Source organism: Niveibacterium sp. COAC-50 (genome assembly GCF_013184235.1).
Classification (GTDB): domain Bacteria; phylum Pseudomonadota; class Gammaproteobacteria; order Burkholderiales; family Rhodocyclaceae; genus Niveibacterium; species Niveibacterium microcysteis.
In genome coordinates this window covers 171,775-229,287 of record NZ_JABCJM010000005.1, presented here as the reverse complement: position 1 = coordinate 229,287, position 57,513 = coordinate 171,775, and the positions used below count along the sequence as shown (strand labels likewise).

The 57,513-nt window shown below is 65.8% G+C and carries 51 protein-coding genes (2 of these 51 cut by a window edge); 29 read left to right on the top strand and 22 right to left on the bottom strand.

Annotated features, from left to right (window positions below; translation table 11 throughout):
* The 7 genes from HH302_RS18230 to HH302_RS18200 all read right to left on the bottom strand — a co-directional run.
* On the bottom strand, positions 1-183 hold the start of the coding sequence (locus HH302_RS18230) for an HlyD family secretion protein (protein WP_172203687.1). It extends 954 nt beyond the left edge of the window; only the first 183 of its 1,137 coding nucleotides appear in the window; its start codon is at positions 181-183; its stop codon lies off the left edge, out of view.
* Positions 183-719 carry a DUF3302 domain-containing protein gene (locus HH302_RS18225; RefSeq protein WP_216661975.1) on the bottom strand — a complete coding sequence of 179 codons (537 nt, stop codon included), beginning with the start codon at positions 717-719 and terminating at the stop codon, positions 183-185. The genes HH302_RS18230 and HH302_RS18225 overlap by 1 nt, the downstream gene beginning before the upstream one ends.
* Before the next feature lie 219 nt (positions 720-938).
* Positions 939-1,916: a CapA family protein gene (locus HH302_RS18220; protein WP_253946204.1), complete on the bottom strand. Its 978-nt coding sequence runs from the start codon at positions 1,914-1,916 to the stop codon at positions 939-941.
* Positions 1,913-2,329 carry a hypothetical protein gene (locus HH302_RS18215; protein ID WP_172203685.1) on the bottom strand — a complete coding sequence of 139 codons (417 nt, stop codon included), beginning with the start codon at positions 2,327-2,329 and terminating at the stop codon, positions 1,913-1,915. The genes HH302_RS18220 and HH302_RS18215 overlap by 4 nt, the downstream gene beginning before the upstream one ends.
* Entirely contained in the window at positions 2,326-3,192 is an 867-nt protein-coding gene (locus HH302_RS18210) for an SPFH domain-containing protein (protein ID WP_172203683.1), read from the bottom strand. The genes HH302_RS18215 and HH302_RS18210 overlap by 4 nt, the downstream gene beginning before the upstream one ends.
* Before the next feature lie 101 nt (positions 3,193-3,293).
* Positions 3,294-3,797: a DUF4442 domain-containing protein gene (locus HH302_RS18205; protein WP_172203681.1), complete on the bottom strand. Its 504-nt coding sequence runs from the start codon at positions 3,795-3,797 to the stop codon at positions 3,294-3,296.
* A gap of 11 nt (positions 3,798-3,808) precedes the next feature.
* Positions 3,809-5,839 (bottom strand): NADPH-dependent 2,4-dienoyl-CoA reductase, encoded by a 2,031-nt coding sequence (locus tag HH302_RS18200; protein ID WP_172203679.1) that lies wholly within the window; start codon positions 5,837-5,839, stop codon positions 3,809-3,811.
* A 452-nt stretch (positions 5,840-6,291) separates the two neighbouring features.
* On the opposite strand from HH302_RS18200, the gene glgC reads away from it, so the two are divergent.
* From glgC to HH302_RS18185, 3 genes are read left to right on the top strand one after another with little or no spacing between them, the layout of a single operon-like run.
* On the top strand, positions 6,292-7,602 hold the full coding sequence (gene glgC / locus HH302_RS18195) for a glucose-1-phosphate adenylyltransferase (RefSeq protein ID WP_172203678.1): 1,311 nt from the start codon (positions 6,292-6,294) through the stop codon (positions 7,600-7,602).
* On the top strand, positions 7,599-9,074 hold the full coding sequence (gene glgA / locus HH302_RS18190; RefSeq protein WP_172203677.1) for a glycogen synthase GlgA: 1,476 nt from the start codon (positions 7,599-7,601) through the stop codon (positions 9,072-9,074). The genes glgC and glgA overlap by 4 nt, the downstream gene beginning before the upstream one ends.
* A 43-nt stretch (positions 9,075-9,117) precedes the next feature.
* Positions 9,118-9,612, top strand: a complete 495-nt coding sequence (locus tag HH302_RS18185; protein ID WP_172203676.1) for a DUF4124 domain-containing protein — start codon at positions 9,118-9,120, stop codon at positions 9,610-9,612.
* Between the two features lie 28 nt (positions 9,613-9,640).
* Here HH302_RS18185 and HH302_RS18180 read toward each other — a convergent pair whose 3' ends face one another.
* Positions 9,641-10,597: an NAD-dependent epimerase/dehydratase family protein gene (locus HH302_RS18180; RefSeq protein WP_216661974.1), complete on the bottom strand. Its 957-nt coding sequence runs from the start codon at positions 10,595-10,597 to the stop codon at positions 9,641-9,643.
* Between the two features lie 104 nt (positions 10,598-10,701).
* On the opposite strand from HH302_RS18180, the gene HH302_RS18175 reads away from it, so the two are divergent.
* The 3 genes from HH302_RS18175 to HH302_RS18165 are packed head-to-tail and all read left to right on the top strand — an operon-like array spanning position 10,702 to position 12,612.
* Positions 10,702-11,586 (top strand): LysR family transcriptional regulator, encoded by an 885-nt coding sequence (locus tag HH302_RS18175; protein ID WP_216661973.1) that lies wholly within the window; start codon positions 10,702-10,704, stop codon positions 11,584-11,586.
* Positions 11,587-11,595: 9 nt separating this feature from the next.
* Entirely contained in the window at positions 11,596-12,279 is a 684-nt protein-coding gene (locus tag HH302_RS18170) for a glycosyltransferase family A protein (protein WP_172203674.1), read from the top strand.
* Positions 12,280-12,318: 39 nt separating this feature from the next.
* Positions 12,319-12,612, top strand: coding sequence for a Nif11 family protein (locus HH302_RS18165; RefSeq protein WP_172203673.1), 294 nt, complete (start codon positions 12,319-12,321; stop codon positions 12,610-12,612).
* A gap of 33 nt (positions 12,613-12,645) precedes the next feature.
* On the opposite strand, the gene HH302_RS18160 is transcribed toward HH302_RS18165, so the two are convergent.
* On the bottom strand, positions 12,646-13,041 hold the full coding sequence (locus HH302_RS18160) for a VOC family protein (RefSeq protein ID WP_172203672.1): 396 nt from the start codon (positions 13,039-13,041) through the stop codon (positions 12,646-12,648).
* Between the two features lie 102 nt (positions 13,042-13,143).
* The gene (gene hrpA, locus HH302_RS18155; protein WP_172203671.1) at positions 13,144-17,250 is read right to left on the bottom strand and encodes an ATP-dependent RNA helicase HrpA; all 4,107 of its coding nucleotides are present in this window, start codon (positions 17,248-17,250) and stop codon (positions 13,144-13,146) included.
* A gap of 303 nt (positions 17,251-17,553) precedes the next feature.
* Here hrpA and HH302_RS18150 point away from each other — a divergent pair, with 303 nt between their 5' ends.
* Positions 17,554-18,486 carry an SDR family NAD(P)-dependent oxidoreductase gene (locus HH302_RS18150; protein WP_246479800.1) on the top strand — a complete coding sequence of 311 codons (933 nt, stop codon included), beginning with the start codon at positions 17,554-17,556 and terminating at the stop codon, positions 18,484-18,486.
* A 58-nt stretch (positions 18,487-18,544) separates the two neighbouring features.
* On the opposite strand, the gene HH302_RS18145 is transcribed toward HH302_RS18150, so the two are convergent.
* Positions 18,545-20,485 carry a glycoside hydrolase family 3 protein gene (locus HH302_RS18145; protein WP_216661972.1) on the bottom strand — a complete coding sequence of 647 codons (1,941 nt, stop codon included), beginning with the start codon at positions 20,483-20,485 and terminating at the stop codon, positions 18,545-18,547.
* A gap of 225 nt (positions 20,486-20,710) precedes the next feature.
* On the opposite strand from HH302_RS18145, the gene HH302_RS18140 reads away from it, so the two are divergent.
* On the top strand, positions 20,711-22,915 hold the full coding sequence (locus HH302_RS18140; protein WP_172203670.1) for an SLC26A/SulP transporter family protein: 2,205 nt from the start codon (positions 20,711-20,713) through the stop codon (positions 22,913-22,915).
* Positions 22,916-23,040: 125 nt separating this feature from the next.
* A complete protein-coding gene (locus HH302_RS18135) occupies positions 23,041-23,244 on the top strand; it encodes a hypothetical protein (protein WP_172203669.1) in 204 nt (67 codons plus the stop codon).
* A gap of 45 nt (positions 23,245-23,289) precedes the next feature.
* Here HH302_RS18135 and xpt read toward each other — a convergent pair whose 3' ends face one another.
* Positions 23,290-23,895: a xanthine phosphoribosyltransferase gene (xpt, locus tag HH302_RS18130; protein ID WP_172203668.1), complete on the bottom strand. Its 606-nt coding sequence runs from the start codon at positions 23,893-23,895 to the stop codon at positions 23,290-23,292.
* Between the two features lie 143 nt (positions 23,896-24,038).
* Positions 24,039-24,320 carry a high-potential iron-sulfur protein gene (locus HH302_RS18125; RefSeq protein ID WP_172203667.1) on the bottom strand — a complete coding sequence of 94 codons (282 nt, stop codon included), beginning with the start codon at positions 24,318-24,320 and terminating at the stop codon, positions 24,039-24,041.
* A gap of 96 nt (positions 24,321-24,416) precedes the next feature.
* On the opposite strand from HH302_RS18125, the gene HH302_RS18120 reads away from it, so the two are divergent.
* Positions 24,417-25,202, top strand: coding sequence for a phytochelatin synthase family protein (locus HH302_RS18120; RefSeq protein ID WP_172203666.1), 786 nt, complete (start codon positions 24,417-24,419; stop codon positions 25,200-25,202).
* 89 nt (positions 25,203-25,291) lie between these two features.
* Here HH302_RS18120 and HH302_RS18115 read toward each other — a convergent pair whose 3' ends face one another.
* Both HH302_RS18115 and HH302_RS18110 read right to left on the bottom strand, forming a co-directional pair.
* Complete coding sequence (locus tag HH302_RS18115) at positions 25,292-26,161, bottom strand: OmpA family protein (RefSeq protein WP_172203665.1); 870 nt, start codon at positions 26,159-26,161, stop codon at positions 25,292-25,294.
* A gap of 2 nt (positions 26,162-26,163) precedes the next feature.
* Positions 26,164-26,583 (bottom strand): DUF4398 domain-containing protein, encoded by a 420-nt coding sequence (locus HH302_RS18110; RefSeq protein WP_253946203.1) that lies wholly within the window; start codon positions 26,581-26,583, stop codon positions 26,164-26,166.
* Positions 26,584-26,974: 391 nt separating this feature from the next.
* On the opposite strand from HH302_RS18110, the gene HH302_RS18105 reads away from it, so the two are divergent.
* The 7 genes from HH302_RS18105 (at position 26,975) to HH302_RS18075 (ending at position 36,784) form a co-directional block, all read left to right on the top strand.
* On the top strand, positions 26,975-28,168 hold the full coding sequence (locus HH302_RS18105; RefSeq protein ID WP_172203664.1) for an extracellular solute-binding protein: 1,194 nt from the start codon (positions 26,975-26,977) through the stop codon (positions 28,166-28,168).
* 70 nt (positions 28,169-28,238) lie between these two features.
* Entirely contained in the window at positions 28,239-31,547 is a 3,309-nt protein-coding gene (locus tag HH302_RS18100; RefSeq protein WP_172203663.1) for a diguanylate cyclase, read from the top strand.
* 116 nt (positions 31,548-31,663) lie between these two features.
* Positions 31,664-32,089 (top strand): hypothetical protein, encoded by a 426-nt coding sequence (locus tag HH302_RS18095; RefSeq protein ID WP_172203662.1) that lies wholly within the window; start codon positions 31,664-31,666, stop codon positions 32,087-32,089.
* A gap of 85 nt (positions 32,090-32,174) precedes the next feature.
* Positions 32,175-33,314 carry a hypothetical protein gene (locus HH302_RS18090; protein WP_216661971.1) on the top strand — a complete coding sequence of 380 codons (1,140 nt, stop codon included), beginning with the start codon at positions 32,175-32,177 and terminating at the stop codon, positions 33,312-33,314.
* Positions 33,315-33,355: 41 nt separating this feature from the next.
* Entirely contained in the window at positions 33,356-34,261 is a 906-nt protein-coding gene (locus HH302_RS18085) for a tetratricopeptide repeat protein (RefSeq protein ID WP_172203661.1), read from the top strand.
* 69 nt (positions 34,262-34,330) lie between these two features.
* Positions 34,331-35,974 carry an NAD(P)/FAD-dependent oxidoreductase gene (locus HH302_RS18080; protein WP_172203660.1) on the top strand — a complete coding sequence of 548 codons (1,644 nt, stop codon included), beginning with the start codon at positions 34,331-34,333 and terminating at the stop codon, positions 35,972-35,974.
* 30 nt (positions 35,975-36,004) lie between these two features.
* Positions 36,005-36,784, top strand: coding sequence for a hypothetical protein (locus HH302_RS18075; protein ID WP_172203659.1), 780 nt, complete (start codon positions 36,005-36,007; stop codon positions 36,782-36,784).
* A gap of 19 nt (positions 36,785-36,803) precedes the next feature.
* On the opposite strand, the gene HH302_RS18070 is transcribed toward HH302_RS18075, so the two are convergent.
* Entirely contained in the window at positions 36,804-38,423 is a 1,620-nt protein-coding gene (locus HH302_RS18070) for a methyl-accepting chemotaxis protein (RefSeq protein WP_172203658.1), read from the bottom strand.
* 353 nt (positions 38,424-38,776) lie between these two features.
* On the opposite strand from HH302_RS18070, the gene HH302_RS18065 reads away from it, so the two are divergent.
* Positions 38,777-39,586 (top strand): hypothetical protein, encoded by an 810-nt coding sequence (locus HH302_RS18065; protein ID WP_172203657.1) that lies wholly within the window; start codon positions 38,777-38,779, stop codon positions 39,584-39,586.
* A 12-nt stretch (positions 39,587-39,598) separates the two neighbouring features.
* On the opposite strand, the gene HH302_RS18060 is transcribed toward HH302_RS18065, so the two are convergent.
* Both HH302_RS18060 and HH302_RS18055 read right to left on the bottom strand, forming a co-directional pair.
* On the bottom strand, positions 39,599-41,314 hold the full coding sequence (locus HH302_RS18060; RefSeq protein ID WP_172203656.1) for a SulP family inorganic anion transporter: 1,716 nt from the start codon (positions 41,312-41,314) through the stop codon (positions 39,599-39,601).
* 112 nt (positions 41,315-41,426) lie between these two features.
* Positions 41,427-41,768: a zinc ribbon domain-containing protein YjdM gene (locus HH302_RS18055; RefSeq protein ID WP_172203655.1), complete on the bottom strand. Its 342-nt coding sequence runs from the start codon at positions 41,766-41,768 to the stop codon at positions 41,427-41,429.
* 218 nt (positions 41,769-41,986) lie between these two features.
* Here HH302_RS18055 and HH302_RS18050 point away from each other — a divergent pair, with 218 nt between their 5' ends.
* Together HH302_RS18050 and HH302_RS18045 are read left to right on the top strand one after the other, a co-directional pair.
* Positions 41,987-42,427, top strand: coding sequence for a VOC family protein (locus tag HH302_RS18050; protein WP_172203654.1), 441 nt, complete (start codon positions 41,987-41,989; stop codon positions 42,425-42,427).
* Between the two features lie 126 nt (positions 42,428-42,553).
* Positions 42,554-43,684, top strand: coding sequence for a class I SAM-dependent methyltransferase (locus HH302_RS18045; RefSeq protein ID WP_172203653.1), 1,131 nt, complete (start codon positions 42,554-42,556; stop codon positions 43,682-43,684).
* Positions 43,685-43,723: 39 nt separating this feature from the next.
* Here HH302_RS18045 and HH302_RS18040 read toward each other — a convergent pair whose 3' ends face one another.
* Positions 43,724-44,371, bottom strand: coding sequence for a hypothetical protein (locus tag HH302_RS18040; protein ID WP_172203652.1), 648 nt, complete (start codon positions 44,369-44,371; stop codon positions 43,724-43,726).
* Between the two features lie 169 nt (positions 44,372-44,540).
* On the opposite strand from HH302_RS18040, the gene HH302_RS18035 reads away from it, so the two are divergent.
* The 6 genes from HH302_RS18035 to HH302_RS22665 all read left to right on the top strand — a co-directional run bounded on the left by HH302_RS18035 (position 44,541) and on the right by HH302_RS22665 (position 51,240).
* The gene (locus HH302_RS18035) at positions 44,541-46,592 is read left to right on the top strand and encodes a bifunctional 2',3'-cyclic-nucleotide 2'-phosphodiesterase/3'-nucleotidase (protein WP_172203651.1); all 2,052 of its coding nucleotides are present in this window, start codon (positions 44,541-44,543) and stop codon (positions 46,590-46,592) included.
* Entirely contained in the window at positions 46,589-47,386 is a 798-nt protein-coding gene (locus HH302_RS18030) for a tetratricopeptide repeat protein (protein WP_172203650.1), read from the top strand. The genes HH302_RS18035 and HH302_RS18030 overlap by 4 nt, the downstream gene beginning before the upstream one ends.
* Before the next feature lie 225 nt (positions 47,387-47,611).
* Positions 47,612-48,550, top strand: coding sequence for an AHH domain-containing protein (locus HH302_RS18025; RefSeq protein WP_253946218.1), 939 nt, complete (start codon positions 47,612-47,614; stop codon positions 48,548-48,550).
* 14 nt (positions 48,551-48,564) lie between these two features.
* Positions 48,565-49,119 carry an imm11 family protein gene (locus HH302_RS18020; protein ID WP_172203648.1) on the top strand — a complete coding sequence of 185 codons (555 nt, stop codon included), beginning with the start codon at positions 48,565-48,567 and terminating at the stop codon, positions 49,117-49,119.
* A 167-nt stretch (positions 49,120-49,286) separates the two neighbouring features.
* Positions 49,287-49,805, top strand: coding sequence for a PAS domain-containing protein (locus HH302_RS18015; protein WP_172203647.1), 519 nt, complete (start codon positions 49,287-49,289; stop codon positions 49,803-49,805).
* A complete protein-coding gene (locus HH302_RS22665) occupies positions 49,780-51,240 on the top strand; it encodes a methyl-accepting chemotaxis protein (RefSeq protein ID WP_172203646.1) in 1,461 nt (486 codons plus the stop codon). Before HH302_RS18015 ends, HH302_RS22665 begins: the two co-directional genes overlap by 26 nt.
* A 17-nt stretch (positions 51,241-51,257) precedes the next feature.
* On the opposite strand, the gene HH302_RS18005 is transcribed toward HH302_RS22665, so the two are convergent.
* From HH302_RS18005 to HH302_RS17995, 3 genes are all read right to left on the bottom strand, one after another.
* Positions 51,258-52,550 carry a hypothetical protein gene (locus HH302_RS18005; RefSeq protein ID WP_172203645.1) on the bottom strand — a complete coding sequence of 431 codons (1,293 nt, stop codon included), beginning with the start codon at positions 52,548-52,550 and terminating at the stop codon, positions 51,258-51,260.
* Positions 52,551-52,791: 241 nt separating this feature from the next.
* A complete protein-coding gene (locus HH302_RS22345) occupies positions 52,792-53,340 on the bottom strand; it encodes a PEP-CTERM sorting domain-containing protein (protein ID WP_216661969.1) in 549 nt (182 codons plus the stop codon).
* Between the two features lie 223 nt (positions 53,341-53,563).
* Positions 53,564-54,451 (bottom strand): LysR family transcriptional regulator, encoded by an 888-nt coding sequence (locus HH302_RS17995; RefSeq protein ID WP_172203644.1) that lies wholly within the window; start codon positions 54,449-54,451, stop codon positions 53,564-53,566.
* Positions 54,452-54,669: 218 nt separating this feature from the next.
* Between HH302_RS17995 and HH302_RS17990 the strand changes: the two genes are divergently transcribed.
* The 3 genes from HH302_RS17990 to HH302_RS17980 all read left to right on the top strand — a co-directional run.
* Complete coding sequence (locus tag HH302_RS17990) at positions 54,670-55,851, top strand: acyl-CoA dehydrogenase (RefSeq protein WP_172203643.1); 1,182 nt, start codon at positions 54,670-54,672, stop codon at positions 55,849-55,851.
* 10 nt (positions 55,852-55,861) lie between these two features.
* Positions 55,862-57,073: a CaiB/BaiF CoA-transferase family protein gene (locus tag HH302_RS17985; protein ID WP_172203642.1), complete on the top strand. Its 1,212-nt coding sequence runs from the start codon at positions 55,862-55,864 to the stop codon at positions 57,071-57,073.
* A gap of 142 nt (positions 57,074-57,215) precedes the next feature.
* On the top strand, positions 57,216-57,513 hold the start of the coding sequence (locus tag HH302_RS17980) for a class I SAM-dependent methyltransferase (RefSeq protein ID WP_172203641.1). 515 nt of this gene lie beyond the right edge of the window; the window shows 298 of its 813 coding nt (coding positions 1-298); its start codon is at positions 57,216-57,218; the stop codon falls past the right edge of the window.

Here is a 57,513-nt window from a genome sequence, read left to right as displayed (position 1 = left end):
GATGACGCGCACATCGGCGGACGACGGCGCGATGACGTTAAGGGTGAGGATCAACCAAGTCAGGCCCACCACCGGAATCGTGACAACGATGACCTTCGAGGTGGTGTTCCACGGCAGCAGCTTGAACTTGAAAAAGATCAGCCAGACAAAGAAGGCGTAAATGCCTACGAGGATCGCTTCCATCAGGCCGCCCCTCCCTGGCTACGCGCCGACAGTTGGACGCGAATCGCCTCGAGTTCCGGGCTCAGTTTGCGAACCTTGGCCATTTGATCGAGCTCTTCCTTGAGATGGGCGATGTCTTTCTGAACAGCCTCATCGCCGACAGAGGTCGCGAGCTTTTCGCCATGTTCGCGGAAATAGTCGTCGTGCTTGTCGGTGCCATAAGCCATCTTGTAACCAACGGGTTTTGTATAGGCCCACAGCCACGCGATTGGCCACAACAGTCCGCCAAAGACGAGCGAGAGCAAGCACAGCGTGGTAATCGCTTCGGTTTGCGGATGATGTTTCTTGTGCGCCACCTTCTCTGGAAGGATGTGTACCAGCCAGAAAAGGGCAATTGCACCTGGCGGCATCGCAATCAGCACGAACCAAGCGAGGAAGTTTGCGGCCTTGTCTTCCATTTCAGGTGAGAGCATGGAAGCTCGCGCACCGAAGGAAATGAGCAGCAGTGCAGCCACGCAGGCAAGGCGTAACGCAGCGGATTTGTGAAACCGAAGCATCGGGGGGTCTCCACCGAAAAGTTTGGGGGCATCTGAAACAGGACTGCCGCGCCAGCAATTTATACGGACGCGCGCAGCCAATTGTCTTCTGTGAATCGCCGGAAACGCAAGCCAATCCAAGCTTGGCCGTTGATGTGAGTCACGCGACGGACTGGCCACCGGGCGCCAAAGCCCACGTACGCCCCAGACGTTGCCGCGCCGAATGGACTTATCCTTCGTTCAGAGTGGCACCGAACGGCAGCTGAGGGCTACCGCGCGCTCGCCACGCCGCCAGCACGGCGCTGCGTCCTTCGACAGATGGGCGGTACCCGCCTCATCCTGATGCGCGACCACAACGCTGAACGCTGAAGCGCCTTGACGATCGAGATCGAGCCGCAACACCCAGCCGGTTGTCGACGCGACCGTGTTGAAACCATCGAAGACGAAGTTGCCGAGGCTCCAGATGATCGGCTTGCCCCGGTAAAGGCTCGCACCCTGCGTGACATGCGGATGCCCACCCACGACCACATCTGCGCCCGCGTCGATCATCCGGTGCGCAAGTTCAACCTGGCGTGGACCGGGCTCAGGCTCGTGCTCCCAGCCCCAGTGCATAAAGGGGATCACCAGATCCGCCCCCGCCTTGCGCGCATTCTTGATGTCCGCAACGACCTGGCTATCCTCGCTCCACGCAATGCCAGGCCACTTCGCACCCGCCTCGAAACTGCGCGGCTTGAATTCGTTGTAGGCCAGCACCGCGATGCGCAGGCCCTTCCGCTCAATCCACAACGGCGCGTGGGCCTCGACCAGATTGGCGCCGCCACCAAAACTCGCGATACCCGCCGCGCGCACATGCTTGAGGGTTTCGACGAACGCCTCACGGCCGTAATCGCCCGAATGGTTGTTGGCAACCCCAAGTGCATCGAAGCGGCCTTTCAACACGCGCATCACGGACGGATCGGCGCGAAAGGTCCAGGGCTTGTTGTCGAGCGCCTTGCCAGTGGTCGCGACCGGACACTCCAGGTTGCCGATCGTGAAGTCGGCGCCGCGCAGCAGCGCATCGAACTCGGCCAGCGGATCACCGCCGGCGGCAATCGTCTTACCCGGACCATCGTCCAGCATGATGTCGCCGACGAACATCAGGCGAAGCGTATCCGCCTTCGCCGGCGCGACCAGTGCAAGCACCGACAGCGCCGCCACAACCATCTTCGTCGCGCTCATTGTGCTGCCCTCTTCTTGCCAAACTCGCACCAGTATTCAAGCTCGCCGTCGCGCACCGGCTCATACACCCGCTGCATGCCGGTGAAGCCGAAGCGCCCGCCGCTCGCGGGCGGCAAGGGGAATTCCGCCACATGTATCGGCACCGCAGCGTCGTCGCGGTCAGCATAGGTGTACAGCTTCACGGATGCGCTCTGCGCCGGCGGGCGCTCGAATACGATGCGGAACAAGAAGTACGAGCCGATCGAAACCGGCGCGACTTCGTAGGAAGAGCTGACCGCATTGGCGCGCAGCAGCCGGGTCTCTCCACCGTAGCTGACATGGCAGCGCACCTCGTCGGTAGCCTGCGCCGAGGTCGCGAGCAGGCTCAGCGCAAACGCGGCCAGCAAGCCACTGCAACCCAAGCGCCGCGTCATTTGCCAGTGTGCGCCGGGATGTTGATCAACGGTGCCGACGTCATGTTGGCCGGCACAACGACGGTATTGGTGTTGCCCTTCTCGGCGAAGGTCTGCAGCGCCTGATTGGCTTCGTGCTGCAGGTATTCGCGGGTGAGGCTGTCGGCGATGATCTTGTTGGCGCGGGCGATGCCCTCGGCTTCGGTGACGCGGATCTCCGCCTGCTTCTTGGCGATTTCGGTCTGGATCGTCATCGCTTCGAGCTTCTTCTGGTTCGCCACCGCGGCGCGAATCGATTCCTCGATCGACGGGTCCGTCACCACTGCGCGGATCACGACACGCGTCACGGTGAAGACATGCGGATCGTTGCGATCCAGTTCTGCCTGAACATTGCGCCGGATCGATGCGGCCATCTCGTCGCGCTTGGTATGCATCACCAGGGAGTCAACGCGGGCAACTTCTTCATACACGGCATTGCGCACGATGCGCATCACCACACCCTGCGCCGGCAACCAGATGCCCGAGTGCTCATCGCGCACCGACTGGCCGGCGTACTTCACCTGCAGGGCCGGGATCTGCGAATCGGCGACCTTATAGTAGACGCTCACATCCATGTCGCGCAGGCTCAGGTTGTCCTTGGCCTTGGGCGTCAGGTCCTGCAGATCAATCGCGACTTCTTTTGCGCTGAATTCTGAAATGCTCGAGATGAAGGGCCATTTCAGATAGACGCCGGGGGTCACCGCCTCGGAGGAGATCACCCCTAGCGTGGTGCGCACACCGACGTTGCCGGAACCGATCGTGCCGGCGAGACCAAAGATGACCGCCCCGAGCAGGAGCACCGCCAACACCACCAACGGAACGCGACTCCGCGATTGAAATTCCATGAAGCACTCCATGCGTGACACGAAATGCACGCATGGTATCGGCTCCGCGCCGGCTAGGGCAGCGCTGGATCAGATTCTGCTCAAGCGCAGATCTGCGGCGGTCAGTGCTTGGGTCGGTGACTTGGAATCCAGGCCCAGATGAATTCACACTCGACCGGGTGCTCGCCGGCCTCGTCGGTCACGGTGACCGCGACGCTGACCTCGCCCTTGTCGGTGTCCTGCATCAGTTGCCGCTGCTCGGGCGTCAGCGTGGCAACCGCGCGCAGACTACCGGTGGCGCGCTTGCGAAAATGCACGGTGAGTGACTTCGCGAGCGGCAGGCAGTCGTCGCGCACGTTCATGCCAACCACCATGCCGGTAGCGGTCTCTGCCAGCAAGGTCGTTGCCGCCGCGTGTACGCCCTGGATGTGGTTCTGCACCGGGCGGCGATTCGCAATCGCGATCTCGACCCGCGTCGGCGACATCTCGACGTAGTCCAGGCGCGCCGTGCCGGTGAAGGGCACCGCGCGGCGCAGCGCAAGGTTACGTGCCGCGGGGCGCAGGAAGGCGGGTAGCGAATCGAGCTTGGCCAGTGTGCGGGCGAGGCGGTTTGGTTTTGCGCTCATGCGACCTCCGCTCAAAGCGATGCGGCCAGTTCGGCACCCTGGCGGATCGCCCGCTTGGCATCCAGCTCGGCAGCCACATCCGCGCCGCCGATCACATGGGCGGTCTTGCCCATTGCGGCAAGCTCGTCGGCCAGCTTGCGCAGCGGCGTTTGCCCGGCACACACCACCACGTTGTCGACCGGCAGCACTTGCTCCTTGTCGCCAACGCGGATGTGCAGACCTGCGTCATCCACCTTCAGGTACTCGACACCGGTCATCATCTGCACGCGCTTGTTCTTCAGCGCCGCGCGATGAATCCAGCCAGTGGTCTTGCCGAGGCCTGCACCCATCTTGCTCGTCTTGCGCTGGAGCATCACGACTTCGCGCGGGCTCGGTGCGGGTTGCGGCTTCGCGAGCGCGCCGCCGCGTTCGTACGTCGGGTCGACGCCCCACTCCTTGAGCCAGCCGTCGAGATCCAGCGCCAGCGAGTGACCTTCGTGCGTGAGGAACTCCGCCACGTCGAATCCGATACCACCCGCACCCACCACCGCCACGCGCTTGCCAACCGGCTTCTTGTCGCGCAGCACGTCGATATACGAAAGCACTTTCGGGTGATCGCCACCGGGCACCGACAGACCGCGCGGCTGGATGCCGGTGGCGATGACCACCTCGTCGAACCCCTTCAGCTCTGCGGCTTCGACCCGCTTGCCGAGCTTCAGATCGACCTTGGCGTTTTCGAGCTGGCGCTTGAAGTAGCGGATCGTCTCGTAGAACTCTTCCTTGCCGGGCACCTGCTTGGCGATGTTGAGCTGGCCGCCGAGTTCTTCCTGCGCGTCGAACAGCGTCACCGCATGGCCGCGCTGGGCCGTGTACATCGCGGTGGCCATGCCAGCCGGGCCGGCACCGACGACGGCAACGGTCTTCTTCCTGGCCGTCGGAATGAACTTGAGCTCCGTCTCGCGGCCCGCGACCGGGTTCACGAGACACGAGGCGAGCTTCTGTTCGAACACATGGTCCAGGCAGGCCTGGTTGCACCCGATACAAGTGTTGATCTCGTCGGCCTTGTTCGCCTTCGCCTTGTTCACGAAGGCCGGATCGGCGAGGAAGGGGCGCGCCATCGACACCATGTCGGCGCAGCCGTCAGCCAGCACCTGCTCCGCGACTTCCGGCGTGTTGATGCGGTTGGTGGTGATGAGCGGAATCTTCACCACGTTCGCATCCTTCAGGCGCTTGGTCACCCAGGCGAAGGCGGCACGCGGCACGCTGGTGGCGATCGTCGGCACGCGGGCCTCATGCCAGCCGATGCCGGTGTTGATGATCGTCGCGCCAGCGTCTTCGATCGCCTGAGCCAGCTCGACCACCTCCGGCCAGGTGCTGCCGCCCTCGACCAGATCGAGCATCGAGAGGCGATAGATGATGATGAAGTCGGGGCCGACTGCCTTGCGCACCGCCTTCACGACTTCGATCGGGAAGCGGATGCGGTTCTTGAAATCGCCGCCCCAGGCATCGGTGCGGTGGTTGGTGCAGGAGGCGATGAACTGGTTGATCAGGTAGCCCTCGCTGCCCATCACCTCGACGCCGTCGTAGCCGGCCTTGCGCGCGAGCGCCGCGCAGTTGGCAAAGTCGCGGATCGTCTTGGCGATGCCGAAGCGGCCCAGCTCCCACGGCTTGAACGGGCTGATCGGCGACTTGATGCGTGAGGCCGACACCGCTAGCGGGTGATAGGCATAGCGGCCGGTATGCAGAATCTGCATCGCGATCTTGCCGCCGGCTTCATGCACTGCATCGGTCACCGGTTTGTGGTGGCCGACCTGCCAGGGCCAGGACAACTGCGCGGCCGAGGGGTAGGCACGGCCTTGCAGGTTCGGCGCGATGCCACCCGTCACGATCAAGCCGACACCACCCTTGGCGCGCTCCGCGTAGAAGGCGGCCATGCGGTCGGCGCCATCCTTGGCCTCTTCCAGCCCGGTATGCATCGAACCCATCAGCGTGCGGTTACGCAGCGTGGTGAAGCCCAGATCAAGCGGTGCGAGCAGGTGCGGATAGGGATTGGCGACGGTCATGGCGCGATTCCTTACATACGTTGCGAAGCTGGATCTCAGCCCCCGATGCGGCGCATTACACCATACCGTACCGTATGGTGCCAATCATGCACTGCAGCACATTTCGAGGCCGGGTTGCTGCGCGCTCTGGAACATCGCAAGCGCAACACGCCCCATGTCGGGCTTGCGCACTTGGCGCCGGCCGCCCCGAGCTGGTGCGCTGCAGGTGCACAATGCGCCGATGGTGGGCGCGCACCTGATCTGGCGCAACAGCCCGCCGCGCCGCCATTGCGGCCCTGGCAGCGGCGGTGATACTTAATTCAGAAAAGCGCAAGATTCCGCTTGAACAGCACGCGGCATCCGGCTTGCTTTATCACACGCTGGCAACACCAGCCTGAAAAAGTCCGGGTGCCGAGGCGGTCGGGGGACCGCAGCGGAGCAATCCGGGTTCACACATCTCAACGGGGGACATCATGGCAGCCGATCAAGCATCGACGGCGGGCGGACGCAGCGCTCGCGAACCACGCTTTGTCAGCCAGCTCACTCGCAACACCTTCGCCATCGTATTGGCCGGTGGTCGCGGTAGCCGGCTCAAGCAACTGACCGACTGGCGTTCGAAGCCCGCGGTACCTTTCGGGGGCAAGTTCCGCATCATCGATTTCACGTTGTCCAATTGCGTGAACTCGGGCATCCGCCGCGTCGGGGTGGCAACACAGTACAAGGCCCAAAGCCTGATCCGGCATCTGCAGCTCGCCTGGAGCTTCCTCGACGGCCGCCTCGGCGAGTTCATCGAGATCATGCCGGCGCAGCAACAGGTGGATGAATCGCAGTGGTATCAGGGCACCGCCGACGCGGTGTTCCAGAACCTGCACGAGATCCGCCATGCGAATCCGGAATACGTGCTGGTGCTGTCGGGCGATCACATCTACCGCATGGACTACGGCCGCATGCTTGCCGCGCACGCGGAGTCGAAGGCGGATCTGACCGTAGCCTGCATCGAAGTGCCGATCGAGGAGGCCAAGGGCTTCGGCGTGATGTCGGTGGACGACAACAATCGCATCGTCGACTTCGCCGAGAAGCCCGCCAATCCGCAGCCGATGCCTGGCAAACCGGACGTCGCGCTGGCCAGCATGGGCATCTATGTGTTCAACGCGCGCTTCCTGTTCGAACAGCTGCTGCGCGACGCGGACGATCCGAAGTCCACCCACGACTTCGGCAAGGATGTGATCCCGCATTGCGTGAAGCGCTATCGCACCTTCGCGCACAGCTTTGCCGAAAGTTGCGTCGGCGATCCGGGCAAGCCCGCCTACTGGCGCGACGTCGGTACGCTCGACGCGTACTGGGAAGCCAACATGGATCTGGTGCAGGTGATCCCGCAACTGAACCTGTACGACGAAGACTGGCCGATCTGGACCTGGCAGCCGCAAAGCCCGCCCGCCAAGTTCGTCTTCGATGACGACGACCGACGCGGCGCAGCCGTCGATTCGATGGTCTCGGGCGGCTGCATCATCAGCGGCTCGACCATCCGGCGAACGATGTTGTTCTCTGGTGTGCGGGTGAACAGCTACTCCCTAATCGAGGATTGCGTGATCCTGCCCAACGTGGACATCGGTCGCCACTGCGTGTTGAAGAAGTGCGTGCTCGACAAGCGCTGCGTGATACCGGAAGGCACGCAGATCGGCGTCGACCCGGTGCAGGACCGCAAACGCTTCCATGTCACCGAATCCGGCATCACGCTGGTCACACCGGCCATGCTCGGACAGAAGATGAATCTGATTCGATGAAGAAGAAGCGGCAACCAATCCACGTCCTCTTCGCCAGCGCGGAGATTGCCCCCTGGGTAAAAACCGGGGGGCTGGGCGACGTTGCCGCAGCGCTACCGCCTGCGCTTGCGCAGGCGGGCTGCAAAGTGCGCGTGCTCGTCCCGCGCTATCCGGCAATGGCCGAGGCCTTCCCGAACGCCAGGGAGTTCGTGCGGATTCCCGGCCTCGCGGTGCGCCTGCCCGAGTCCCGCGTGCTGGATGCGGGCGAGATCGCACCCGGCGTCACCCTGTGGTTGCTCGATTGCCCGAGCCGTTTCGAACGCGCCGGCAACCCGTATGTGGATGCAGACGGCAAGGAATGGCACGACAACGTCTGGCGCTTCGGCCTGCTCTCGCGCATCGCGAGCTGGCTCGCCGAAAATGGCAAAGACACCGGTTGGCCGGTCGATGTGCTTCACTGCAACGACTGGCATACCGCGCTGACCCCCGCCTACCAGCACTACCTGGGCGGCGACACGCCGAGCGTGGTCACGGTGCACAACCTGGCTTTCCACGGCCAGTTTCCCGAATCCGCCATCGGAGACCTGGGACTGCCGCGGCGCGGCTTCCGCTTCGACGGCATTGAATTCCACGGCAAGCTCTCCTTCCTCAAGGCCGGCCTGCAACTGTGTGACCGCATCACGACGGTAAGCCCGACCTACGCCGCCGAGATCCAGACGACCGACTACGGCTGCGGGCTCGACGGCCTGTTGCGCTACCGCAAGGCACGCCTGCAGGGCATCCTCAACGGCATCGACGAGAACCAGTGGAATCCGGCGACCGATCGGCTGATCGAGGCACGCTACGACGCCGACAGCCTCGACAAGAAGGCTGCCAACACGGTCGCCCTGAGACGCGAACTCGGGCTCGCCCCCGGCACCAGCCCCCTGCTGGGCGTCGTCAGCCGCATGGGCCATCAGAAGGGCTCGGACCTGCTGGTCGAAGAGGGCGACGCGCTGGTCGCCATGGGCGCGCAGGTGGTGGTACTTGGGTCCGGCGAAAAGCCACTCGAAGCCGCGTTCGAAGCCTTTGCCGCTCGCCATCCGGGCCGCGTGTCCGTCACCGTGGGCTACAACGAGCGCCTGGCCCACCGTATCGAAGCGGGCGCGGACATCTTCCTGATGCCGTCGCGTTTCGAACCCTGCGGGCTCAACCAGATGTACAGCTTGCGCTATGGCACGCCACCCATCGTGCGGCGCACCGGCGGTCTTGCCGACACGGTGGTCGACGCGACGGAGGAAACCCTGAAGGACGGCAGCGCGACCGGCTTCGCGTTCGACTACGCCAGCGGCGAAGCCCTGCTCGCCTGCGTACGCCGCGCGCTGGATCTTCACCGCGACCAACTGCGCTGGCGGCAGCTGCAGCGTGCCGGCATGCAGCGTCACTTCGGTTGGGAGCTTGCCGCGCGGCAATATCTCGCACTCTACGAATCCCTGTTGCCCGCGGCGCGCTGAGGCCCCGGCGGCCTTACCTTCGGTCGCGGACTAACGAGGGCGCGTGCGCGCTCGATCGAACGCGGGCTACACTGATGTCATGAATCCGGGAATCACGATCATGAATGCTCGACTGCGTGCGCTCTTGCTGCTGCCGCTGCTCATCGCAGCGACCCCGTCGCATGCAGGGAACGACGTATTCAAGTGGCGTGACGAAAAAGGGCGCTGGCAATATGGCAACCAACCCCCGCCGGGCGTGAAGGCCGAGCGGGTCAACGCGACGATCTCAACGGTCCCCGCCTATACGCCCAAGCCTCTCGGCGGGCTACCGCGCGCGCAGGAATCCAGCGAAGCGCCTGCAGCCGAAGCGGGGGGGCCTCCGGTCACCTCCGCATCCCGGCAGCAAATGATGGACGCCTGCGAAAAAGCCGGCGGCACCGATTGCGACGCGATCGTCAACGCAGCGCTGAATGCAGCGGTCGGTCAGGCAACTCGCCGCCCGGGTACCGGCAACAACACCGACTCGCCGGTGGAATCCCAGCCGTCGTCAGCACGGTGACACGCCTCCTCGCCGCACGCCCCCGATATCACGCCGGAGCCGGCGACGAATCAGGCCGCCCGAGCATCGGCGCAAGCGCGGTCGACAGGGCGCGATGCAGCGGCGTGTGCGGCAAGGTGCCGATCAGTTGGCGCAAGCGCGCGTCATCCAGCCGGTGCGGCCTCAGCCACAGGTAGCGCATCGCGAACAAGGCCCGGAATATCGGCACGAAGGGCGATGCCAGACGCAGCGCCCACCACGGTAGCTGCGCTCGCTTCAACGACCGCCCGCATACCTCTTCGATCGCCCGATGCAGCTCCGCACCGGTCAAGGTTTCGCCTGCGTAGTGCAGGGTTTCGAAGGGCGCAAGTTGAGCCCGCCGCGCGGCCACCGCGACAAACACCCGCGCCAGATCAGGCAGGTACGCCCAGGCATGGGGCAGGTCGGCAGGCCCCGGCAAGGTCACACGCCCTTTGCCGACATCCTTCGCAATAACCAGATCGAACCACGAGCCAGGGCCACCGCCGAAGAAGTCACCGGCGCGGATCACGATACTGCGCACCCCCTCCTCTGCCGCAGCGCGCATCTGTTGCTCCAGCGCGATACGTATCCGCGCCTTGTCGGTATTCGCCACTTCCGGCGTCGCTTCGGTCAGCACCGGCGGCAACTCGGCGCCGAAGTTATACACATTGCCCGGCAGCATCAGCGTGGCGCCACTTGCGCGCGCAACGGCCAGCACGCTGGCAGCGAGCGGCGGTACAAGCGTGTCCCAGCGCGTGTAGTCGGGGTTCAGCGCGTTGATGAGAACGTCAGCGCCTTGCGCGGCCTCGATCAGCGCGGCCGTATCCAGCGCATCGCAGATCACCGCGCTGACGCCCGCCGGCAACGGAGTCGTGGGTTCGCGGCGCATCTGCGCACGCACCAGCCAACCCGCCGCAGAAAAGGCCTCGACCAAGGCGCGCCCGATTCGCCCATTTGCCCCAAGTACAAGCACCGTTTCTCGCATGATCTGTTCTCCACTGCATCGGTTCGATGTGGCCCCATTGTGCTGCGGCACCAAATGCAAAAGAATGCGCATCAATGAAAGACAGTCATTCACCAATGAATAGCATGGCCGCTGCCGCGCCAATGCCAGACTGGGACTTGGTCCGCGCCTTTCTGGCCGTGGTGGAGGCAGGTTCGCTGACGCGCGCGGCGACTCAGTTGAACACCAGCCAGCCGACGCTATCGCGCCAGATCGCAGCACTTGAAGCCCAGACAGGTGCTGCGCTGTTCGAGCGCACCACCCGCGGCCTGAGCCTCACCGAAGCCGGTGAGGCGCTGGTCGAGCCTGCGCGCCGCATGCAGGCGGCCGCGCAGGCGCTATCGCTGGCCGTGGCGGGCCGGGCGCAGACGCTCGCAGGTACCGTACGGCTCACCGCCAGCGAGATGATGTCGGCCTATGTCCTGCCGCCGGTGCTTGCGCAACTGCGCACGGCGCATCCCGAGATCGAGATCGAACTGGTTGCCTCCAACCGCATCGATAACCTGCTCGCGCGCGAGGCCGACATCGCGATTCGCATGGTGCGGCCCGAACAGGGCAGCCTCGTGACCCGCCATGTCGCCGACTACCCGCTCGGCTTCTACGCGCACGCCGACTATCTCGCCGGCCGGCCGCCCGTCACACCGAACACGCTGGCCGATCACGACTGGGTCGGCCTGGATCAGTCACCCCAGTTGATCGACGGCTTCCGCGCCGCCGGTTTCGCCATTGATCGGCACTTCTTCGCCTTCCGTTGCGACAACCAGATCGTCGGATGGGAAGCCGTGCGCGCCGGGCTGGGCATTGGCATCACGATGCAACGCGTCGCGGCACGTGACCCTGAACTGGTGCGCTTGCTGCCCGAATTCGCAGTACCGCCGCTGCCCGTCTGGCTGACGGCGCACCGCGAACTGCGTGCCACGCCGCGCATGCGCATCGTGTTCGATGCACTGGCGACCGCCCTCGCGGCCTGAAGACACGCAATGCCGCTGCGCCCCCTCGTCACTTGCCTGATGCCGACCTTCGCGCGGCACACCTGGCTGCCGGCGGCGGTTGCAGGTTTTCTGTCGCAGGACTTTGGCGACGCGGAGCTCCTGATCGTCAGTGAAGACGGGCTGCCCGCGTCGCTCGCGCCCGCGCTGGCAAGCGGCCGCGTGCGCCACCAACCGTGCCCCGCGGGGCTGCCGCTGGGCACCAAACGCAACCTCGCCTGTGATGCCGCGCGCGGCCAGATCCTGCTGCACTGGGACGATGACGACCTGCAAGCGCCGGATCGTATCCGGCGCCAGGTAGCCGCGCTTAAAACGAGCAAGCGCGCGATCCATGGATCCCGCAGCGTGGTATTTCACGAGCCCGCCACCGGTCGCTGCTGGCTCTACCGCCACGAAGACGCCGATCCCTGGGTGTGCGGCGCGACCTTGGCCTACCGCCGCGACTACTGGCAGCGACACCCGTTTGAAGCCCGCACCGTCGGTGAGGACAACGCCTTCGTGTGGGCCGCAGCCGACAACGAGGTCATGGCGGCCGACGATCCGAAGCTGTGCCTCTGCCGCATCCACCCTGGCAACACAAGCCCCAAGGACACCTCGGCTGACTGGTGGCGGGAAATTGATCTGCCGCCATACTGGCGCGCACAGGTCACACCGATGCAGCATCCGGGCGACTAGACTTGCGTTGACCGTACCGCTTCACTCGGGAGGACATCGATGAGTACCGAAGCGCTCAGCACATTCCTGCGGATCGCCCGCTCGGACGCCGCGCTGCTTGCCGAACTACGTGCCGCCGCCGATGCCGAGGGCCTGCGCGTGGTGGCCCTTGCTGCAATCGCAGCACGCCACGGACACACCATCGACCCCGCCTCGCTCGCCGTCACGCCACCACGGCGCAACACCGGCACGCAAACGCTGAGCGATTCGTCGCCACCGAATCCGGTACGCGCCCGCTTCGGCGACGCACAACTGTTCCGCGACGCCGCGGGGGAATTGCGCGTCCGCCTCTAGGCGCGGTCACCATTGGCGCGCCCTTGGCCTCGATCACCCCTGGCGGGGCTCAACCAGCTCCAAGGGCAGTCCGTCCGGGTCCGCAAAAAACGTGTAGCGCGCACCGGTCAGCTCATCGATCCGCACCGGCTCCACCTCCACGCCGGCAGCCGTCAGTGCAGCGAAGTCCGCGTCGAGGTTGTCTACCACGAACGCCAGGTGCCGCAAGCCCTGCGCCTCGGGCCACGACGGCCGAGGCGGCGCACCAGGGAAAGAGAACAGCTCGATCTGCGCACCGTCCGGCAGCGCCAGATCCAGCTTCCACGAATCACGCGCCGCTCGGTAAGTCTCCGCCACGACCCGCAGACCCAGCACCTCGGTGTAGAAGCGCTTTGAACGTGCGTAGTCGCTGCAGATGATGGCGGCGTGATGGATGCTACGTGGGGTCATAGGCGTCGTTCAAGGTGGGAAACTAACTGCACTGTACCGGCCTGGTGGTGGCATAGGAGAACCTGGTCACAGCGAACACGGCGGGCAAAAGACGACAGCACATCAGCGCGGGCGGGCATCCCAGATCTTCTGCAGCCGCTTCACGCTCACCGGCATCGGCGTCTTCAGTTCCTGCGCGAACAGCCCCACCCGCAACTCTTCGAGCAGCCAGCGGAACTCTTCGAGCTGAGGGTCGATCACTCCGGCCTTGGCCTTGGCGAGCCATTCGCGCTCGAAGGGCTGGGCGAGCGACTTCCATTCGGCGAGCAGTTGCAGGTCGCGCGCGGGGTTGGTGCGCAGCTTGTCGATGCGCACGCCCATCGCCTTGAGGTAGCGGCTGAAGTGCGTGAGCTTTTCGAACGGGTACGCGAGCAGGAAGTTCTTCGGCATCAGCTTGGCGAGCTGCTGCTGCAGGTCGGCGAGCGTGTCGGGCTGGCCCTTGAGCGTGAGGAAGCGCTTGGTCAGCGAGGCATGCTCGACGACCAGCGCACCGGCCAGGCGCATCAGCTCCTGCGCGACCAGCGAGATGCGTGACTTGGCGTCCTGCGCGCGTTGTGCGAAGGCTTCCGCGTTAGTCGGCAGCGGGTCCATCAGGCAGGTGCGTTCCAGCGTCGCGGCGACGAGCTGCGCCTTCAACTCCGCTTCGGTGCCGAAGGGGATGAAGTGCAGCGCCAGCTCGCGCAGGCCGGGCAACTTCTCGACCGCCTTGACCTGGTCCTTCAGCGTGAGCGCGAAGAGTCGTGCGAGGCCCTTGCGATGCACGCGCGCGGCCTCCTCCTCGGTGTCGACTGCAGTCAGACTCACCGACTCGCCGTCGTCCTGCAGCGCGGGGAAGCCGATGACCATGCGGCCGGCGACCTTCACTTCGAGCAGTTCGGGCAGTTCGCCGAAGCTCCAGCTGGTGAGGCCGGTCAGCTGCGCCGACTGACTCTTCGCGGGCGCCTCCGCCTGCGGCGATGGGGCGCCCGGCTTCGCGGCGGCCCCACGCTGTGCAGGCTCGGGCGATGCTTCCGCCGGCTTGCCTGCCACCTTCAGCGCCGCCAGCTGCGCCCCCATCGACCCCGGCACCTGCGCCGCCTTGAAGGCCGCCTGCACCTGGTCCTTGAGCCGCGTGCGCAGCTCCGGCAGGTTGCGCGACATGCCCAGCACACGGCCGTGCTCGTCAATAACGCGGAAGTTCATGAAGCAGTGCGGGTTGAGGTTCTCGGGCCGGAAGCTCTCCAGCGGCAGCTTCAGCGAGACGCGATCCTCGACGAATTTCTGCAGCGCGCGCATCAGGCCGTCTTCGCGATTCACCTCGCCCGCCTCCACCTGCTCGATGAAGGCGCGGCTCGACTGCCCGATCGGCTGCAGACGGTGGCGGTGCTTCTGCGGCACGGTCTTGAGCAACGCCGTGACCTTCTCTTCCAGCAGGCCCGGCACCAGCCACTCGCAGCGCGCAAGCGGAATCTGGTTAAGCATCGCCAACGGCACGGTGAGCGTGACGCCGTCCTCCGCGTCGTTCGGCTCGTGCAGATACGTGAGCTTGAGCTTCTGCCCCAGCACCTCGAAACCGGCCGGGAAGCGGTCGCTGGTCGCGCCCTCGGCCTCGTGCCGCATCAGCTGCTCGCGCACCAGGAACAGGCCCTTGGCGTTCGCCCGCTCGGCGGTTTTGCGCCAGGCCTCGAAGCTGCGCAGATCGGTGACGTTGTCCGGAATCTGCGCATCGTAGAAAGCGTAGATCAGCTCGTCGTCCACCAGCACGTCCGGACGGCGGGTCTTGTGCTCCAGCCGTTCGATCTCGGCCATCAGGCGCTGGTTGTGCGTCAGGAAGCCCATCTGCCGCAGGGCAGCTTCGTCGACATCTCCCTGCACCAGGCCTTCGCGGATAAGCAGCTCGCGGCACAGCTTGGGGTCGTGCTCGGCATAGCCCACCGCACGCCGCGGGTAGAGCGTGATGCCATGCAGCACACCGCGTTCCCATGCGCGCACGGCGCCGAACTTCTTCTCCCAGTGCGGCTCGTAGACGCTGCGCTTGATCAGGTGGGCGCCCACCTCCTCCACCCACTCCGGCTCGATCTTGGCGATACAGCGGGCGTAGAGCCGCGACGTGTCGATCAGCTCGGCGGCCATCAGCCATTTGCCGACAGTCTTCTTCAGGTAGGAGCCGGGATGCGGCCAGAACTTGATCGCCCGCGCACCGAGGTAGGAACCGGCGGCCGGGCCGGAGGCGTCTTCGACGCGGCAGCCGATGTGCCCCAGCAAGCCGGTCAGCAGCGCCTTGTGAATCGCTTCATACGAAGCGGGCAGCTCGCTCTCCTTCCAGCCGTGCTCGGCGCACAGCGAGTGCAACTGCCCGTGGATGTCACGCCACTCGCGCATCCGCATCCAGTTGAGGAAGTGCTGCTTGCACCAAGCCTTCTGCTTGCTCGACGACTCGTGCTTCCAGATGTGATCGAAGGCCTTCCAGGCATTCACGAACCACAGGAATTCGCTCTTCGGCTCGTCCTTTGAATCCGGCGACAAGCGGAACTTCGCATGCGCCTGGTCGGCGGTGCCGCTCTGCTCCTGCGGCCGTTCGCGCGGGTCCTGCACCGACAGCGCGGCGGCGATGATCAGCACCTCGCGCAGCGCGCCGCGGTCGCGCGCGGCGAGGATCATGCGGCCGATCTTCGGGTCCAGCGGCAGCTTGGCAAGCTCGCGGCCGATGGCGGTGAGGTTGTTCGCATCGTCGGTCGCACCCAGCTCGTTCAGCAGCTGGTAGCCGTCGGCGATCATCCGCGGCAGCGGCGCTTCGAGGAAGGGGAATTCCTCCACCGCGCCCAGCCGCAGCGACTTCATGCGCAGGATCACGCCCGCGAGCGAGGAGCGCAGGATCTCCGGCTCGGTGTGCGCCAGCCGGCGGTTGAAATCTTCCTCGTCGTAGAGGCGGATGCAGATGCCGTTCTGCACCCGGCCGCAGCGGCCCGCGCGCTGCTTGGCGGCGGACTGCGCGATCTTCTCGATCTGCAACAGCTCGACCTTGTTGCGATGGCTGTAGCGGTTCATCCGCGCCAGCCCGGAATCGACCACGTAGCGGATGCCCGGCACCGTCAGCGAGGTCTCGGCCACGTTGGTCGAGAGCACCACGCGGCGCCCGTTCGAGCGTGAGAACACGCGCGCCTGCTCGGCGGCGGTCTGGCGTGCGAACAGCGGCAGGATCTCGGCGCCCGGTGGGTGGTTCTTGCGCAGCGCCTCGGCCGCCTCGCGGATCTCGCGCTCGCCGGGCAGGAAGACCAGCACGTCGCCCGGCCCCTCGCGCTGCAGCTCGCTCACCGCGTCGCAGATCGCCTCGTAGAGATCCTTGTTCGGGTTACGGCTCTTCGATTCCGCGACCCGCACGCCTGCGCGCACAGGCGGTTTCTCGACCGCATCCTCGTCCTCGATCGGGCGGTAACGCACCTCGATCGGGTACAGACGACCGGACACCTCGATCACCGGCGCAGGCTTGCCGTGCTGCGCGAAGTGGTTGGCGAAGCGCTCGGCGTCCAGCGTCGCCGAGGTCACGATCACCTTCAGGTCCGGCCGCTTGGGCAGCAATTGCTTGAGGAAGCCGAGCAGGAAGTCGATGTTGAGGCTGCGTTCGTGCGCCTCGTCGATGATCAGCGTGTCGTAGGCGGCCAGCAGCGGGTCACCCTGCGTTTCGGCGAGCAGGATGCCGTCGGTCATCAGCTTGATGTAGCTCTCGCGCTTCGTGTGGTCGGTGAAACGCACCTTGAAGCCGACCGTCGTGCCCAGCTCGCTCTGCAATTCCTCGGCGATGCGCGTCGCCGTCGCCCGCGCCGCCAGCCGCCGCGGCTGCGTATGCCCGATCAGCCCCGCCTCGCCCCGCCCCAGTTCCAGGCAGATCTTCGGCAGCTGCGTCGTCTTGCCCGAGCCGGTCTCGCCGCAGACGATCACCACCTGGTGCGTACGGATCGCCTCGGCGATCTCGGCGCGCCGGCCGCTGACCGGCAGCTCTTCAGGGAAGCTGGGCTTGGGCAGATTGGCGCGGCGCGTCGCGCGCTCGGCAATCGAGGACTCGAACTTCGCGCGCAAGGTCTCCGGCAAGTCGGCAAGCGCATTTGCGCGCTGAGGCAGCTCGCGCAGCGCGCGGCGCAAGCGCGGACGGTCGGCGGAGAGGACGAGGTCAATCAGTTGCGGCGGAGCCATCTCGATAGGGCAAGAAAAGCCCGATTCACGGAAGGCCGGCATTTTACCGCCCTTGCAGGAGCCAAGCCTGACGATCAGGCTCGCGATGCACCATCACCCGGTTTCGTGACATATATCGCGACGCCGGTCGCAAATGTCGATGAGGGGTTTCGCTGCGGCGGGCTCGGCTGATCCGCATCAATCCTGCCGCTCGCCGGCGCGGCCTAGTCTGGCGATTTCGCTCAGCGCAATCCCCTCGTGCAACACCATCACGCTCGATGTGCGAGGCGCGCGCAGGGGTAGGCTCACGACTGAGGGGGCAACATGCTGCGAGAACTCTGGAAGAGCCTCAAGCGCTGGCGCGCCATTCCTTTCGGTCCAATCGCCGTGGTGTTCCGGCTGGATCGATCCGTTCCGGTCACTCGCAACGCCGCACGGCGCGTGCGCCTCGCAGCAGCGCGACACCGTCGCTGGCTCGCCGCGCCCAAGCCCAGCCACGCCCCAACACACGCTCCTCTGGCAACAACCCAGGACTTGCCGCAGTCACGAGAGAAAGAGATCGCCATGATCGTTGGCGTTGGGCCGGGTTATGGCCACGCGCTCGCTCGGCGGCTCGCGCATGATGGGATGGCGGTCGTTGTTGCTGCGCGCAATGCGGTACGCCTGGATACGCTAGTCGCGCAAATTGAGCGCGAGGGCGGCACCGCATTTGCGTACGGCTGCGACGCGACGAATGAGGCCTCGGTCGCCGAGCTCTTCGCTAAAGTCACAGCCAACCATGGCGCGCCCAATCTGGTTGTCTATGCCCTGCAGAGCTTCGGCCCGGGGCTTACCGTCGATATCGAAGTGCCTGCGTTCGAGGAAGGCTGGCGGAAGAACTGTCTGGGTTCGTTCTTGGTCGCGCGCGAGTCCGCACGCGCGATGCTTCCGCTTCAACGTGGGACGATCATCCTGACCGGCTCCACATCGTCCCTGCTCGGCCGCGCCGGCCACCTGAACCTCGCGGTGGGCAAATTCGGTCAGCGCGCGCTCGCGCAGGTGCTGGCTCGTGAGCTGTGGTCTCAGGGCATCCATGTCGCCCATATCGTCATCGATGCTGACATCCATGAAGGCGTCCAGCGCGACGACGGCGGGCCGCAGTCCGACCCTGTGCACATTTCCGAAACCATCATCGCTCTGCACCGGCAGCCGCGATCGGCGTGGTCCAGCGAGATGGACCTACGGCCATGGAACGAGCTCTTCTGGGAACACTGCTAAACCCTAGCGCATTTGCCTCGCAGGACGTCTGCCTCACGGTAGCAAGAACGTCGCGACCTTAGCGCGTGCATCGCCCCGGCCCAAGCGCCTTTCCGCTGACGTCCATGCCATCGCCCAAAGCCCACACCAAACTCGTGCACCGCATGTCGAGCGGTGCATCGGCGCGTTGGTAACCGGCCGCGCTAGCGGGCCAGCCGACTGGCAGGCGGCCGGTGAAGGGTTTGTCGCCGAGAAGCACGTCAGCCAGACCAGCGCCTTCGCTGCCGGGTAGCCAGGCCATCACGACGGCATCGACCTTGTCGATGACCTTGTCGAGCAACTGCGGCCGGCCGGCAACAACGACCAGCACGAGTTTGTCGACGCGGCTGCGCATGGCGTCGATGGCGCTCACTTCACGCCGATCGAGCGCAAGCTCGTCGATGTCGCGGTCGCCCACACCTTCGGCGTAGGGCGGTTCGCCGACAAACACGATGCCTACATCGGCGCGGCCGTCGAGCTTGCCGTCTTCCTTGAAGCTGACAGCCGTCGTCGCACCACCGACCTGTTTGATGCCTTCGAGTAGCGTGGTGCCGGCGATCTCGCCGTTGCCGCTGACGCCCTGCCATTGCAAGGTCCAACCGCCGGACTGGAAGCCTAGGTTGTCGGCGAATTCGCCGGCAACGAAGATCGACTTGCCGCGCGCCAAAGGCAAAGCGCCGGCGTTCTTCAGCAGCGTCGCCGACTTGGCGACCGCCTCACGCGCGACCGCCCGATGGGCCGCGCCGCCGAATTCGGCCTGCAGGCTGCGTAGCGCGCGTGGGTGCTCGAACAGCCCCATCGCGAACTTGGCACGCAGGATGCGGCGCACCGCATCGTCGATTCGCGCCTGCGGCACAGAGCCCTTGTTCACGGCGTCGGTCAGCACGCGCACGAAGGCGCGGTAGTCCTTCGGCACCATGGCCATGTCGACGCCGGCGTTGATGGCGGTCGTCACCTGCTGTTCGAAGCTGCCGGGCAGTTGTTGGATGCCGTCCCAGTCTGAGATCACGAAGCCCTTGAAGCCGAGTCGCTCCTTCAATACGCCGGTCAGCAGCGCGTTATTACCGTGCAGCTTGTCGCCGTTCCAGCTCGAAAAACTGGCCATCACGCTGCCGGTGCCGGCGTCGATCAAAGCCTTGTAGGGAGGCAGGTAACGTGCAAGCAGCGCCTCGCTGTCGCCTTGCGCGTCGCCCTGGTCGAGCCGGTACTGGACGCCCATGATGCTCTGGCGCGAACTCCCCCACGCCGTGCCGCCGTCGCCGATGAAATGCTTGGCGGTGGGCAGGATCTGCGCGGAGTCCGGTGCGATCGGCGCCATCAGCCCGCCAACGTAAGCGGTGGCGAGCGTGCCGACCGTGGCGGCATCTTCGCCCAGTGATTCGGCGGCGCGGCCCCAACGGATGTCCTGCGTTACGGCGACCATCGGGCTGAAGTTCCAGTAGATGCCGGTTGCCGCCATCTCGCGGGCGGTGACCTCGCCGATGCGCTTCATCAGATCGGCGTCGCCCGCCGCGGCGAGGCCGATCATCTGCGGGAACACGGTGGCGCCAATGACCGACTGGTGTCCGTGCACCGCGTCGATGCCGTAGATCACCGGTATGCCCAGCCGCGTCGCGGTGGCTGCGTCCTGGTAGGCGTCGATCATGCTGGCCCAGCTCTCAGGCTTGTTCGGGCTCGGCCCACTGCCGCCGCCGGAGAGCACGCTGCCGAGCATCAGTGCCGTCACATCACCCGGCCGCGCCTCCGCACGCTCGGCCTGCGTCATCTGGCCGATCTTCTCGGCCAGCGTCATGCGCGCCAGCAAATCCTCCACCCGTGCCTCGACAGGCTGCGATGCGTCCTTGTAACGCGCGTTCTTCGGCACGGGCGCAGGCGTCGGAGCGGACGCGGGCTTGGCAGCGTGGCTGACCCCGGCATCGCAGGCAGCGATACACAGCAGAACGGCGGCGAACGAACAGTGAATCGATCCAGCAAGCCTCACGTGACACTCTCCAGGGCTGATGCGCCGAGTCGGCGACAGATCAGTCGATTCTAGGGCGTGGGTGCTTCGCAGAGGCTGTCCCGGCTTGCGGAGTTTGCTGCGTGTTCGCGCAAATCCGATGCGCGATCGCGTTGTGGCGCGCAGGTTCCGGGACTAGGCTGAACCATAAGGTGCCCCTCGCGGGCGACACGCAACGATGTCGGTCACAGAACCGGGGCGTGGAACATGAATTCGGGTGGCTCGCGGCAGGCTTGGGCCGGCGATGCGTGGGGAGGTCTGGCAGCGATGCTGGTGGCGCTGCCCTCGGCAATCGCCTTCGGCGTGACGATTTTCGCCCCGCTGGGCGACGACTTTGGCTCACGCGGGGCGATGGCCGGGATTCTCGGCGCGACCGCGCTGGGCTTGATTGCATCGATATTCGGCGGCACCGATCGGCTGATCACCGCGCCCTGCGCTCCGGCGGCCGCCCTGCTCGCTGCGCTGTCGCTGGATCTCGGCCGGCGCGGCACACCCCCCGAAACCGTGCTGTTGATGCTGATGCTGATTGGGCTCATCGCCGGCGCCCTGCAGATCGCCTTCGGCCTCTCTGGCATCGGCAAACTGATCCGCTACATCCCCTACCCGGTGGTCAGCGGTTATCTGTCCGCCGTGGGCCTGACGATCATCGGCGGGCAGCTGCCCCGCGTGCTGGGTGCCGACAAGACCGCCAGTCTGTGGGGCGCGCTGCTGCATCCGCAGGGCTGGCGCTGGGAGGCCCTGCTGGTCGGTGCGGTCGTCATCGGCGTGATGCTCGGCGCACCACGCGTGATACGCGCGGTGCCGGCCGCGATCATTGCGCTGCTCAGTGGCGTGCTCGCTTATCTCGCACTTGGAGGCGCCAACCCGGCGCTGTGGCAGCTGCAGCACAACCCGCTGATCGTCGGTCCGCTGAACCAGAGCGAGGGGCATCTGTTCGACGCAATGGGGCAACACGCGCTGACGCTGCACGCCTGGACGCCCGCGCTGCTCGCGCAGGTCTTCATGCCCGCGCTGTCCCTGGCCGCCCTGCTGTCAATCGACACGCTGAAGACCTGCGTGGTGCTCGATGCAATGACCAAGTCGCACCACAACCCCAACCGCGAGATGATCGGCCAGGGCCTCGGCAACATCGGGTCCGCACTGCTGGGCGGCATCCCTGGCGCGGGCACCATGGGGGCCTCGCTGGTTAACGTTTCCAGCGGGGCGCAGACACGTCGCTCCGGCATGCTGGAAGGCCTGTTCGCGCTGCTCGCCTTCCTGCTGTTGTCCTCGCTCGTAGCGTGGGTGCCGATCGCAGCACTGGGCGCGATCCTGCTGGTAGTCGGCTACCGCATGATCGACTGGCACAGCCTCGCCTTCTTCCGCACGGAATCGACGCGCTTCGACTTTCTCGTGATCCTTACCGTGATCGGCGTAGCGCTGGTGTTCAACCTGATCGCTGCGTCCGGCGCGGGCATCGCCCTCGCCGCAGTGCTGTTCCTGCGCGAGCAAAGCCGCAGCACGATCCTGCGACGCAAGCTCGAAGGCGGCGAGATGTTCTCGCGCGTCGTGCGGCACGAGGTCGAGCTGCAGATCCTGCTGCGCGACGGGTTCAAGATGGTGATCGTCGAGCTGCAGGGCGCGCTGTTCTTCGGCACCGCGAATCAGCTCTACCAGGCTCTTGAACCGGAGATCGGCCAGCGCACCTATGTCGTGCTGAACCTGCGCCGGGTGCAATCGCTGGATCTCAGCGCAACGCACGCGCTGGAGCAAATCAAGGAACGCCTCGACGCGGCCGGCGCCTACCTGATCTTCACCGAGATACCCCGCGGACTGCCCAGTGGCCTCAAGATGAAGCGCTACCTGCGCGAGGTGGGCCTCGTGCGCGATACCGAGAAGGCGCTCGCCTTCCGCGATCTGGATCAGGCGCTGGAATGGATCGAGAGCCAGATGCTCAGCACTGAACCGGGGCTGACGCCGGTCGACGAAGCGCCGCTCGAACTCGACGAGATCGAAACCCTGCTCGGCTGGAGGCCGGGCAGCCTGACAGCCATCGCATCGGTGATCGAAGAGCGCCGCTACGCCGCGGGCACCAAGGTGCTCAATCTCGGTGGCCCGGAGGACGAACTGCTATTCATCCGCAAGGGGACCGTCCGCGTCGTGCTACCACTGCAGGGCAAGGACCACTGGCATATCGGCACGTTCGGCCGCGGCGATTTCATCGGCGAGATGGGCTTCCTTGATCCCTCGCGCCGCGCTGCCGACGCCACAGCGCTCGACGAAGTCGATTGCTATGTGCTGTCGCGCGAACGCTTCAACGCGCTGGCCGATTCGCAGAGCGCGGCGGCGGCGCATATTTTCGAAGGCATCGCCTGCGTGCTGGCAATGCGGGTGCGCTTCATGAACAAGGAACTGCGCGCGCTGCGCACCTGAATCCGCCTCCGCACCGGTCAGCCGACGGGCTCGAACGGTGCCCACGCTACAATCTGGCCGACTAGCCAGTGTGTCGCAGCCCGCCGCGGCGCACGGATCACGCAAACCCGCTTCGAGCCCCCGCCATGTCTCTTTCGCCCGCCATTGCCAAATATCTGCCGCAGAAGCTGCGCACCTACTGCGAAGGCTTGCGCTATCCGCATGTGTTCCTCGCGACGATCCCGCTCTTCATCGTCACGCTGGTGTCGTTCGAGCACATCCCCTACGGCAAAGATGTCGTGACCGGGCTGGGGCTGGCGTTGTTCATCAGCTCACGACTGCGCACCTGAAACCCGTTACCACTGGCGGCATCGCGGAAGCGGGCTGGCCAGTGCTCAGGCGCCCGCCATCACCACCTTGCCGGCTTCGATGCCGACAACCTGTGCCAGCGTAGCCACCGGTACATCCATCGCTTCGATGATGTCGCGCCCGTTCTTGAAGCGCTTTTCCATGATGAAGGCGGCCGCAAACACTTCGGCGCCGGCCTCGCGGACCATTTCAATCAGCGCTTGGCTGGTACGTCCGTTGGAGAGAATGTCGTCGACGATGACGACGCGCGCGCCTTCCCACAGATAGCGCTTGCCAATCACGAGGCGCGTTTCACCGCCCTTGGTCGGCGACGGCACGATGCGCGAATACGCGGGCGGCTCGATCATGGGCGCGTATTTCTTCGCGTAGACCATCGGCACATCAAGCGCGATTGCAGCAACCAGCCCGGGCGCGATGCCGCTTGCTTCCGCCGTCAGCACGATATCCGGCTTGTAGGTCACCAGACGCCGCGCAATCTCCTGCCCCATCGCGGTCATGAATGCGGGCTCGATGCGGTGATTGAGAAAGTGGTCGATCTTGATGATCTGGTTGTCGACAACGGTGGCTTCGCGATGGATGCGTTCGACCAACTGAGCGAAAGGCGCGGACAGGGCGGCAGGCGACGTAATCATGTTCGGCAAGTAGCGGCGAGGGAGGAATGCGAACTCTAGCGCGACAGCCCGCACCGCCCACTGAGTCAGCGCAAACCGCGCCGGTAATCCCGGCGGCCACGCTCATCACCCGGCCCTACGCGTCGCGCAGTGGGGACACACGCCTACATCGTGTTCCAGGCTGTGCAGTAGCCGGAGGGCGAGATCTCGTCATCGCCCGGCATCAGCTTGCATCCACCGGGTGCGGAGTCAGACGCGCCCGGCAGGAACTCAAGACAGTTTGCACACTGCGAGATGCCGTTTGGCGTCGGCTGGTACTTCAACGCGGCACGCTGCGCGGCGTTGGTGCTGGCAGGGGCCGAACGCGCAAAGAACACGAGGGGAACACTCAGCACGGCAGCGCCGGATAGCGTGAGCATGCGGCGGCGGGTCAACGGAGCTGTCATCTCGGGCCTCTGTCTGGGTTGGATGTTCTTGTCTGCGCGGCCGCAGCGTGGCGGCCCGCCTTTCCACTATAGTCATCCGAAACTTGGGAGATGGACATGCCGCTTTGCCGTTTTGGCCTCGCCGCCCTCGTCAGCCTGGCCCTCATGGCGCCGGCGATGGCGGACGACCCTGCCACGCCCGCGCTGCTGCCGTTCAACAGCTCGGCCGGCATGGCGCGCCTGGCCCATGCAAGCGGCACCGCGGACTTCCCTGCCCTGGCAAACCAGTTCGAACCACAATCGAACAGGGCCTTCTGCGGGCCGACAACGGCAGCGATCGTGCTGAACGCGATCCATGCCGGGCGCGGGGATGCGCCACGCGATCGAAGCCGCCTGCGTCCAGAGGACGAAAAACACCTGCCCGCGGGGTTCGATCTGACGGTGCCACGCTTCACGCAGGAAAGCGTCATCGAACAGGGCCCCAAGACTCGCGCCCAGGTGCTCGGCGAGCCCATCACGCTTGGTGGCAAGACGGTCCAGGATGGGGGCTACCAACTGCGGCAACTCGATGCCTTGCTGCGTGGCCATGGGGTGAGCACCCGCCTCGTGGTGGCGACCGACTCAGTCAGCGACGCGCAGATCCGGCGCGACCTGTCCGAGAACCTTGAGCGTTCCAGCGACTACGTGATCGTCAACTATCGCCGCGACGCCGTCGGCCAGAAAGGTGGGGCACACATTTCGCCGCTTGGCGCCTACGACGCCGAATCGGACTCAGTGCTACTGATGGATGTGAACCCGGACAGCGCGGGCTGGGTATGGATGCCGCTGGCAACACTGATCCGCGGGATGCGCACCTTCGATCTGGTCGAGAACCGCGGCTACATCCTGGTGCGCTCGCCCTGACCAGTGGCCGATCTGCGGCGACGACCGCCGCAGAATGAAAACGGCCGCGCGGGGCAAAACGCCCGGCGCGGCCGTGCTACTCCGCGATTTCAGCGCGGAGTGATGTTGCCCACTTCGTCAGACAGCACGATCTCTACGCGGCGATTGGCCTGCCGACCGCCAGCACTGTCGTTTCCGGCCACCGGGAAGGCTTCGCCGTAGCCGTGGGTCGTCAGGCGCTCACCGCCCACCCCCATGTCGACCATGGCGGTACGCACCGCATCCGCACGCCGCCCCGAAAGTGACAGGTTGTGGCTGTCGCTGCCGGTGTTATCGGTAAAGCCTTCGATCATGGCCCTGCGCTGAGGGTATTGCTTCATGAACGCGACGAGCTTGTCGACGTTGCGTGCGGCGCCGGAGCGCAGTTCGGCCCGGTCGGTGTCGAACAACACATCACCTATGCTGATCACCATGCCACGCTCGGTCTGCTTGGCGTTGAGGTCAGCGAGCTGGGCTTCGAGCGCCGTTGCATGGGCTTGCGCGTCGCTGGCGTCGCGTTTGGCCGACGCGGTGTCGCGCTGGGCTTGCGCTGTCTTGAGCCCGGCCGCGTCCGCCTCATTCGTGCGCGCATCGAGCCGCGCCTTGTCGCGCGCGGCGCCGGCGTTGCTCACCGCCAGCTCAGCCGCCTTCTGCTTCGCGGTTTCGTTTGCAATCGCGACGCGCTGCCGGGCGACGTAGGCCAGATGGTCGACTTCAACCGTCTGCTCGCCGCGCTGCAACGCTGCGTCGGCGGTGGTGACGGCATCGCCTGCCAACTTGAGTTCGCCACCGGCGAGGTCACGCGTCTGCGGGTCGTCCTGGGCGCTGCGGTAGTCCGAGCGCGCCTGATCCAGCATGGCGTTGTTCATGGGGGCGGTGCTGCAGGCAGCCAGCACGGCGGCGGCGATGAGCGTCATCGCAAAGCTTCGATTTTGGGTCATGGTCATTCCTTGTCTGTGGGCGACTGGGCTTTGCGGTCAAGCTCTTCGCGCAGCACCTTGGCGTCGGTACTCACCTCCTGCGAGGCTTTGCGGGCTTTGCCGGTACGGGCCTTGGCTTCGGCGAGCTGTGCATCCACCTGGGCTTGCTGTGCAAGCCGACGCGCCACGTCAAAGTCCTCGGCGGCCATCGCGAGCTTCGCGCGGTCCAGCTTGTCGCGCGCGGTCTGCATCTCCGCCGGTGCCGCCTCGCCACCGCCTGCGCTTGCGGCGCGTACAACCGCCGCACTGGACACAGCCACCTGCTCTGTCGGGGCGGGCACGCTCGCGCAGGCTGCCGCGAAGATCAAAGTGCCCAGCATGATTGCGGGCCGGCCGCTCGCACGGGTACGGCGCCAAACGCTGTAGTTGCTCGGGAGTTTCATTGTTTCCTCGATCCATTCGTGGTCTTGAGTGCACGGCGCGCTCACTGCGGGAAAGATCCTTCTGTGCGCCGACGACTACGAACGTGGTGTTCAACGCCCAGGCCGTGCCGACAGAAAACCGGGGCCTCGTCGCGCTATGCGCGCCAAAGCTCGCGACGTCAGGGTGACGGAGATCGCCCGCGGGGTCGGTACGCTGGCGCACACCGGGCATGGCCCCCGGCGCGGCGCCCACGACCGAGTGGACTCGGGTTCAGCATTTGACGCCGAGCAAGCCGCCCCCTTGCGGGCTGAAGTTTCAGCAAAGGCGGTCGTATACCGGGGATAGCGTCAATAGAACGAAGGCCAAAGAGCCTTCGCACCATTCGGGCTGGCGACATCTCTGGAGAAACCGATGCATCTTCGTACCCTGATCCGCGGCCTCGCCGGCCTGCTCGCGCTTGCGGCGGCGGTGCCCCTGTATGCCGCGCCCAAGCTCGTGTTCTGGAATTCGCAGCAGAACGCGGAACTGCTGGCCGCGATCACGGCGGACTTCTCCAAGACCTCCGGCATCAAGGTCGAGACCAACTGGCTCAACCAGGCGGATCTGCGCGGCTCGTTGCTGCGACATGCGACGGACGGTGATTTGCCGGACGTGGTGCTGGTGCCAACCGACTTCCTCGCGCTCGACAAGGAACTCAAGTACTCGGACGTGCCCCCCGTCGGCAAATCGAGCGATCTCGTCCCCAACGCGGCGGGGTCTGGCCTCTTCGAAGGGCGCAACCTCGGCGCACCGATGTTCTGGGGCAACCACCTGATGCTGTTCTATAACCGCTCGCTGGTCAGCAAGCCAGCGCGCACGCTCGCTGAAATGACCCAGCAGCTGCCGGCCCTTCAAGCCAAGGGCGTGAAAGCGCTCGGCACCAACTTCGGCGAGATGTACTGGATGGTGCCGTTCTACGGCGCCTATGGCGGCTGGCCCGTGGATGCCAAGGGCGGTATCACGCTCGATACGCCCGCGATGGCCAAGACACTGGACACCTATTTCGGCCTCGTCACCCGCGGGCTGACCCTGAAGGAGTGCCGCACCGACTGCGCGCTGGACCGCTTCATGGCGGGCGAATTCGCCTATGCGATCAATGGCGACTGGGCGATGCGCGAATTACAGGATGCGCTGGGCGACAAACTGGGCGTCACCGTCCTGCCCCAGGTGGAGCCGGGCAAGAACCTGGTGCCGATGTACTCCGGCTATGTGCTGGCGTTTCCGGGGCTGTCGCTGAAGGGGCCCAAGCGCGACGCCCTGCTCAAGTTCATGCGCTACATGCAAAGCGCCGAAGTTCAGCGCCGCTGGTTCGACGAAACGCGCCACCTGCCGGTTAACGCCACGGTGTACCGCGATGTGCTGGCCAAGGCAGACGACAACCTGAAAGCCTCGCTGAACCAGCTCAAGCTTGCACGCGCAATGCCCAACGACCGCGGCATGGCCTTCGCCTGGGAAGGCCTGGCGAAGGGCTTCTCGGCCATGTACCAGGGGCGCGTCAGCGCCACCGAGGCCGCCAAACTGATGCAGCAGCACGCCGAGCGCGCGCAGCGGCGCACCGACTACTGAACACGGCGCGACGCATGAATACCCGACAGCGTATGCCGGCCCACGCCGGCCGGCCCCACACCTGATCGCGATGCTGCGCAGCTTCCGCTCGACCATTCTGGTCTTCATTCTCACCGCGGCGCTGGTGCCGGTGCTCACGGTGTCGATTCCGTACATCTGGCATGTGTATGCCAGCACTCGGGACGGCGCGGTGACCGAACTTCGGCTGACCGCCGAACGCCTGGCAACCGAGATCCGCCACGAACTGAGTTTCGCCGCATCGCGCTTCCTGGCAGCCGCGCACGACAAGGATCTCGCGCTGTCGATCAGCAGCCCCTTTTTCGGCACCCGTGCGACCGCCATCGCAGACGAATTCATCCGCGAATCACCCGCGGTTGCCGCCAACTTCCTGCTCGACAAGAACTACGAGTTGATCGACGTGGTGCCGGAACCCGCCGGCATCGCCGAGCTCGGCCCACTGCTCGCCTACATCCGCGCCGCGATGCCCGATCCGCAGCGCTACCGCGAACACGGCCTGTGGCTCAAGCTCAGCGATGCACGGCTCGCCAACCAATTACTGCGCGTCGCCGGCAATGAAGGCAAAGCGGCGGACCCACGCCTGCTGGTGCTGATCACCCCGCTGTTCCTGCAACGTTACAGCCGACAGACGCCGATGGAAGGCTTGGTGGTGGCTGTGATTCCGCTGGCCTCGCTACGCGAGACCGCGAACCGCTACCTCGCCCGCGCGCAGTCGGTCTCGCTTGATTTTGACGATGCGCCGGCGCAGGGCGCGCGCGACGATGTGCAACAGGCGCAAGCGAGGGTCGAAGGCGGCTCGGCCGCCGGCGAGTTGCCGCGCCTGATCGTGAGCGTTTCGGAGCCGAACAGCGTGCGCTTTGCGGACCTGCGACGAACCCTGTGGCTGCTCTGTCTGCTGCTGGTGGTTGCGGTGGGGACGCTCGCCCTCGCCGTAACCTACCTCGGCCGCAGACTTGGGCGGCCGCTGCGCGAGCTTGAAACCCTCGCGCGGGATTACGCCGAGGGTCGCTACGCTGCGGCGCCGGCCAGTTCGGGTTTCGCCGAGTTCCGCCGGGTGTACAGCACGCTCAGCGAAATGGGCCAGCGCATCTCGCGCCAGCTCGACGAACTGCGCAATACCAACGAACAGTTGCAGCAGGCCGACAAGCTCAAGGACGACTTCCTCGCCAGCACCTCGCACGAACTGCGCACGCCCTTGCACGGCATCATCGGCATTGCGTCCTCGCTACTCGACGGCGCCGCTGGCGACCTCTCGCCCAAGGTGTTCCGCAACGTGCGGCTGATCGAGCAAAGCGGCAAGCGGCTCGAAACCCTGGTCAACGACATCCTGGATTTCTCCAAGATCAAGAACCGCGCGCTCGCGCTGGAGCTGCGCCCGGTTGAGCTTTCCAGCCTCGTGGACATCGTGCTGTCGCTGCATGAAGCCGCCGCCCAGCGCGTCGGACTGGAGCTCGTCAACGAGGTGCCGGCCGATCTGCCGCCGGCGTGGGCCGATGAATACCGCCTGCAGCAGGTACTGCACAACCTCGTTGGCAACGCGATCAAGTTCACCCCCGAAGGCACGGTCACGGTGCGCGCATCGGCAGCCGCGGGCGAATTGCGACTCTCGGTGGCCGATACCGGCATCGGCATTCCGGCGGAAAAGCGCGATCTGATCTTCGACCCCTTTGTGCAGGTCGAGGGGTCGCTCACACGCCGCCACGCCGGCACCGGTCTCGGCCTGTCGATTTCGCGCCAGCTCGTCGAACTGCACGGCGGCACCCTGGCCGTCGACTGCCCCGCGGAAGGCGGTACCGTCTTCACGCTCACCCTGCGTGCGGCGGAAGGCGAAGTTCCGGTGGATGTGACAACGCTGCGTCACCGCCTGCCCGGTTTCACGCTCCCGGATGACGAACCGGGCGACGACGCCGACGCCCCTGCGCTGTCAGCGGATTCACTGCCGCGCCACGACGCCAGCGTGCTGATCGTGGACGACGAGCCGATCAACCTGGAGATCCTCTCCAACTACTTCTACAACGAGCCCTACACCCTGCACCGCGCCAGCAGCGGCGCTGAGGCCCTGGAAATGCTCGAGGCGCACGGCCCGGTCGACCTGCTGCTGCTCGATGTGATGATGCCGAAGATGTCCGGCTTCGAGGTGTGCCGCCGCATCCGCGAGAACCCACGTTTCGCGGCCACCTCCATCCTCTTCCTCACGGCACGGGAGCAAGCGCAGGACATCCACCAGGGCTTCGCGCTCGGCGCAAACGACTACCTGATCAAGCCGATCTCGCGCGTCGAGCTGCTGACCCGCTGCCGTTACCACATCCACTACGGCCGCGTGAAGAACGAGCTGGCCCTGCTGAACCAGTCGCTGGAGCAGAAAGTCGAAGCCCGCACGCAGGAACTGCAGGAAACGCTGGCGATCATCCAGCGCAATAGCGATGTGTTCCGCGCGCTGCTCGAAATCAGTATCGAGCTCCAAGGGGACGAAGACCTGGCAAGCAGCGTGGGCGGCTCCCTGGCCAAGCTCTCGGCGCTGTATCCGGGCCGCGGCTTCGCTGTGCTGCTGGGCGGCGCAGGGGCGCGGCAAGCGTTTGTCAGCGGGTCAGTCGCGGAACCGGGTGCCGGCATTGCCGACGCGTGGGCTGGAGACGAACACTTCCCGACTGAGGACTGGCTGACGGCGCATGACATGATCGCGTTGCCGCTCATCGGCCCCCGCCGCATCGGCCTGGGTCGCATGCTCGCCTGGCCTGCGGCGCTCGACCAGCACGAACGCGAGGTGGTCGAACTCTACGGCCGGCAGCTCTCCGCGGTGGCCGCGAACCGCCGGCTGCAGGACGAGCTGGAACGCATCGCGCTGACCGACGCACTGACCGGCGCCTTCAACCGCCGCTATTTCGAGCAGACGCTGCTGCAGATGCGCTACACGCAGCAACGCTGCCCGGAGCGGCACTTCGGCCTGATCTCGATCGACGTCAACGGGCTCAAGACCACCAACGACCTGTACGGCCACGAAGCCGGCGATGCACTGATCTGCGCCGTGGTCGAAATGGTCGCCGGTGCGCTACGGCAAAGCGACATGGTGTGCCGCATCGGCGGGGACGAGTTCGTAATCCTCGCGCAGGATGCAACGCTCGACGCCTGCGAACATCTGGTCGCCCGGCTGGAGGAGCGGCAACGGCAGGCCCGCATCGTCGTCGACACCCCGCAAGGCCGGCTGACGCTGCCGGTCAGCTTCAGCATCGGCTACGCCTCGAGCGACGAAACGCCGACCGACGCGCTGCAGCGCGTGGCAGACCAGCGCATGTACGCACGCAAACAGGCCCACTACGCCAGTCAGCCCGAGGCGGCCGGCGCCCCGCCCGAGGCACCGTAGCGGGCGCTCGCGCGGGGCCAACTATGTCATCGGCACGTCGCACGCGTTAAAGCACAATGCCGCTCGTGCAGGCCGGCGGCCCTGCCGCCCCCTCTGACTGCCGCCCGGGAGTGCGCATGCGTGGTCTCAAAGGCTTGCTGATCCGCAAGATCGTCATCACCGCCATCTTCTGGTGTGTGCCCTTGCTGCTGTTTCCGTCGCAGTGGTTCGTCGCGCTGGGCATGCCAGCGCCCGAGCCACTGTTGATCGCTCGCCTGCTTGGCGCCGCCTACCTCGCGCTACTGGTCGGCTACGGGGCCGGCCTGCAGGCCCTGCGCCGCGGCGAGAGTCCGCTGGCAGTGATCGACATGGGGATCACCAGCAACGGTGCAGCCGCCCTGCTGATGCTTTACTTCGGCACGACCGGCAGCTGGGCGCAGTGGGGTATCGGTGCGCAGGTCTTCATGTGGCTCTCGGCCCTTGGCGCCGGATCGATCGCGGCAAGCCTGCTGCGCTTCCGCTTGCGCCATCGCGCCGAGCCGAAACCCTCAAGGCCAGACTGACGCGCCAACGCCACGCAGGCTGTCCGGCGCCTGTGATCGGCCACGCACACGGGTTAAGCTTCCGGCATATTCGTTGGAGGCAGACATGCGTGAGGCAATCGTGATCGTGGCGGCACTGCTGGCGGGCTGCGGCGGAGGCGGCGGATCGTCCGGCGGGCAAGACACTGGTGGCGCCGGTGGCGGCAGCAACACCGGCGGATCGGGTGGCGGTGGCGCGGTCGTGTGGGCCGACCCCTACCCGGCCGCCGGCAACCCGGACGGCCATTGCGCGGTGCCGGCAGAGGCCGCCGCCGAAGACGCATCGAAGCCCAGCACCGTGATCGGCGACGGCACACCCGCCAGTTGCACCAGCGATGCAGTCGTCGCCGGTATCGCCAAGGGTGGCGTGATCGCCTTCAACTGCGGCGCCAGCCCGGTCACGATCACCATGACGCAACCGGCTCGCATCTTCAACAACACCGGCCCGAAGATCGTCATCGACGGCGGCGGCAAGGTCACGCTGAGCGGCGGCGGCAAATCGCGCATCCTGTACATGAACACCTGCGATGCCGATCTGGTGTGGACCACCTCGCACTGCCAGGACCAGGATCACCCGCAGGTGTCGGTGCAAAACATCAGCTTCATCGACGGCAACGCCACCGGTGCCAACCCCGACGGCGGCGGCGCGATCTGGGCGCGCGGCGGCCGGCTCAAACTGGTGAACACCCGCTTCTTCCGCAACCAGTGCGACGCCACCGGGCCTGATGTCGGCGGCGCCGCGGTGCGCGCGTTCAGCCAGTCGCAGAACCTGCCGCTCTATGTGGTGAACAGCAGCTTTGGCGGCGCGGCGGGGCTCGGCAACAGCTGCTCGAACGGCGGCGGGCTGTCGGCGATTGGCGTCTCGTACAGCGTGATCAACAGTGTCTTCACGCACAACAGCGCGATCGGAAACGGCGCCAACCCGGCCCGCAGCGGCACGCCCGGCGGCGGCAGCGGCGGCGCGATCTACAACGACGGCAACACCTTCGACCTGAAGCTGTGCGGCACCCGCATCGCCAACAACAGCGCGAAGGAAGGTGGCGGCGCGATCTTCTTCGTCAGCAACGACCGCACCGGCACCTTGTCGATCACCGATTCGGTGTTGAGCGCCAACCCCAGCGCGGGCTTCGAAACCGCCGGCTACCCGGGTATCTTCTATCTCGGCGAGGGCGCGCCGAAGATCAGCGGATCGACGCTCACGCCTTGAGCCGGCGCTACGATGTGCTCGGCGAAACCTCGGAGCGGCACATGAGCGACCGGTTGCGCGGTCCAAGCGCGAACATCCTGAAGCGGCCTGCGGCGTGCGGCCTGCTGTGGCTGAGCTTGCTCAGCCCCCCTGCCATGGCGCTGGACATCACGAGCCTGTGGGACTTCGGCAACCCGGCGCTCAGCGAACAGCGCTTTCGCGATGCACTGAACGGCGCCAGCGCCGACGAGGCGCTGATCCTGCAAACGCAGATTGCGCGCAGCTATGGCCTTCGCAACGAAGCCGAGCGCGGGCGAGCGCTGCTGGCCTCGATCAGCGAGGCGGCCAAACAGGCATCGCCCGAGGTCCGCGTGCGCTACGCGCTTGAGCTGGGGCGCACCTGGGCCTCGGCCGCCCACACCCCGGAATCGCAAACCGCGGAAACCCGCGAGACCGCCCGCCGGCTCTACACCGAGGCCTTCGAGACCGCGCGCGACGCCAAGCTCGATTACCTCGCGATCGACGCGCTGCACATGATGGCCTTTGTAGACACTGCGCCCGAGGCGCAGCTCGCATGGGATTTAAAGGCGCTCACCTACATGGAGTCATCGCCCCAGGCTGAAGCCAAACGCTGGGAAGGCTCGCTGCGCAACAACATCGGCTACGCGCTACACGAACAAGGCCGCTACGACGAGGCGATGGCGCAGTTCCGGCTCGCCCTCGCCGCGCGCGAGCGCGAAGGCAAGGCAGAGCGAATCCGCGAGGCGTGGTGGATGATCGCCTGGACGCTGCGCGCGCAGGGCAAGCTCGACGATGCGCTGGCGATCCAGCTTCGCCTGGCGCGCGAGGCTGACGCAGCCGGCAAACCGGACCCGGACGTATTCGAGGAACTCGAACTGCTTTACCGGGCCAAGGGCGACGAAACACGCGCAACCGCCTACGCGGCAAAGCGGCAGGCTGCCGGCTGAGCCCACGCCCTGCCGCACAAGCGGCACGGGCTACAATACCGGCCGTTTCAACCCGGTCCGATTGTCCCCATGCTGCGCCTTACCGAAATCAAACTGCCGCTCGATCACGCCGCTGAAGAATTGCCAGCCGCGATCTGCCAACGGCTGGGCATCAAGGCAAAAGACCTGCTTGAAGTCTCGATCTACCGGCGCGGCTACGACGCACGGCGACGCAACCGCATCCTGCTGGTCTACACGGTGGACGTCTCGGTCGCCAACGAAGCCACCGTGGCCAAGCGCCTTGCCGGTGACCGCCATGTCGGCTCCACGCCCGACATGGCCTACAAGTTTGTCGGCCAGGCGCCCGAGGGTCTGCGGGAGCGCCCCGTCGTGATCGGCATGGGCCCGTGCGGGCTCTTTGCCGGGCTGATCCTGGCGCAGATGGGCTTCAAGCCAATCATCCTCGAACGCGGCAAGGCGGTGCGCGAGCGCACCAAGGACACCTGGGGCCTGTGGCGGCAGAGCAAGCTGAACCCGGAATCGAACGTGCAGTTCGGCGAAGGCGGCGCGGGCACCTTTTCCGACGGCAAGCTGCACACCCAGATCAAGGACCCGAAATTCCACGGCCGCAAGGTGCTGACCGAGTTCGTCAAGGCCGGCGCGCCGGAAGAGATCCTCTACGTCAGCAAACCGCACATCGGCACCTTCCGCCTCGTCGGCATGGTCGAGGAAATGCGCGGCAACATCGAAGCGCTGGGCGGAGAGATCCGCTTCCAGAGCCGCGTCGCCGATTTCGACATTGCCGACGGCCAGGTCCGCGGCGTGATCCTCGCCGACGGCAGCCGCATCGAGACGCGCCATGTCGTGCTCGCGGTGGGCCACAGCGCGCGCGACACCTTCAAGGCCATCTACGACCGCGGTGTCTACGTCGAGGCGAAGCCCTTCTCGGTCGGCGTGCGGATCGAGCATCCACAATCGCTGATCGACACCGCCCGCCTCGGCCCCAACGCCGGCCACCCGATCCTCGGCGCCGCCGACTACAAGCTGGTGCATCACGCCAGCAACGGCCGCGCTGCTTACAGCTTCTGCATGTGCCCGGGCGGCACCGTGGTCGCTGCCACCTCGGAAGAGAACCGCGTCGTCACCAACGGCATGAGCCAGTACTCGCGCAACGAACGCAACGCCAACAGCGGCATCGTCGTCAGCATTTCGCCGGAGAAGGACTACCCCGGCCACCCGCTCGCGGGCATCGACTTCCAGCGCTACTGGGAAAGCCGCGCGTTCGAGGCCGGTGGCGGCACCTATGCGGCCCCTGCGCAGCGCGTGGGCGACTTTCTCGCCGGCCGGCCATCAACTGCCTGCGGCAGTGTCGAACCCTCGTACAAGCCGGGCGTGCACTGGACCGACCTGTCGCAATGCCTGCCGGACTTCGTTGTCGAGGCACTGCGCGAGGCGCTGCCCGCCTTCGCCAAGCAGATCAAGGGCTTCGCGATGGATGACGCGGTGATGACTGCGATCGAGACACGCACCTCATCGCCGATCCGCATCAAGCGGGGCGACGACTTCCAGAGCATCAACACCCGCGGCCTCTTCCCGGCCGGAGAAGGCGCCGGCTACGCTGGGGGCATCCTTTCAGCCGGCGTTGATGGCATCAAGGTCGCCGAAGCGGTGGCGCTCGACATGCTGGGCCAGACGGCCAGCGGCGGCAGCCGCGGCGAATCGACCGAGTGGTAAACCTGCGCCCAAGGACTTCGGCAAACTGACATGACGAAATCTCGCTTCATCACTGCGCTGATCCTGGTCGCCCTCGCGATCTGGGGCTCGATGGCCCTGCGCAACCCTTACCGCGCACAATTGCCGGTCGGCAGCACGGACCTCTCGGCGATTCAGGCAAAGCTCGACAAGCTGCCGAAGAATGAACGCGCACTCGTTTATGGGTATGTGAAGCGCAGCCGCGGTGATGTGCTGCCGCCGCAATTTGCAGACCCGGACGAACCGCTGACTGCGCGCACCGTTGGCGAGGCGATCGCGCTGCAGCGCAAGTTCCTCGTACGCATGGCCGAGCAGGAAAAGAAGATGGAGGCGCGCCGCGCCGAACGCGATGCCGCGCTGGCGCCGCTTCGCGAAGCGGTGTCGATCGACCTCGTGCGGCGCGAGATCATGCCTGCCAGCGAAGCACAACGAGCCCCTGGCGACCGGGGCAGTGCTAAACGTGCGCAGGGCAACGAACACGACGTACTGGTGACAACCTATCGCCTGGAGAACCTGACGAACCAGACGATCCGCTCACTGGAGGCGACGGTAAACCTGCGTAAGGTCCATCCCCGCGAGGACGAACTGGGTATCGCGGACCACTGCTACTTCAACCGCAGCGAAGCGCTGGAACCCGGCGCACCGGTCGAAGTGCGCTGTGCCGATTTGCGCAAGGGGGTATCGGAAGACGACCGCGACTTCGTCGCGATGCCCGGCAGCGAACTCCTGATCGACTGGGAGCCGAAGCGCATCCGCTTCGGCGACGGTTCCGAGCTCGAGTACCGAAACTGAGTCGCACCGGGCTCCCAACTCAGAGCCGGTAAGCCGCCACCACCGCCTGCATCTGCTGGGCCAAACGGTCCAGTGATTGGGCCGCCTCGGCACTGCTTTGCGCAGCCGAGGCGCCCTCTTCCGCCATCTGCGCAATGCGTTCGACGTTCTGCGCCACCGAGGTGCTTGCACTGCTCTGCTCGCGCATCGCATCCGCAATCTCGCCCACGGTTTCGACGGTGCGCCGGCTGCCTTCCTCGATCTGGCCAATCGCTGCACTGGCGTTGCTGGCGCGCTCGACCCCGCTCTCTACACGCTGCACGGCGGCACTCATCTGCTGTGAGGCAGCAACCGTCGCTTCACGCATCGCGCTGATCGTTTGGCTGATCTGCTGCGTCGACGCTGCCGTGCGCTCCGCCAGCTTGCGCACCTCATCTGCCACCACCGCAAAGCCCCTGCCCTGCTCACCTGCCCGCGCGGCCTCGATGGCGGCGTTGAGCGCCAGCAAATTGGTCTGGTCCGCAACTTCCTTGATCACCTGTACCACGGTCGAGATCTGCTCGCCCTGCTCGCCAAGCCGTTCGAGATGGCCCGAGGCCGCGTGGACCACGCTGGCAATCTCGTTGATGTCGCCCACGGTCTGTTCGATCACCTGGCGCCCGTCACTTGCCTGTTCGCCCGAGGCGCCGGCCAACGCGCGGGTTTCCCCGGCACGATCGCCAACATGGTTGATGCTCACGGTCATCTGCTCAACGCTGGCGGCCATGCTCGCGGCAGCGCTGCTCTGCTGCTCCGATGCAGTCGCCACTTCGCTCGATGTCGTCGCGAGCGTGCCGGCGGCGCCCGCGACTTCGCACGCCGATTGCTGAATGTCGCGCAGATTGGCCTGCAGGCGCTCGATCAAGCCGTTGAAGGCATTCGCCATGTTGCCCAGCTCATCGCGCCCATGTACCGGGGCCCGCACGGTGAAGTCCAGCTCGCTGCCGATCCGCTGCACGCTGTGCTCCAGCGCATGGATCCCTCGACCGATATCACGCACCAGCACTGCGCCAAACGCGAACATCAGCGCCGCACCAACGACGATGATGCCCCATGAGGTCCACTGACCCTCGCGCTCATCAACGGCGGCCTGGGCGCGCGCCTCGTCAGCCAGGCGCTTGTGGTAGTCGGTATGCGCCTTGAGGGTAGCCGTCACCTCATCGCCGGCCGGTTTCCAGCGGTTCGCGACGATGTCGCGCACCGTTGCAACATCGTTGGCGCGCGAGGCGGCGAGGACTTCCTCAAGAATGCCGAGGTACTTGCCGAAGGCCTTGCGGTCGGTCTCGAGCAGGGTCTTGTCGGTGTTGTCGATCAACTGCTTGTCGATGTCACCGAACAGCGTCGCCACCGCGTCACGCGCCGTCTGCACGTTAGCTTCCAGCGCCGTTTTGCGATCCGCCGCATCGGCAACGACATGCGCGTAGGCATTGACGCGGATGAGGAAGAAATTGCGCTCCACCGCATTCAGCGTCTGCAGAGCGGGCAGCGTGCTGGTGTGCACATGATCGAGCCGCCCGAGCGCCGAGCGCGCCATGTAACCCCCGATCGCGCCAACCGTCACAAGCGCCAGCAACGCTGCTGCCACCAGCATCCAGAGACGCTGGACGATGCTAATCCTCATGATTCACTCCAGTATTCAGAAAAGCGCGCCTGAAGGGGCGCACCACGCGGTCATTGACCCAGGCGTCGCGGCAAACGCCGCTTGGAAAAACGCCAACGAGAATTCCGACATCGGACTGGCATACGGCTGGTGACGAAAGTGCTTGAGGCTGCCTGCAAAGGCGTTTGATCCTGATTAAAGGCGCCGCGCGCGTGAACTTCAAGTTGGCAGATGTCATGGCGGCCGCCGACGCACTGTGGTAGCCGCAATCGACGGACTGCTGCACGTAAGACTGCATGCCGTGATTGCGCTAGCCGCGCGGCCAGTCTATGCCTTCAGTTGGGGACCACGCCCCACAGCGAAGGAGGCCCGCCATGCCGAACGTCACGCTCACCGATGCATTGCGGCGCGAGTACGACACGCTGTTCAACAGCGTGATCATCCGCCCGGAACGGGCAGGCGAAGTCGAGGCGAGCGTCCGCCGCATCAATGGCGATCGCGATCGCTACACCGTGGTGGCGGATGCAACGGGTATTCCATGGGGGTTCATCGCCGTGGTGCACAACATGGAGGCCAGCGGACGATTCGACCGCCATTTGCACAACGGCGACCCGCTCACCGCGCGAACCGTGCAGGTACCCGCAGGCCGGCCGAAGACCGGGCAAGCGCCCTTCACCTGGGAGGAGAGCGCGATCGACGCGCTCACGCTGAAGGGGCTTGGCGCCAGTACCGACTGGAGCCTCGCCGGAACGCTGTACCAGCTCGAACGCTACAACGGATGGGGCTATCGCCTGAGCCACCCGCATGTTCTTTCGCCCTACCTGTGGTGCTATTCGCAGCATTACAGCAGCGGCAAGTATGTTGCCGACGGCACCTGGTCCGACACCGCCGTGTCACGCCAGTGCGGCGCAGCGGTGCTGTTACGCCGCTTGGCGGAGAGTGGCCTCGTCGATTTTCACGACCAACCCGCCCCCGCAGCCGATGCCGAGCCGCTGATCGTGCGCTACACCACCGAAAAACCGACCGACCCCGCCGAGCTCAAGCGTGCCGAAGCCCTGCAGCAATGGCTCAACACCTTTCCCGGCGTATTCGTGAAGGTGGACGGCGAAGCCGGCAAGCGCACCTCGGAGGCCTACAAGAAAGTGACCGGGCACTACCTGCCCGGTGATCCGCGCGGCACTTGATCCGAGTACGGATCAGATGACGTAGTCGGGTTCCGCCGGCGTGCCGATCAAACGCATGGCCGAGTGGGTGGACAGATGCACCGCGCCGCTCAGCTCCGCGAGAAAGCCACTTTGGCGCAGGCGATCCATCACCGGGCCCTTCACCTCCGCCAGATGGAGGGCGACGCCCTGCTCAGAAAGCCCGCGGTTCAGGTCACGCAGCCCCTGCAAGGCCGACACATCTATGGCGTTCACCGCCGACAGCACGAGCAGCACGCTGCGCGTATCCGGGCGCTGGCGCAGCATGCCGACAATCGCATCGCTGACAAACCGGATGTTGGCGAAGTAAAGGCTCTCATCGACCCGTATCGCGAGCACGCCCGGCTGCATCTCAACCGCATGGCGCAGGCGGTTGCGGTAGTGCTCGCTGCCCGGCACGCGGCCCACCTCGGCCAAGTGAGGTGAGCTGGTCCGCCACACGAAATGCGCCAACGACAGGCCGACACCCAGCAGCACCGCGTCAACAACACCTGCCACCAGCACGGCGGCGGCCGTCGCGAGAAAGATCCACGCGTCGCCACGCTCATAGCGCCAGGCCAGCCGCAGGACCGATAGATCAATCAACTGGATCACCGCCACAACGATGGTGCAGGACAGGGTCGCGAGTGGCAGCAGCGCAAACAGCCCCGCCGCCGCGGCCAGGATCACCAGCATCCAGAGCGCCGCAAGCACGCCCGCCAGTTGTGTGCGAGCGCCGGCAAGCTCATTCGCGGCGGATCGGCTGAAACTCGCCGACACCGGGAATCCGCCGGTCACGCCGGCCGCCATGTTGGCGAGGCCCAGCGCAACCAGCTCACGGTTCGGATTGACGGTTTCGCGCCGCTTGAGCGCCAGCACCTGCGCAATGGAATAGCTATCGATGAAGCCGATCAGCGCAATCGCCGCGATCGCCGGCATCAGGTCGATCAGCAGGCCGATTTGCGGCATCGGCCACGTCAGCGGTGGCAGGCCTTGCGGCAGCGCGCCGACCAGCTTGACCGGCAGCCCCAGCGCATGCACCGCGGCGGCAGCCACGGTGATGACGAACAAGGGTGCCGCCTTGCCGAAAAGGTCCGCCGCACGCGCGGCCAGCCCGATGCGCCGCAAGCCCTTGGCGAGCCATGCGCGGCACGCGAACAGCGCGAGCAAAGTCGCCACCGAAAGCGCTGGCGACGCCCAGCTCAACTCATGCCGCACCGCCCACACCCGCGCCAGCATCGACTGCGCGTCCGCCGCATGGCTCTCGATGCCGATCAGGTTGGGCACCTGCGTCAGCAGGATCAGGAGCGCCGAGCCGGTGACGAAACCACCAACCACCGGGGACGACAGGTAGTTCGCGACAAAACCGAACCGCAAGCCGCCGAACACCACACGCAGCAAGCCCGAAAACAGCGCCAGCGCGGCGGCCAGCATCGGGTACTGCGAGGGCGCGACCTGCGACAGCCCGGCGAGCACCGCAGCGGTCATCAACGAAGGCAGCGCGGCGGGGCCAACCGACAAGGCCGCACTGCTGCCGACGATCGCATAGCAGATCACCGGCAGGATGCTCGCGTACAGACCGGCCTGTGGCGAAAGCCCGGCCAGCAGCGCATAGGCCAGGCCCTGCGGCACGAGAAACATCACCAGCGTTGCGCTGGCAACGACGTCATCCCACAAGTCGGCGCGGCGATAGTCGCGCAGCCAGCCGAGCACCTTGAACGAGGATTCCAAACCTTGCCCCTGCGTCACGGTGCCGCGGCACCGAAGCGTCCACCCTACCGCAAACCGGCAAACCCTCGCTCACCCGCGCCACACACGCGCAGCGCCAGGCGGCGACTCCGGCTCAAGCCTTGCGCACGAACTCCGACTTCAGCGACATCTGGCCGATGCCGTCGATCTTGCAGTCGATATCGTGATCGCCATCGACCAGACGGATGTTCTTGACCTTGGTGCCGACCTTCACCACCAGCGACGAACCCTTGACCTTCAGGTCCTTGATCACGGTGACCGAATCCCCGTCCTGCAGCACGTTACCGTTGGCATCCTTGATCACGCGCGCGTCTTCGGCAGCCTCGGCCGGCGCGGTGGCCGACCATTCGTGAGCGCACTCGGGGCAGATGAACATCCCGTTGTCCTCGTAGGTGAATTCGGATTTGCATTGCGGACAATTGGGCAGCGTGCTCACGTTGAACCTTGTATGGATTGAAAACCGCGACTTGGATCGGAAAACGCGACATGCCCAGCCCTGCGCGCGGAGTCGGAAGGGCATCAAACGGCATCGCGTTTGCACAAAGGGGGCGCATTTTACCCCTTCACGGCACATGGTTTTCGGCGCATATACCTTGCCGGGCGGAAATGCGCACGCCACACTGCCCGCCTGCCGATTACCGTGGAGCGCAATCGATGCCCGAAATCACCGGCTTCGACCATCTTTACCTGAGCGTTTCCGACCTGGCGCGCGCCGAGGCGTTCTATGACCGCGCAATGCTGGGCGTACTTGGCTTCCGCAAGAACACGTTTGCGCTGCATGGCGAACCGCATGTGCAGTACTACAACCGCCACTTCGGCGTGGTCATCAGGCCAGCGCGCAGCGCCGCAGCGCACGACGCGTACGCCCCCGGCCTGCACCATGTGTGCTTGCGGGTTGAGTCGATCGACGACGTGATCGCCGCCAGCCGCGAATTGCGCGCAGCTGGCATCGACGCTAGCGAGGCGGCTTTGCATCCGGGCTATGCGCCGGACTACTGGGCCACCTTCTTCAGCGACCCGGACGGCATCCGGCTGGAGATCACCAATTACCGCGCCGAGCGCCGTGCGCGGCACGACGACTGGCCGAACGCCTGAGCCGCGCAGGATCAACAACCCTGCCGCTTGCCGGCTGGCACAGCCCCGCTCGCATGCACAAGGGACTATCCTTCCGCCCTTGGTCCGCGTTACGCGGACCCCGCCCTACATTACACAGGTAGCCCAGTGAGCGACTTTCCCCTGATCGAATGGACCGAAGCCGATGCGGCGCGCAGCGCACGCTGGCGCTCCGAGGCTGGCGTTGCACCCCCGAAGCGCGTGGTGATCGCCGACGACACCACGAACGCCGACACCGCCTACAAACTCGCGTGCGAAGGCACGGCGCTGCTTTACCGCGGCGACTTCCAGAACGCCCGCCTGCTGCTGCAGGCAATGGCGCGCCGCGCTGACCGCAAAAAGGCGAAAACCGGCAACACGCCGACCGAGGCCTTCAACCTGCACCGCATGGCCCAGGCCCAGCGCGCCCGCACGCTGGGCATGCTGCTGATCCCCTTCGATGCCGGCCACATGATTCCACTGCGCCGCGCACCCGATGTGCACGACGCCTGCCTCGAAGCCTACGGCGCGGCCGATGAAGCCTATGTCGCATCGCTGCGCGAGTTGCTTGGCCTGATCGGCGCGCACGAATGGCGCAAGAAAGGGGTCGAGATCCCTGCGCTCGGTTCGCGCATCCACCCGTACTACGGCGTGTTCTCGCCGGTGCGTGGCGAGTATGTCGATCTGGTCGCACGCACCGCACTGCCCGCTGCGGCCGAATCGCTGGCCTTTGACATCGGCACCGGCACCGGCGTGATCGCGGCGATGCTGGCCAAGCGCGGCGTCAAGCGCATCGTCGCCACCGAGCAGGACCCGCGCGCCATCGCCTGCGCAAAGGAGAACATGCAGCGCCTGGGCTTCGCCAACCGTGTCGAGGTCGTGAAAGCGGATCTCTTCCCGCAAGGCCGCGCGCCGCTGATCGTGTGCAACCCGCCTTGGGTGCCGGCCAAACCCAGCTCGCCGATCGAACACGCGGTGTATGACCCCGACAGCCGCATGCTCAAGGGCTTTCTTGCCGGGCTGGCCGCGCACCTCGAGCCGAAGGGCGAAGGCTGGCTGATCCTGTCAGACCTGGCCGAGCACCTGGGCCTGCGCACGCGGGAGCAACTGACCGAGTGGATCGAGCAAGCCGGCTTAAAGGTGGTCGGCCGCGAGACGATTCGCCCGCGCCACGGCAAGGCCGCCGACGCCGACGACCCGCTGCACGCCGCCCGCGCGCAGGAAGTAACCACGCTCTGGCAGCTTGTTGCCACCAAGTGATGCCGCCCGCCCCGCGCAACGACGCGGGGTGCGGCACGCTCAGAACAGATTGGCCTTCTGTGCCGCTTCGGCCAGCACCTTGGCGAGATCGGCGAGTTGCTGATTGACCTGTTCGGAAGGTGGCGCCACCGCCTTCGCGGACCACAACACGCGACCGTCCGCCACATTCAGCAGCGCGCTCTCGGCGCCGTAAGCGGTGCTCACGCTGCTGCCGCCCACCGGCATCGAAATGCCGACGCCAGCGCCACCACCGCCGCCGCCCCCCCAACTGCCGCCGCCGAAGCCAAAACTGATTGAAGGCCCAGGCGCCACGTAGGAGGCGTCCGGCGCCACCGCTGCGAACCACAGCGCACTCGCACCCGCCGCCTTCGCTGCCGGCAACTGCTGCGCCGCGGCGGCAGCGCGGTCAGCAACTTCGGGCCCAACCCCCGACCCCGCCACTGCGCGCGCGCCGAAGCGCCCGAGCTGCGCGGCAATCTGCTCCTGGCACAAACGCTGGATCGACAGCTCAACGGCCTGGCACACCACCAGCACCTTGGCACCGCGGAGCGGCGCGCCGGACAAGGCCGGGTCCACCCACTGGGAATTGATCTTGGTGCTGGCGCAACCGCCCAGGGCGCCGAGCCCGACCAGCAGAGCCGCGCCTGCGCTCGGCAGCGCAAGAAGCCGTGAATTCAAGCGAAGCATGGCGATATCCCCCATAACGAGCATCCAGCTTACTCCAGCCACGGCAGCCCGATCGAGCCCGGCTTTTCACCGCGCCAACAGGCGCCGAGACAGAAACGCCACAAAGCCTTAACGCCCCTGACATGGACACTGCGCAGGCTTGCCGGTTTTCACTCACAAGGTGACACCGATGCTTGTCCGAAACAGCCTCCTGACCGGCGGCCTCATTTCCGCACTGCTGCTGGCTGGCTGCGGCAGCGACGAGGCCGCGCCCGCGCCCGTCGTAACCCCTGCAGCACCGAAGATCGAGAAAGGCACCGCCGCAACGCTGGCGCTGCTGGAGACGACCGATCTGCACACCAATGTGCTCAGCTACGACTACTTCAAGCTTGCCGAGGACAAGTCCTTCGGTTTCGAGCGCGTCGCGACGCTGATCAAGAATGCGCGCAGCGAATTCCCGAACACCCTGTTGCTGGACAACGGCGACACGATCCAGGGCACCGCACTGGCCGACTACCAGGCCCAGGTTGCCCCGATCAGCTGTAGCACCACGCTGGCGATGTACAAGGTCATGAACGCCATCGGCTACGACGGTGGCGGCATCGGCAACCACGAGTTCAACTACGGCCTGCCCTACCTGAACCAGGTCACGGGCAACAAGTTCAACATCGACGGGCTGCCCGACCCGGCCAAGCAAACCGCCTGCGCCGGCCCCGCCTTCCCGCAGGTGCTCGCCAACGTGCTGAGCGTGAAGAGCAAGGCGCCGCTGTTCCAGCCCTACGCGATCCTGACCCGCGAACTGAAGGCCAAGACCGCGGATGGCAAGGAAGTCACCGCGCCGATCAAGGTCGGCATCATCGGCTTCACGCCGCCCACCATCATGTCGTGGGACAAGCGCTGGCTCGACGGCAAGGTCTACACCGCCGGCATCAAGGAACAGGCCGAGAAGTACATCCCGGAGATGCGCGCCAAGGGTGCCGACCTGGTGGTCGTGATCTCGCACGGCGGGCTGGATAACTCCGCCTACTCGCCGACGATGGAGAACGCGAACTACTACGTGTCGCAGGTCGCCGGTGTCGACGCGATGCTGATCGGCCACTCGCACCAGATCTTCCCGAACGCAACCAGCACGGTGCCGCAGTTCAACCTGCCGGGCGTCGACAAGGTTAATGGCACCGTGAACGGCGTGCCGACCGTGATGGCGAACTTCTGGGGCAAGCACCTGGGGGTGATCAAGTTCGAGCTGGCGTACGACGGCAAGGCCTGGGTGATCGACAAAACCAGGACCAAGGTCGAGGCGCGCTCGATCCAGAACGCCGACAAGACCTATGTTGCGGTGGAACCCAGCATCGCCGCAGCAGTGGCGAATGAGCACCAGGCCACGATCGACTATGTGAAGACGCCGATCGGCTCGACCGACTTCCAGATGACCAGCTACTTTGCCGATGTCGGCGAAGTCGGCGCGATCGAACTGGTGAACCAGGCGCAGGCGGACTACGTGGCGAAGTACGTGAAGGCCAACCTGCCGGCCTACGCGGCGCTGCCGGTGCTGTCGGTCAGCGCGCCGTTCAAGAGCGGCTTCGGCGGTGGCAACGACTACACCGACGTAGCGCAAGGCAACGTCGCGATCAACAACGCCGCCGACCTCTACCTGTACCCGAACACGATCTACGCGGTGAAGGTGAGCGGCGACAACATCAAGGCCTGGCTGGAGACTGCCGCCAAGCGCTTCAACCAGATCGACCCGGCGAAGACGACCGAGCAGAACCTGATCAGCAGCTTCCCTGGCTACAACTTCGACATGTTTACGACGCCGGATATCACCTACGAAATCGACGTCACCCAACCAGTTGGTAGCCGCATCAAGAACCTGATGTACAAGGGCGCGGCCATCGTCGGCACCCAGGAATTCATCGTCGCGACGAACAACTACCGCGCCAGCGGCGGCGGCAACTTCCCCGGCCTGGACGGCAGCAAGACGATCCTCGCCGCGCCGGACGCCAACCGCGATGTGCTGATCGCGTACATCAAGTCGATCAAGACGGTGACCCGCACCGCCAACGGCTCGGACCGCAGCTGGAAGTTCAGCAAGGTCACGACGGCAGGCCCGGTGACCTTCACCTCGTCGGCCGGCAAGCTCGCGCTCGCCAGCGCGGCGGGGCTCAACAACGTGTCGCTGCTGCGTGCGGACGACGGTTCGGGCAAGAGCCTCTCGGTCTACGCGCTGGATCTCTCGAAATGACCGCCGCGGCCGTGACGGATCAGCTCCGTGCCCGGCCCGGCGTGCTCAAGGCGCTCGCAGGCGTGGCGTTGGCCGCCGCGCTTGCGGGGCTGCTCGGCGCGGCATGGACCCATCATGCCGCGCGCACGCCAGCGCCCGCAGCGATCGAAGCCCTCGCCCAGCAAGCGGGCGCCGGGCGCGACGACGATGCCTTGCAACGGCTCCGCTTGCTGGCCGCGCCGCGCGACGCCGCGATGTCTCAGCGCGCATTGGGCGAAGCCCTTCTGGCGCGCAACAACACCCGCGATAGCGCCGAGGGCATCACATGGCTGGAGAAGGCGGCGAGCCAGGGTGATGCCGATGCCCACATGGCGCTCGGCAAGCTGCAATTCCTCGGCTCGCCCTACGTCGAACGCGACTACCCCTCGGCCTATCGCCACTTTGCGGCGGCCGGCGCGCAAGGCCATGCGGGCGCGGCCTACTACCTTGGCCTGATGCTGCGCAGCGGCTACGGGGTGCGCGAAAACCGCGCGGCCGCCGCACGCTGGTTTGCCCTCGCAGCGGCAAAACAATCACCCGCCGCGATGTTCATGCTCGCCAACGCCTACCGCGATGGCGACGGCGTACCACGCGACGAGCGGCGTGCGCGCGAGCTCTACGAAGAAGCGGCCGAACTCGAACTGCCGGAAGCCATCCAGACACTGGCCATGGCCTATCGCAACGGCGAACTCGGCCTTCCGAAGGACGAAATGCAGGCACGGCATTTCAGCCTCGAAACCGCCCATGCACTGAAGCACCCCGCGCTGGTGCCCTGAAAGCAGCGCCCCGCGTTGCAGCGTCGGCGCCTCCTGGTGGCAGGGCAACTCCGGCTTGGCGTGCGAGGTCAGCGCTTCGGGCTCGGACATTGATACCGCAGTGGCAAACCGTGCCTTGACATGACAGCGGCACAGCGCCGCACAATCTGCACCTGTCACGAAAGGGCCCGCGGGCACGCTGCCTGACGCGCCGGAACGTCACCCAACAGGAGAGCTGACGTGCAGATGGGGGAACAGATCGCGATCGGCATGCTGGCCGAGGAGATCGCTGCGAAATGCCCGTTCAAGGAAGAGACCGCTTTAGGGGCGGACGATGAAGAAGGTGAAAGCGTTGCAGACGACGACACCGACGGCGCCCAGATCGAACAGGAAAACAACGGCGGAACGCTTGGCCGCAACCTGGCTGACGCCTCGCCCGGCAAGGCCGGCACGATTGAAGGCCCCTGCCCGCCACCTGTAGCGACACCGAGCCCCCGGATCGACACCACACGTTCCGGCGGCTTGCTGAAGGTACGTGTGCCGGCGGCCGGTGACGTCCCGTTGGGCGACTACGGTTTCACGGTGGCCGCCCATCACCTGATTCCGGGTGAAGCATCGCTCGCGCCGAGCGACCTCAAACCACTGATGACCAAGGGCGCTTCGGTCGACGTGCTGACGGCAATGGGGCAGAAGAAGAAGACCATCCGCAAATACATTGGCTACAACGTCAACGGCGCACACAACGGCGTCTGGCTGCCCGGCAACTACTACATCCGCCCGGGGCGTTCGCCGAAACCCGGCCATTCATGGAGCGACCTAGACGCGCACCCGTGGTGCCTGAACTATGTGGCGGCTGCATCGAAGGCGGCCGGCGGACAGTTCCACGACGCGCACACGCAATACAGCGCCGCGGTCGAGAAGTTGCTCAACAAGATCGCTCAGGTACTGATGACGCATGAATGCGCCGATTGCCAGGGATCGGAAATCAATCCGCCGTTTGCGATCAAGCTGCGCCTCTACAATCTATCCACCTATTTCAAGAGCCAGTTGGTCTCGCCTCCCGGCGCGTGGAAGCGTCCGTGGTTTGCATCGGATCGGTGGCGAGACGATGCCTTTGCTGGCGGCAGCGTTAAGCAGGAGTTCGTCGCAGCCTATCTCGCGACAGAACGCGTGTTGACTACTTAAGTTCGGATCACTCGATGAACTACTTCGTCATGGTGTGCGAGGGCAAACACCCGGTTGCGCCGATCAATGTCTCCCCTCGCATACCCGGCTGGATGCTGGGTCGTGTCGTTGAAACACCAGCGGAACAACCATTGCAGTATGTGTTGAACCCGAAGTACCCGGGAAACCCGAAAGCGATGTACGACGAGAAGTCAGTGCCGATCATGCACGACTCGGTCCGCGCGGCGCTGGAAGCGGCTGGCGTGTCGAACATCCAGTATTTCGATGCAGCCCTCAGCAATCCGCTCACCGGCGAAGTCCGTCACGACTACAAGGCGTTCAACATCGTGGGGCTGGTCGCCTGCGCCGACATGGCGGCTTCACAGTTGATGGGCACCTCGTCTTCGACGATGGGCGACGCCGACTTCCACAGCTTGGTGATCGACGAATCAAAGACCGGCGGCGCGCTGATGTTCCGCCTGGCGGAGAACATCAGCGCGATCGTCGTACATCAGCAGGTGAAGGACGCCATCACGGCCGCGGGCATCCCCGGCTTTGTGTTCTACGGCCCAGGGGAATGGTCCGGCTGAGCACCTGAAGCGCCCATGCGGGCGAAACCAGCCACCCGCGGTCATTCCCAAGCGGCGGAAGCGCCTTGCGACCCCGCCGGTGGCGGGCCCGTCTCTTTGATTCAAGTTGCAGCCGCCGGGAGCCGTAATCCCGGCAGGGGAGCGAACGACTTCGGGCGGGAGGGGGCATGAAATACAAGGTCCAGCCGACAAGCGTCGAGCGGGTGATGCGGGAAGACGATTTCATCGTCTCCAAGACCGACTTGAAAGGTCGTATCACCTACGGCAACCGCATCTTCATGGAGTTCTCCGGTTTCTCCGAAGCCGAGCTGCTGAACGCCCCGCACAACATCATCCGGCACCCGGACATGCCGCGGGGGGTCTTCAAACTGCTGTGGGACACCCTTGCCGACCGGCAGGAGGTCTTTGCCTATGTGAAGAACATGGCAAAAGACGGCAGCTTCTACTGGGTCTTCGCCAACGTGACGCCGTCGTTCGACGCAAACGGCATCGTCACCGGCTACCTTTCCGTGCGGCGCAAACCCAAGGCCAGTGGGGTCAGCGTATGCGAGGGCCTTTACCGCGCGATGCTCGATGCGGAGCAGAAGGCGGGGCCACGCGATGCGTGCGAGGCATCGATGGCGTTGCTGCAATCCGTACTCCGTGACAAGGGGATGAGCTATGGCGAACTGGTTCTCGCGCTTTGACGCGCGCCACAGCGCGACGGCGCTGTATCTGGTGCTCGTCATCTTCGCCCTGAGGGCGGGTTGGCAGCAGGGCGCGATCGGGTGGCCGGCCGCCGTTCTGCTCGTGGGTGCTGCACTGCTTGCCATCGCATGGCGCTCGCGCCGAGGCAAGGGTGGCGAGACCGCACGCCTGACCGCCTTGTGCGAGGAAGTCGCCGCCGGCAAGTTCGAAGGACGCATCACCGGCATCCGGCCAGGCTCGGCGGACGAAGCCCTCTGCTGGGCGTTCAACGACATGCTTGACCAGCTTGAGGCCACATTCCGCGAGCAGAAGACCGCGCTGGCAATGGCCGGCGAGGGCAAGTTCTATCGCCTGACGCAAACCAGCGGTCTGCACGGCGAGTTCCGCGCCGAGCTCGCGCGCACCAACGCCGTGATCGAGAGCCTTGCGGCCAGCCATGCGCTCCAGCACCGGAATGAACTGCTCTCGCGGCTGGGCACGCTCAACAGCACGCATCTGCTATCCGACCTGCAAACCAATGTCCGCGACATGCAGACCGTGGCGGAAGCCTCGGATGCCCTCAATGCGATTGCCCGCGCAAACTTCGACGACGCGCAGCAGAGCCGCGCCGCAATCGACCAGTTGGTGCACAGCCTTGGCGATATTTCCACCCGGGTGGACACCACGCTCGCGGCGATCAAGGTATTCAACGAACACAGCGAGCAGATCAGGCGCTCGGTCGACCTGATCACCGGCATCGCAAATCAGACCAATCTGCTCGCACTCAACGCGGCGATCGAAGCGGCGCGGGCGGGCGAGCAGGGGCGCGGCTTTGCCGTGGTGGCCGACGAGGTACGCAAGCTCGCCGAGAACACGAAGCAATCGTCGGAGCAGATCGCAAAGGTGATGGAAGTGTTCTCCGATGACGCCCGGCAGATCCTGCAGAACGCCCACGAGATGCATGGCGCCACCGCGTCCTCGCGCGATCAGATCGCCACGCTGGAGCAGAGCTTTGTCCGCTTCGAGGCTTCGTCCCAGAAAGCACTGGTCGAGGTGGAGAAGGTCGGCGACATCAGCGCGGTCTCGCTCGCGAAGACCGATCACATCCTCTACAAGCAGAACGCCTATCTGGTACCGGTCAACGGTCCGGGTTCCAGCCAGGCCGCCGCGATCGCGACAACCGAAGCGGAGTGCCGTTTCGGCAAATGGCTCGCTGGCGGACACGGATTGTTCACCGCACCCGCTGCACGCGGCCTGGAGGCGCCCCACCGCGCAGTCCATGACGCCCTGCAGCAGATGGTGAGCGTACTCAGCACGGGCGATTGGGCATCCAATGCCACCGCAAAGCAGATGGCCTACCGGCATTTCGAGACCGCGGAGGCTGCCAGCAGCCAGATGATGGCCATGCTCGATCGCATCGTCGTACAACGCGAGGCCGAGCGGGCACAACACTGAGCGCCGCCGGCGCGGGGTCAGTCGAAAAACGCCGAGTCGGACTTGAAGATGGTCTGGCTGTTCGCGGTCAAGGTGTACTCGTAGCGCCCCTTGTCGAGCAGGCGTTTGCTGCAAGCGGCCGATGGCACGAAGGTCGCCGTTGGGTGAGCGTTGTCGAGTAGCGCATTGCGTTCGCCCTTCCGGTTCTGGATCTCCATCGGGCAACGTATCCACGCATCGCGCAGCTGCTCATAAGCGAGGTTGACGCCGACCAAGATTGGCGGCCCGCCGTCACGCGCTACCTGGAGCGTGTCGCCACGGCGAGTCACGTGGAGCTGAGGCGGTATTTCGCCAGCCGGCGCATGCGTGACTCCACGCATCCGGCTCGCCCGGTCACGCGCGGCCTCGGCTTCGTACTCCGAAGCGCTGAGCCGGCTCTGCGTGCCATCGGCGTTCTCAACGATGATCGGCTTGGGGCGATTAGCCACGCCCGACCACAACAGCACGCCCAGGCAAACACAGGACACCGCGATACCGATGCGCCTGCCGATGCCGTGCGATGGGGGGTCCGCATACGCCACGTCGAGCATGCCGCCGACCCCCTCCTCCAACTTGCGGCGCGACACCTCAGGTCGCTGGCGCTGGTAGTTGCTCGCCACCTCGTCCGCCACCGCGTTTGAGACGGCAACGGCCACCGCACTCTCGCGCGGCCGGACGATCGCACGGCAATGCGGGCAAGCGGTATCGCGGCTCGGATCGAGCATGCCACCGCAGGCCTCACAGGCAACCTGCGCCGCCGTCGGCTTGAGCGCGACCGGCGCGGCGACCTGCTCGCGGTCGATCGCAGCGGCCAGGCGTGCGGGGTCATACACACCCACTGGCGATGCGCAGTAGGGGCAAGCGTTCTGCGGGCGCCCTTCGAGCGTGGCGCCACACTGGTTGCATTTGATCGCCTTGCCCGCCGCGGTCAAGGCATGGATGTCGTGCCACTCGTAAGGCCGGAAGTAACCCTTCTCGGCCAGGAACAGCATGAAGCTCTGGTAGATGCCATGTTCCTGCGGGCATTCCAGATGCGCGGTGCGCCCGTAGCGCGTGAGGTCGAACACCCGCTTGAGCGGCTGGCCGCAAACCTGGCAAGGCAAGGTCTGTGGCAGGGGCCGGAAAGTCGGCTCGATGGCCATGCAGGCATCGATCTCATGCACCAGCGCCACCAGCCCGGGCCCCGCAATCCGGATCGACTCCATCGCATCGAACCAGATCAACGAACACGGCGCGCAGACGTCGATCTCGACCGTGCGCTTGTAGTGGCCGGCCAGACGCAGCACACGCATCGGTGCGCCGCAGTGGCCGCAGCGGCGCAGACTTGAACCGTCGGCGGTAGGTTGAACTGCGTGGGGCTGTGTCATTGTTCGGGCGAACAGGCTGCAAATCTCCGATTTGCAGCGAGCATATCAGCGCTTGGGCGGTGCCGTTCCGCACCTGCGCCACCGACAGCCATCAACACAAAAGAAAAGCCGCGCACAAGGCGCGGCTTCGTATCGAGGCGAGGACGCGGACGCCCGTTCGGTTGAATCAGCCCTGGTTCCGGCGACGTGCCCGCAGGCCCACCAGCGCCAGCCCAGACAGCATCAGCGCGTAGGTTTCGGGTTCGGGCACGGCGGCCACAGAGTACTTCAGGTCGTCCATGCGCAGGCCAGCGCCATCCCAATTGAACTTGACGGTGTCGGCCTTGTTGATCGTGACGGTGTAATCCCAACCATGGCCATACTCGGGAATCGTGTAAATCAGCGCACCGTCGCGATAGGCGGTCACGACCGGCGGTTGGACAGCAAATGTACCGGCCAGCAAACCGATGCTATTCACGTCGAACTGCCCGCCGCCGACCAGCGAGAGCGTCAGCTCACCGGCGCCCTGGTATTCGACATCACCAGGAGACGACGGGTCGTAGCTGCCGCCGCCATTGCCGTATCCATTCACGAGCGGCACGCTCGATTCCCAGTGCAGGCCGCCATAGTTGAACGAGCTGCCACCAACGAAGTCGTCGAAATTCAGCAGGGTTTCGGTCGCGCCCGCCGCATGCGCACACAGCGCAAGAATCGCGGTGAGGAGGGGTTTCTTCATATGAAAATCCTTGGGGGATGACGGGAATACAGAGCCCGGAGATTACCGCTTTCGCATATTCACCCGGCGCGGCTGGACTGCGCTTTTGTGCAAAGCGTCACGCAAAGCGTGATGTCAGCAACCCAAGCGCGGCCCTCACTCAAGCGCCCCGCGATCACCCCGTGCCACCCAGTTTCATCAATCGGCAGGGCATCGGCACCCCGCAACGCGGCCGCCTGCACCGCTACACGGTGACTTCTCCGTCCATCCAGGTTCTGAACGTCTGTAACAGCGGCGCGGCGCCCTTTCCTTCCGGCCACACCAGCCAGTACGCCCGCCCTTCGTCGAGCACGGCTTCACTTGCGCGCACAAGGCGCCCGCTCGCGAGTTCCTCGGCGATCAGCAGGGGCGGGATCAGCGCGACGCCGGCACCGCCGGCTGCCGCCTCGGCGAGCATCGAGAACAGTTCGTAGCGCGGGCCGGCGAGGTCGCCCTCGACGGTGAGGCCCTGCGCCGCGAACCACTGCCGCCAGGCGTAGGGCCGGGTGCTCTGCTGCAGGCGCGGCAGGCGCGCGAGTTCGCTGGCCGGCAGCGGCGCCGCGCCCCCCAGCAGGGCCGGGCTGGCCACCGGCACCGACACCTCGCCCAGCAGCCGCTGCGCCTGCGTGCCCGGCCAGGGCGCGAGCGCCGCAGTGATCGCAGCATCCAAGCCCGACTCGTCGAACAGGAAGGCTTGGGTGCGGACCGAGAGGTTCACCGTGATGTCCGGGTGCTGCGCGTGAAAGCGCGAGAGCCGCGGCACCAGCCAGCGGGTCGCGAAGGTCGGCACCACGCCCAGCTCCAGCGTGCCGCCCTGCCCGCGCCCGGCCATCAGTTCCAGCGTGTCGCGCTCGACCGCATCGAGCCGGCTTGCGACCTGCCGCCGGTAACGCTCGCCTGCTTCGGTCAGCAGCACGCCGCGCCGGGTGCGGCGGAACAGTTCGACACCGAGGAATTCCTCCAGCCCGGCGATCTGCCGGCAGATCGCGCTTTGCGTCAGCGCCAGCTCTTCGCCCGCCTTGGTGAAGGAGCGGTGTCGGGCCGCGGCCTCAAAGGCGACCAAGGCAGCGGTGGAGGGGATCTTGCGGCGCATCGGCGGCTCCGGAGTGCATCGAACTCAATCAGCAGCCCGCATTCTGCGCCCAGCAGGCACAACAAGTGCACATTTTGCACACCGTCATGCAGGAAAAGCGTTTGCGCCCCGCATGCGCCGGCGGCACGATGCGGGCTACCACAGGCTGCTGACGATGCGCGTTCCGGGGGGACTGCGCACCGCTCGCGCCCGCAGCCCCGACACCAAAGGAGAGAGACATGGCCGGCACCGCCACCTTCAGCTGGGACGACCCGCTGCACCTGCGCGCGCAACTCACCGAAGACCAGCGCATGGTCTGCGACGCCGCAAACGCCTATGCGCAGGAGCGCCTGCTGCCACGCGTGACCGAGAGCTTCCGCCATGAGCGCGCCGACGCGGCGATCTTCCGCGAGATGGGCGAACTGGGCCTGCTCGGTGCGACGATTCCGGCCGAATACGGTGGCGCGGGGCTGGGCTATGTCGCCTACGGCCTGATCGCGCGCGAGATCGAGCGCGTGGATTCCGGCTACCGCTCGATGATGAGCGTGCAGAGTTCGCTGGTGATGCTGCCGATCTACGAATTCGGCAACGAGGCCACCCGCCGCAAGTACCTGCCGAAACTCGCCAGCGGCGAGTGGATCGGCTGCTTCGGGCTGACCGAACCGAACCACGGCTCCGACCCCGGCAGCATGGTGACCCGCGCACGCAAGGTCGAAGGCGGCTACAGCCTCTCTGGCAGCAAGATGTGGATCACGAATTCGCCGATCGCCGACGTATTCGTGGTGTGGGCAAAAGATGACGAGGGCAAGATCCGCGGCTTCGTGCTGGAGAAAGGCTGGAAGGGTCTCAGCGCGCCGGCGATCCACGGCAAGGTCGGCCTGCGCACCTCGATCACCGGCGAGATCGTAATGGACGATGTTTTCGTGCCGGAGGAAAACGCCTTCCCCGAGGTACGCGGCCTCAAGGGCCCCTTCACCTGCCTGAACTCGGCGCGCTACGGCATCGCCTGGGGCGCGCTGGGTGCCGCGGAAGACTGCTTTGCCCGCGCCCGCAGCTACGTGCTCGAACGCAAGCAGTTCGACCGCCCGCTCGCTGCGAACCAGCTGATCCAGAAGAAGCTCGCCGACATGCTCACCGAGATCAGCCTCGGCCTACAGGGCTGTCTGCGCCTGGGCCGCATGAAGGAAGAAGGCACCGCCTGCGTCGAACTGACCTCGATCATGAAGCGCAACTCCTGCGGCAAGGCGCTGGACATTGCGCGGCTGGCGCGCGACATGATGGGCGGCAACGGCATCAGCGACGAATTCGGCGTCGCCCGCCACCTGGTGAACCTCGAAGTCGTGAACACCTACGAGGGCACGCACGACATCCATGCGCTGATCCTTGGCCGGGCGATTACCGGCATCCAGGCTTTCAGTTAAGGGGCCCACGATGACCACCGGCGCCCTCTCGCACCTGCGGGTGCTCGACCTCTCGCGCGTGCTTGCCGGCCCCTGGGCCACGCAGTTGCTGGGCGACCTCGGCGCCGAGATCATCAAGATCGAACGCCCCGGCTCGGGCGACGACACCCGCGCCTGGGGGCCGCCCTGGATCAAGGATGAGGCGGGCGAAGACACCGACGTCGCCGCCTACTACCTCTGCACCAACCGCAACAAGCGTTCGGTGACGATCGACTTCACCCAGCCCGAGGGCCAGGCGCTGATGCGCGAACTGGCGATGAAGAGCGATGTGCTGGTCGAGAACTTCAAGCTCGGCGGGCTGGCGCAGTACGGGCTGGACTACGCCACGCTGTCGGCGCTCAACCCGCGCCTGATCTACTGCTCGATCACCGGCTTCGGGCAGGACGGCCCCTACGCCGAGCGCGCCGGCTACGACTTCCTGATCCAGGGCATGGGCGGGCTGATGAGCATCACCGGCCAACCGGACGGCCCGCCCACGAAGGTCGGCGTCGCCCTCACCGATGTGCTGACCGGGCTCTACGCCAGCAATGCGATTCTCGCGGCAGTGGCGTGGCGCGAGCAAAGCGGCAAAGGGCAGCACATCGACCTCGCCCTGCTCGACGTGCAAGTCGCCTGCCTCGCGAACCAGGCGATGAACTACCTCGCCAGCGGCAAGGCACCGCGCCGCATGGGCAATGCGCACCCGAACATCGTGCCCTACGACGCCTTCCCCACTGCCGACGGCCACATGATCCTCGCGATCGGCAACGACGGGCAGTTCACCCGCTTCTGCAAGGAAGCCGGCACCGGCTGGGCGCAGGACCAACGCTTCGCGACCAACGCCGCCCGGGTGAAGCACCGCGCCACCCTGATCCCCGCGATGCATGACGTCACCCGCACGCGCAGCACCGCCGACTGGGTGGCCGCGCTTGAGTCCGCCGCCGTGCCCTGCGGCCCGATCAACGACATCGGCCAGGTCTTCGACGACCCGCAGGTGCAACACCGCGGCATGCGCATCGACCTGCCCCACCCGGCCGCCGGCCATGTGCCGTTGGTCGCGAACCCGATCCATCTGTCTGAAACGCCCACCACCTACCGCAATTCCCCGCCAATGCTGGGCGCAGATACCCGGGGCGTACTGGCAGACGTGCTCGGCAAGCAGCCAGGCGAACTGGACCAGCTTGCCGCCAAAGGCGCGATCTAGTCCCGCGCCGGCCGGGGCTCGCACACCCGCCGGCACAGGCGTATCGTCGTCGATGCCCAGCGACGTGGCGCAATCCGAGAATGCCTGACCCACGCGGTACTGGACCGGCAGGATTGCCGCTCACGACCTCCAGGGAGGGCTCATGGCAGAGATCGACAAAGTGTTCGCGGGATCCATCCCGGCGTTCTACGACACCCTGATGGTCCCAATGATCTTCGAGGCCTACGCAGCGGCCACAGCAGCGCTCGTCGCAGCAACCTCGCCTCGCACCGTGCTCGAAACCGCGGCCGGCAGCGGCGTCGTCACGCGGGCGCTCGCGCCGCAGCTCGACGCCGACACCTGCTACGTGGTGAGCGACCTGAATCGCCCGATGCTGGACTTTGCCGCCGCACGCCAGGGGCCCGACGCCCGGATCGGATGGCGACAGGCGGACGCCCTCG

Coding starts and splice junctions, on each gene's coding strand:
- HH302_RS18225 (WP_216661975.1), bottom strand. CDS start 719: ATGCTTCGGTTTCACAAATCCGCTGCGTTACGCCTTGCCTGCGTGGCT.
- HH302_RS18220 (WP_253946204.1), bottom strand. CDS start 1,916: ATGAGCGCGACGAAGATGGTTGTGGCGGCGCTGTCGGTGCTTGCACTG.
- HH302_RS18215 (WP_172203685.1), bottom strand. CDS start 2,329: ATGACGCGGCGCTTGGGTTGCAGTGGCTTGCTGGCCGCGTTTGCGCTG.
- HH302_RS18210 (WP_172203683.1), bottom strand. CDS start 3,192: ATGGAATTTCAATCGCGGAGTCGCGTTCCGTTGGTGGTGTTGGCGGTG.
- HH302_RS18205 (WP_172203681.1), bottom strand. CDS start 3,797: ATGAGCGCAAAACCAAACCGCCTCGCCCGCACACTGGCCAAGCTCGAT.
- HH302_RS18200 (WP_172203679.1), bottom strand. CDS start 5,839: ATGACCGTCGCCAATCCCTATCCGCACCTGCTCGCACCGCTTGATCTG.
- glgC (WP_172203678.1), top strand. CDS start 6,292: ATGGCAGCCGATCAAGCATCGACGGCGGGCGGACGCAGCGCTCGCGAA.
- glgA (WP_172203677.1), top strand. CDS start 7,599: ATGAAGAAGAAGCGGCAACCAATCCACGTCCTCTTCGCCAGCGCGGAG.
- HH302_RS18180 (WP_216661974.1), bottom strand. CDS start 10,597: ATGCGAGAAACGGTGCTTGTACTTGGGGCAAATGGGCGAATCGGGCGC.
- HH302_RS18175 (WP_216661973.1), top strand. CDS start 10,702: ATGGCCGCTGCCGCGCCAATGCCAGACTGGGACTTGGTCCGCGCCTTT.
- HH302_RS18170 (WP_172203674.1), top strand. CDS start 11,596: ATGCCGCTGCGCCCCCTCGTCACTTGCCTGATGCCGACCTTCGCGCGG.
- HH302_RS18165 (WP_172203673.1), top strand. CDS start 12,319: ATGAGTACCGAAGCGCTCAGCACATTCCTGCGGATCGCCCGCTCGGAC.
- HH302_RS18160 (WP_172203672.1), bottom strand. CDS start 13,041: ATGACCCCACGTAGCATCCATCACGCCGCCATCATCTGCAGCGACTAC.
- hrpA (WP_172203671.1), bottom strand. CDS start 17,250: ATGGCTCCGCCGCAACTGATTGACCTCGTCCTCTCCGCCGACCGTCCG.
- HH302_RS18150 (WP_246479800.1), top strand. CDS start 17,554: ATGCTGCGAGAACTCTGGAAGAGCCTCAAGCGCTGGCGCGCCATTCCT.
- HH302_RS18140 (WP_172203670.1), top strand. CDS start 20,711: ATGAATTCGGGTGGCTCGCGGCAGGCTTGGGCCGGCGATGCGTGGGGA.
- HH302_RS18135 (WP_172203669.1), top strand. CDS start 23,041: ATGTCTCTTTCGCCCGCCATTGCCAAATATCTGCCGCAGAAGCTGCGC.
- xpt (WP_172203668.1), bottom strand. CDS start 23,895: ATGATTACGTCGCCTGCCGCCCTGTCCGCGCCTTTCGCTCAGTTGGTC.
- HH302_RS18125 (WP_172203667.1), bottom strand. CDS start 24,320: ATGACAGCTCCGTTGACCCGCCGCCGCATGCTCACGCTATCCGGCGCT.
- HH302_RS18120 (WP_172203666.1), top strand. CDS start 24,417: ATGCCGCTTTGCCGTTTTGGCCTCGCCGCCCTCGTCAGCCTGGCCCTC.
- HH302_RS18115 (WP_172203665.1), bottom strand. CDS start 26,161: ATGACCCAAAATCGAAGCTTTGCGATGACGCTCATCGCCGCCGCCGTG.
- HH302_RS18110 (WP_253946203.1), bottom strand. CDS start 26,583: ATGAAACTCCCGAGCAACTACAGCGTTTGGCGCCGTACCCGTGCGAGC.
- HH302_RS18105 (WP_172203664.1), top strand. CDS start 26,975: ATGCATCTTCGTACCCTGATCCGCGGCCTCGCCGGCCTGCTCGCGCTT.
- HH302_RS18100 (WP_172203663.1), top strand. CDS start 28,239: ATGCTGCGCAGCTTCCGCTCGACCATTCTGGTCTTCATTCTCACCGCG.
- HH302_RS18095 (WP_172203662.1), top strand. CDS start 31,664: ATGCGTGGTCTCAAAGGCTTGCTGATCCGCAAGATCGTCATCACCGCC.
- HH302_RS18090 (WP_216661971.1), top strand. CDS start 32,175: ATGCGTGAGGCAATCGTGATCGTGGCGGCACTGCTGGCGGGCTGCGGC.
- HH302_RS18085 (WP_172203661.1), top strand. CDS start 33,356: ATGAGCGACCGGTTGCGCGGTCCAAGCGCGAACATCCTGAAGCGGCCT.
- HH302_RS18080 (WP_172203660.1), top strand. CDS start 34,331: ATGCTGCGCCTTACCGAAATCAAACTGCCGCTCGATCACGCCGCTGAA.
- HH302_RS18075 (WP_172203659.1), top strand. CDS start 36,005: ATGACGAAATCTCGCTTCATCACTGCGCTGATCCTGGTCGCCCTCGCG.
- HH302_RS18070 (WP_172203658.1), bottom strand. CDS start 38,423: ATGAGGATTAGCATCGTCCAGCGTCTCTGGATGCTGGTGGCAGCAGCG.
- HH302_RS18065 (WP_172203657.1), top strand. CDS start 38,777: ATGCCGAACGTCACGCTCACCGATGCATTGCGGCGCGAGTACGACACG.
- HH302_RS18050 (WP_172203654.1), top strand. CDS start 41,987: ATGCCCGAAATCACCGGCTTCGACCATCTTTACCTGAGCGTTTCCGAC.
- HH302_RS18040 (WP_172203652.1), bottom strand. CDS start 44,371: ATGCTTCGCTTGAATTCACGGCTTCTTGCGCTGCCGAGCGCAGGCGCG.
- HH302_RS18035 (WP_172203651.1), top strand. CDS start 44,541: ATGCTTGTCCGAAACAGCCTCCTGACCGGCGGCCTCATTTCCGCACTG.
- HH302_RS18030 (WP_172203650.1), top strand. CDS start 46,589: ATGACCGCCGCGGCCGTGACGGATCAGCTCCGTGCCCGGCCCGGCGTG.
- HH302_RS18025 (WP_253946218.1), top strand. CDS start 47,612: ATGGGGGAACAGATCGCGATCGGCATGCTGGCCGAGGAGATCGCTGCG.
- HH302_RS18020 (WP_172203648.1), top strand. CDS start 48,565: ATGAACTACTTCGTCATGGTGTGCGAGGGCAAACACCCGGTTGCGCCG.
- HH302_RS18015 (WP_172203647.1), top strand. CDS start 49,287: ATGAAATACAAGGTCCAGCCGACAAGCGTCGAGCGGGTGATGCGGGAA.
- HH302_RS22665 (WP_172203646.1), top strand. CDS start 49,780: ATGGCGAACTGGTTCTCGCGCTTTGACGCGCGCCACAGCGCGACGGCG.
- HH302_RS18005 (WP_172203645.1), bottom strand. CDS start 52,550: ATGCGTGTGCTGCGTCTGGCCGGCCACTACAAGCGCACGGTCGAGATC.
- HH302_RS22345 (WP_216661969.1), bottom strand. CDS start 53,340: ATGAAGAAACCCCTCCTCACCGCGATTCTTGCGCTGTGTGCGCATGCG.
- HH302_RS17995 (WP_172203644.1), bottom strand. CDS start 54,451: ATGCGCCGCAAGATCCCCTCCACCGCTGCCTTGGTCGCCTTTGAGGCC.
- HH302_RS17990 (WP_172203643.1), top strand. CDS start 54,670: ATGGCCGGCACCGCCACCTTCAGCTGGGACGACCCGCTGCACCTGCGC.
- HH302_RS17985 (WP_172203642.1), top strand. CDS start 55,862: ATGACCACCGGCGCCCTCTCGCACCTGCGGGTGCTCGACCTCTCGCGC.